The sequence below is a fragment of the Bowmanella yangjiangensis genome, assembly GCF_018531185.1.
Classification (GTDB): domain Bacteria; phylum Pseudomonadota; class Gammaproteobacteria; order Enterobacterales; family Alteromonadaceae; genus Bowmanella; species Bowmanella yangjiangensis.
Genome location: NZ_JAHDJU010000002.1, coordinates 744,945 through 802,615 on the forward strand (window position 1 = coordinate 744,945; position 57,671 = coordinate 802,615).

Consider the following 57,671-nt stretch of genomic DNA (forward strand, 5'->3'; position numbering starts at 1 on the left):
CGTGCTGGAATTGGAAACCGTAGAAGTGGGTCAGGGCACTGCCGATATCAGCTCACGCTCCAACGAAGCCCTGGGCGGTACACTTAACTTTATTACCCGTGACCCGCTGGATGAGCAGGCCATGCGCTTGGTTACCGCCTTTGGCGACCAGGATGCGCGTAAATATTACTTCCGCTACGACACCGGCGAAATTGCTGCTAATACCCATGCTTTTGTCAGTGCTTCATCGTCGTCGGTAAAAGACTGGATCAACAATGCGGCTGAGGTAACCCGTGATTATGGTATGGCCAAAATCACCTCCGAGATTGACGGCTATAAGCTGACCGGCTTTATCTCCTATAACGACGCCAACGAACACGAGTTTGAAACCATCTCTTTGGATGACTACAACAATAATCCGCGTAACGATGCTTTGCATATGACCTGGACGGATATTCCTGCGGTCAATGAATACTATCGGGACGGCTGGCGTGCCCTGCGTGAAAACACTTTTGCCTACGCAAAGGTAGAAAAAGATTTTGGTGACTGGGATTTCCAAACCTCGGTATACAAGCACCGTATGAAAGGGCGCGGTGACTGGGTGCCGCCTTATCTGGTTAATATTAAAGACGACGGCGCGGGCAACCCGCAATCTGAGTTTGTTGGTGGCGAAACCCAATATGGCGGTTCGCAGATTGACCGTTTCTTCTTTGTGAACCCGGATGGCAGCGCAGCAGTGCCGAGTGACAGCTGTGTACCTACTGTTGGCTTTAATAAAAACAATGATCCGGCTTGCTATGCCAACAACGTATTACCTGTGATGTCTTACCGCCATACTCACTACACTAATGACAGGGTGGGGATTACTGCTGATGTGGCTTACCACTTTACCACCGGCAGCATAGAGCACAGCCTGCGCGGCGGGATCTGGTATGAAGATGGTGAATCGTCCAGTACGCGTGACTGGCACAAGATCAGCAACGTACTGGTTGGCCCGGCCTTCGATAAAAAGCCTTACTGGGTGCAGTACATCAGCGAATATCAAATTGACGAGACCATGTACTACCTCGAAGAAGTGGCGCATATGGGCGACTTTACCGCACGTCTTGGCTTGAAGAAGTTTAAGGTCGACACCGACTATCATCAGCCTATCGGCAGCGATCAGCCTGTCTCCCACTCTTCCAGCTCTGATCCTTTATTCTCCTTTGGGGTGAACTACATCACGCCGGTTGAAGGTCTGGAGGTGTTTGCCGGTTATTCCGAGAACTTCTCTGCCATCAGTAAAGACCGCGTTGGCGGCTCTAGTGCAGAAGAGTTGTCGCGTATTGAGCCAGAAACCGCAGAAAATATTGAAGTGGGAATGCGATACGAAGGACGTGACCTGCAATTCGCCGTGACTTACTACGATATTGCCTTTGAAAACCGTATTGTGTTTATCGAAGACGGTGCCGTGACAGGTATCGACTACCTTAGCCAGGTGGATGGGGTGTATTACAACCTGGGCGGTATCGATAGTAATGGTCTGGAAATGATGGCCTCGTACAATCTGGGCAATGGTTTCAGTCTTTCTGGTTCTTACACCTACAATAAAGCCACCTTTGTCGGCACGGGCTCCGCGGCGCTGGATGAAGAAGCCAAAGTTGTTGCCGGTAACCGTGTACATGGTTCACCTAAAACCCAGTATGTGGTGGCGGCCGACTACATGGGGGAAGTGCTAAGTGCGGGTATGTCACTGCGCTTTGTGGGTGACAGATACATTAACTACGACAATGCCCAGGTGGCACCGTCGTACACCGTATCGGATCTCTACGTGGGTGTGGATTTAGCCAATATCGCTCCCAACCTGAAAGGGCTGTCGGCACGTTTGAACGTCAACAACCTGTTTGATCAGGAGTTTATCAGCGGCGTATACAGTGGCTCGGTGTTCCCGTCAGCCCCGCGTACCGTCAGCTTGTCCATCAGCGCCGATTTCTAATGCGGTGACTATGGCAGGGCCGTGGTTGATTGCAGCTGCGGCCCGTTTTGTTTTTTCCGACCGGCTGAATAGCCTGTCGGGTTAACACAGGAGTTCGTTATGAGTGGTATCAGTCGGCGGCAGTTTTTGGCCGGCAGCGGGGTGGCGGGGCTGGCCATGGCTTACCCACAAATCGCCAGGGCCTTGAGTATTCCGGCGCGAGTAAAAAGCGGCACGATTGAGGATGTGCAGCATGTGGTGATCCTGATGCAGGAGAACCGTTCCTTCGACCATTATTTTGGCACTATGCCAGGGGTGCGGGGCTTTTCTGATCCCTATCCGGCACCGGTTAAAGCTGTTGCCGGTATGGCCGAACGTACGGTCTTTACCCAGTTGAATACCAACCAGCCTGGCCCTGAATTGATTTCACCTTTCCCGTTAAATACCCGCCAGACCTTTGCCCATATGCGGATAGAAGGTACCCCACATTCCTGGACAGATGCGCAGTTCGCTTGGGACCACGGCAGAATGGACCAGTGGCCGGATGCCAAACACATGCATGCCATGGGCTATTTTGAGCGACAGGATATGCCTTTCCAGTTTGCCCTGGCCGATGCCTTTACCCTGTGTGATGCCTACCATTGTTCTATGCACGCAGGTACCAACCCCAATCGCTTGTTTCTGTGGACCGGCTGCAATGATGGTCAGGGCCAATTTGGCGGACCGGCAGTGGGCAACTCCCATGACAATCTGCCGGAAAATGACGGCCCCAAAGAGTCCTATACCTGGATGAGCTACCCCGAGCGTTTGCAACAGGCGGGTATCGACTGGACTATTTATCAGGATATGGGTGATAACTTCACCGACAATCCGCTGGTAGGCTTTAAAGCCTACCGTGATGCCTATGCCAAGCGCGAAGGCGCTGACCCCGAGTTGCTAAAACGTGCGCTGACAACCCGCGCACTGGACAGGCTGAAGGCAGATGTACTGGCCGACCGTTTGCCGGCGGTGTCTTATGTGATTGCCACCGCAGAAGGTTCCGAGCACCCCGGCCCGTCGAGTCCAGCGCAAGGCGCAGCCTATACCGCTGACATGCTGGACGCGCTGACCGCCAATCCGGACGTGTGGGCTAAAACTGTGTTATTTATCATGTTTGATGAAAACGACGGCTTTTTTGACCATGTACCGCCGCCAGCTCCCCCATCACCAGATGCCGATTCGGATGGCGGTTTTGCCGGTCATTCACAAATTTCGACCCAGGGGGAATACCATCAACACCCGGACAAACATAATGCCAAATTGGATAAGCCCGAACTAAGAGGCCGACCTTATGGCTTGGGGCCACGTGTGCCGGCTTATGTGGTGTCGCCCTGGAGCCGCGGTGGCTATGTGTGCTCTGAGGTGATGGACCACACCTCGGTGATCCGTTTCCTGGAAGCCCGCTTTGGCGTGATGGAACCTAATATCAGCCCCTGGCGACGGGCGGTTTGTGGGGATTTTCTCAGTGCTTTTGATTTTGCCAATCCCAACAAAACCAGCTTTCCGCATTTACCCGCGCCCTATCAGGATGCATTGCGTGCTGCTGAGTTTAAGCAGCGTACCGTACCGCCAATTCCGGCCAAGTTAACCGAGATTGCTCAGCTACCTGGGCATAAACCATACCGGCCTTGTCTGTACGAACTGAATGTCGACTGCAGCATAAAAGCCGACAAGCTGGTGGTGCAAATGCAAAACCTCAGTCAGCGGGCCGTGGTGCTGCAGGTTTACGACCGATTGAATCTTGGCGCCATCCCCAGGCGTTATACCTTGGCAGCCAAGGGAAGATTACGGGCCGAATGGCCACTCATCGAGGGACGTTATGACTTGCAGCTAATGGGGCCGGAAGGTTTCCACCGTCGCTTTAAAGGTCATAAGGACGAAAAGGTCAGTGTTACTCTGGAGCGCACCCGTCAGGGTTTACAACTTCAGGGGCAGGGCCAGACGTTGCGTTATCGGCAGGGCCAGCAAGATGAGATGCAACCGCTGACTTCGGGTAAGTCTGTGCTCTTGAATATGGATGCTAATCGCGCTTATGACTTGAGTATTGAGGACGCAGACGGGCAGTTTATACGCCAGTTCGCTGGCCGTTTGCCCGGTTGATTCTTTGCTAATAGAGGCCACCCAAGCGGGTGGCTTTCTGTTTGTTGCCGGGCTTTGCAATATTGGCTGACGGAGACTTAACACAGAAAACGCTCCGCGACGGATTTTGCTTCTACCAGTGGACGGCTGCCAACCTCTGCTCCATATCCACAAGCCCACCAATTAATATTTCTAGATGTTAGCCACGCCTTTATGAGGCAGCCCGATGGCTGCGATCCACAAAAAAACAGACAAGCCTTAAGGCAAAATGCAGTTGAATTAATAACCACCTTAATGTTAAATGATGTTAATAAATAACTAAAATTATAAAAATATATAGTTATTTATTAACTTTCAGGTCGCAGGGAAGCCTTGGTACTTGTGACTCGGTGCATTGTTTTTGATGAGAAGATAAATACATGCACTGCTCCTACATGGTTGTAAGGGGAAGTAAACCTGTTGGGGTGCTGCCACTTTCGTATTTTTTAAATGACAGCGCTGTCATCCTGTTGTTAAGAGATGAGACAAGGTACTGGCATCGATAAATGAAGCTGGGGTTATGACAATAGCAAACATTATAAGAAACACATTGAGGGTAAAACATGTCTAGTCAATTTCAGAGAAAACGCCTGGTGATAGCGATATCAGCAGCCATGTCCTGTTCGCTGTCGATGTCCGCCTTTGCGCAGGAAACTGCTGTGCAAGAGCTGAATGTTGAGGAGTCGACGGAAGTCATTGAGGTTCGCGGCATTCGCCAAAGTCTGCAGACCGCTCAGAACATAAAGCGCTTTGCCGATACGGTAAAAGATGCCATCACTGCTTCTGATATCGGCGCGTTACCTGATAAGTCTGTTACTGAAGCTTTGCAGCGTGTTCCTGGCGTTACTATTGAGCGCTTTGCTGCATCCGACGACCCTAAGCACTATGCAGACGAAGGAACCAGCGTTTTAGTGCGCGGTTTAGACCGTGTGCGCAGCGAAATTAATGGGCGTGACAGTTTTAGCGCCAACCCTTATGGCGGCCTTAGCTACGAGGATTTCCCCGCCGAGCTGCTGGGTGCCGTGGAAGTGGTAAAGAACCAGACGGCGGATCTTATTTCTGGCGGCATTGCCGGTACGGTAAATTTGGTGACCCGCAAGCCGTTTGATTCTGATAACCGTCTGGTGGCCGTGAGTGCACAAGCAAACTACGGTGATTATCGCGAAGAAACCACGCCGTCATTTAGTGCTTTGTTTTCCGATAACTGGGACACGGACTCCGGCAAGTTTGGTTTATTGGTTGCCGCGTCAAACTCTGAATACAGAACCCGAGGCGATGGCTTTGGTTTAGGCAACTACCATAGCCGTGGACCCATCGATGTATTTTCTTACGATGAATGGGGTACACCCAGCCCTGGTGTACATGCCGGACTTTATTCCAACCCGTGTATTCCAGGCGCATCAGATTGGCGTGCCTGCGGTGCAGGCTTTGAAGATACTGTTGTTTATAGCGAAGAAGATCAGGCCGCTTATGTGCCTAAGTACGAAGGACGCGCTCTTGAAGGTCAGCCCGATGGCGTGACCTGGTATGCGCCAGCAAACTTTACCATGGCAAGCGCTGAAAACGACCGTAAGCGCCGCGGTTTTACCGCTTCACTGCAATGGCAAAGCGCCGATGAAAGAATTAAAGCCACCTTGGAACACATTGATTCTAAGGCATCACTGGAATGGCGCGAGTATGTTATCGCTTCCGGTGACCGTGGGTTCTTGCCTTATGCGCCAGATGCCATTCAGTGGTTTGATGAAAGCGACGATGGACGCCCTTTAACTGTTGATGCTGACGGTTATCTGACCTCTGGTGTTGGACGCCAGAATGAACCCGAGTTGCCTCTGCAGTTCCGTTCTCGCTACAACTACAACGAGAGTACGGTAAAAGACACCTCGTTTAACTTGGTGTTCAAAGCCACTGACCGTTTAACCGCCGTAGTTGATTATCAACATATTGATTCTGAACAGATTGTGCATAACAACTCGGTCACTTCCAGAATCAACGGTAATCAAACCAGAGATAACGCGCCATTTTTCCTGGACTTAAGGGGCTCCACACCCAGTATTGAATTCCTCAATGCCAATACCTCTACGCCTCCTGATGTTGAAGTGAATACCAACCCTATTTTGCGACTGGCATCGGGTATGCAGCAGGAAGAGCATAACGAGGCGAGCTCCGATAGTTATAAAGTGGACTTTGTATATAGTCTGGATGGGGCATTTACTGCCATCAAAGCCGGGCTTTATTATTCCGAGAAAGAGCTGATTGTCCGTGATACCAATTACGAGGGCTGGCAGGCGCTTGGCACGCCTTGGCAGGCGCTGGCTTCTTACAATGCGTCGCCGCAAGTCGTGCCTGAGTTGTATGACAGAATCAGCTTTGCCGACCACTACAATGGCAATACCTTTGTTGGTGCTAACAACAGTTTCTTGTTCCCTCGTATGGACCTTGCGAAGAATTATGAGCAAACCTTACGTGATGCCTGTGGAACCTGGAGTGCGCTGGGCAATGCCATGGACGGAAGCGGTGGTTGCGCCTTGCCTTATGAAGATTTAGCGGACCGCTCTTTCAGCCATTTTGCGCCTCGTCATATCAGCTCAAGCAAAACCGACCGCACCGAGTTCTATGTGCGCGCCGACTTTGATGTTGAGCTGTCCGATATTCTGGTCAAAGGTAACTTAGGCTTACGCTATGTAAACTATCAGTTGGAATCTACCGGTGGGATTAATTTACCCGCCACGTCCAGACGAGGCACCGATGAAACCGGTTCCTTGTATCAGGTGATGTTGAGCAAATACCCCAGTATTTTCGATTTGGCCTCTGGCGAGTCTTTTGCCAGTACGATTAAGGGAACGGACTACACCACGGTGTTGCCGAGCTTAAACCTGAGCTTTGGGTTAACAGATGATGTGGTGGTGAGATTTGGCGCCTCAGAAGGATTGTATTATCCGAGCCTGGTGGATGCAGCCAACAAGATGGTGGTGAGTCTCGATTATCAGGAGGTTTATCAAAACCCCAATGAATCGAAGGACGAAGAAACCAACCCCACGGTGGACCTGCAGAACATTGAGATCAGCGCCAATGCGCGTAATGCATTCTTAAAGCCTGAGAAGTCAGTTAACCTGGATTTGACCACCGAATGGTATTTTGCCCCGGCGGGCTCATTGACGGTTGGTGTGTTCCACAAAAAACTGTCCAATATTATTCGCAACAAGAGTTTCTCAACCGAGCTTGAAGTTGACGGTACGGTTTATCCGATTTCTGCCTATGGTCCGGATAACACAGGGTCAGGTACATTGCGCGGCTTTGAAGTGTCGTATTCCCAGTTTTACGACATGTTGCCGGGTATGTGGAGTGGTTTAGGTCTGCAGGTTAACTACACCTATATCGATCAGAACGGCCTGGAGGATCCGAATACGACCCCTACCCAAGCCATTCAGTTTAACGGTGCGGGTGTACCTATTACTGATAACCGCAACTCATTCCGTCAGTTCACCGGATTACCTCTGCAAGGCTATTCTGATCAGAACTTTAATATTGTCGGTATGTATGAGAAGGACGACATATCTTTCCGTCTGGCTTATACCTGGCGTTCAGAATATCTGCTGACACTGCGTGAGTCGGAAGAATTCGTTCCGGCTTATTCAAAGGCACAGGGCATGATGGATGCCAGCCTGTTTTACACCATAAACGAAAACGTTAAGGTGGGATTGCAGGTGAATAATGTGCTGGGCGCCGACACCGAAACCCAATACCAGCAGAACCAAGCAGGTAGGCTGACCGATGCGTTCACCTTTACCAGTGACCGTCGTTATGCATTAACGGTTCGTGCAACCTTCTAATCCCGTTAAGGCGAGTCGATAATAACTGCGCAGTAGTAATACTGCGCAGTTTATTTAATGCTAAGGACTTGGAGTTGAATATTGGTGTGATAACAGCGGATGCTGATTAACCTGATTCGGTTTTTATAATGCAAAATGCCTTAACGTCCATCTGTGTTGTTGGTGGTGGTACTGCAGGTTGGATGGCTGCCACCTTACTTTCCAGTGCCCTAAGAGGCAGTGGCATACAAATATCTGTGGTGGAGTCTCCCGACATTGCCACCATTGGGGTGGGTGAGTCTACCGTGCCCTCCATTATGGATTTTATCCAGGCCTGCCAAATCAATCTCAAAGAATTTATTCAGGCCACCTCAGCCAGTTTTAAATTAGGTATACGTTTTGATGACTGGTCATTGCCAGGTGAACAATTTTTTCACCCTTTTGGCAGAGTGGGCAAAGACATCAATGGCTTCGACTTTTACCAGGCCTGGCTTAAGTCGGTGGCAGATGGCTCTGACGCCCGCTGGCTGGATTATTCACCTGGGGCAATCATGGCAGAGCAACAGCGCTTTATGCTGCGCCCCCTACAGCCTCAAAACTGGGTGCAAGCCGGTTACGCGCATGCTTTGCATTTAGATGCGGCGCTGGTTGCACGTTTCTTGCGCGAACTTTGTTTGCAGCGCGGAGTAAACCGCATTGAAGCGACGGTAAATCAGGTGGTTCTTGACCATAGGTCCTTTATCCAAGGCCTGGCGCTGGACAATGGCGGTGAGATTCACAGTGATTTTTATATCGACTGCACCGGCTTTAAAGGGCTGCTTATCGAACAAAGCCTGCAAACAGGTTATCTGGATTGGTCAGATTATTTACCTTGCAACCGTGCGGTGACGGTACAAACAAAAAACGTTGCGCCTCCCGTTCCTTATACTGTGGCGACAGCCCGTGAGGCCGGTTGGACTTGGTCTATCCCGCTACAGCATCGAAGCGGCAATGGTTATGTGTTTGCCAGTCAGTTTTGTTCTGATGACAAAGCCATGGATACCCTGTTAAGCAGTGTCCAGGGCCGACTATTGAATGAACCCAGGGTGATCCCCTTTGTAACCGGCAAGCGCAAGAAAATCTGGCATAACAACTGCCTTGCCCTGGGCCTTGCTGGCGGATTTTTAGAGCCGCTCGAATCAACCGCCATTCATCTGGTGTATAAAACCCTGGTGCACTTTATCAAGCACTTCCCTGACCGGGATTTTGATGGGGACAATGAGCGTAGCTTTAACCAAAAAATCGACCAGGATTATGAAGAGATCCGTGATTTCATTATCCTCCATTACTGCACCTCAGGGCGTAAAGACAGTGAGTTTTGGCGCTGGTGTCAGAACATGCCGGTGCCGGACAGTGTGAGAGAGAAAATCCGCGTGTTCAAAAAACGCGGGCAGCTTGAACATACTCCGGGGCAGTTTTTTACCAGCGATAGTTGGTATGCCATTTTAGAAGGGATGAAGCAGCGGCCCCACAAGTACCACCCGCTGCTGGATGCCTTTAATTCCGATGCGCTGACCCGAACCCTAAATGAAAATCGTCAACAGATCCTCCGTGAAGTACAAAACATGCCAAGCCATCATGATTATCTTCAGGCCCATTGTCCGGCTTTATGAATAGCGGAATGGCAAGTGGTGGAGGTTGGCTGCTGACAGGAGGCAACTGGCGCCTATGACAGAATACAAAAAGATTGCGGAATATTCGACGCTGACCGCCGGGCAGTTTTTTGAGCAGATTGTGCCCGAACAAAAGCCTGTGGTCATTCGTGGCTTTGCGGAAAATTGGCCGCTTGTGGCGTCTGCTGGCAAGGGGCCCGATGCGTTTACCGCCTACCTGCTTAGCTTTTACCAAGGCAAGAAGGCCAGAATGGTGGTGGCACCGCCGGCGGCCAATAAGCGCTTTTATTACAATGACGAGATGACAGATGTTAACTACTTAAGTGGTGAGGAGCGTTTTGATCTGTTTTTGGGGCGCTTGCTTGAGCTGATTGACAGAGAGGTCTACCCGGCGATCTCTATGCAGAATGCCCAGATAAACGACCTTTTACCGGGCTTGATTGAGCAAAACTGCAGCGAGTTTTTCCCTGAGCTGGCCCCTCGTTTATGGGTTGGCAATGAGGGCATTGTCAGCACCCATTATGATGGTTCTGATAATCTTGCCTGCGTGGTGGCCGGGCGGCGGCGCTTTATACTGTTTCCGCCCGCGCAAACCGGCCATTTATATCCCGGCCCGCTCAATTTTACCCCGGCCGGTGCTCCCACCAGTTTGGTGGATATTCATAATCCCGACTTTGAGCGCTTTCCCCTGTTTAAAAAGGCCCAGGTCGAAGCCGTTAGCGCCGAGCTTGAAGCGGGCGATGCCATCTTTATTCCTATGCTGTGGTGGCATCATGTGGAATCGCTGGACAAGGTCAATGCACTGATGAACTACTGGTGGAATGGCTCATCGGCACCTGATGCTGTGTCGCCTAGTGCCATAGACAGTCTGAATCTGGCTTTGCTGGCCATGCGGGAGCTCTCGCCCAAACAGCGCGAAGCCTGGCGCCATATGTTCGACCATTACTTATTTAAACAGGGCGTAGATCCCGTCTCTTACATTCCGCCGCACCAGCATCATATTTTGGGCAAACTCACCTCTGAATATGTGCGGGCCGTCAAAGATTACTTTATTAAAAAATTACAAAAATAAGGCACAGGTAAAGTGTGATGCTAAATAGTAAACCCAGAAAGATACTGATTGTCGGCGGCGGCACGGCGGGTTGGATGGCGGCGAATCTGTTGGCCGCTAAATGGCAGGATGTTGATATCAGCCTGGTTGAGTCGAAAGACATAGGTATTATCGGGGTAGGAGAGGGGAGTACACCGCATCTTAAGTTATTTTTTGATGCGATTAATGTCAGTGACCAGCAGTGGATGCCGCACTGTAATGCCACCTATAAAAACGGCATCACCTTTGATAAATGGTCAAGCATTGCTGGCTTTGAGTCTTACTTTCATCCCTTTGCTGCGCAGACGGACGATGTGTTCACTCTGCCGCTGTTTTTTAAGCATATCCAGGCCAGAATGCAGGGTTATGCTGTTGATGCACATCCCGATAAGTATTTTCTGGAAACCTACCTGACAAGGCAGCATTTAGGCCCTTTGCCAGCCGAGTCTTTTCCTTTTGGGGTGGCATACGGCTATCACTTTGACTCTGCCTTGTTGGGGCAGTTTCTCGCCGAACAGGCGCAGCGTAGCGGCGTGACAAGAATTGAGGGGCATGTCACTGATGTTGAGCTTAATCAACAAGGAAATATCAGCGCCGTTAAGCTCAGTGATGGTATGTCGTTAGCCGCAGACTTTTTTATTGATTGTTCAGGGTTTAACGCGTTGCTCCTACAACAAGGCTTGGGCGTTAACTTTAACAGTTACAAACAGAACTTATTTAATGATGCAGCCGTGGTGATGCCAAGTCCCATCGCTGAACGACTGCCTGTTGAAACCCGTTCCACTGCCCTTACCAATGGTTGGGCCTGGAAGATCCCGCTGCGCAATCGTTTTGGTAACGGTTATGTATACAGCCGCGATTATATTGATGCCGACCAAGCGGAAACGGAGCTAAGGCAGCATTTGGGATTACTGGACGCTGATGTGGAGGCCAGGCACCTGCGCATGAAAGTGGGCCGAGTTCAGAAGCACTGGCATAAAAACTGTTTGGCGGTGGGTTTATCCCAAGGCTTTATTGAGCCGCTGGAAGCTACGGCCATTGCGCTTTATTTCAACACTATTGCGCAGTTTATGCAGTATTTTCAGCAAGGCCATTTCAGTAACCAGTTTGAGGATGAATTCAACAAAGACATTAATGCCAGATTTGATGGCATCAGGGATTATATTGTCTGTCACTATAAAGCCAATCAACGCCAGGATAGCGACTATTGGCGGGATAACGCCGCGAACAGTCATATCTCCGATAACTTAAACAACATTCTGCACTTGTGGCAGCACAGCCAGGACTTTGTTGGAGATATGTATAAACATAATTTGATGGGCAGTTATCAGCCGAAATCATGGGCATGCATGCTGGCCGGTTACGGAGTGTTTCCGCCACCAAGACCGGACAAGTCTGTCGATAAAACAATAATCAGTCGGGAGATGGACGCCCTAAATGACTTTATTCGTCGCTGCGGATTGAATTTTCAAGATCATCAGGCCTTGTTGGCCAAGTTTACTGATTAGGTGCAGGGGTATATCCAAATGGTCTTTCTGCCCCCTCATTTTGCGAATAGGCTTGCACTGTTCATTCTGATCTGAAAGCTAGGTTATTTTGTCGCTGATGACTTTGTATCTGACCAGGCTTGCCTTACTCTGAGCACTGCAACAAGGTTGGTCCAGAAATCTGCAGACCAGCCATAGATAAAACCCGCGCTCGCCATTGAGGAACAACATGATAATTACAAAAACGCGTGGCTTGGTACTGGCGGTCTTTGCTGGTTTGGCATTGCAGGGCTGTTCGGTAACGGCCAAGCAGGACACACCGATCGCATCGCCTCTGACCCTTGAGCAAATTTACCAGGATAAAGCCTTTAAAGAGCAACGCAGCACCTATTTTACCTGGCTCGAAGATGGCACGGGTTATACCGTGCTGGAAGAACGCGAAGCAGCGAAAACCACAAAGCCGGAGAATGCCGAAGCCGATGCGGTGGATGATGAAGAAGAGCACGGGGTAAAAGGCAATGACATAGTGTTTTACAACCCGGATGGAAGCGGCCGTAAAGTGCTGGTGGCTTTTGAAAAGCTGATACCCCAAGGTGCAGAAGAACCCTTGAGTATAGAAAGCTATCAGTGGTCAGAGGATGGTCAGTGGCTGATGGTATTTACCAACGGTGAGCGGGTATGGCGTTCGCGCAGTCGCGGTGATTTTTGGTTGTTGAACCTTAACACCAATGCACTCTATCAGCTCGGGGGTGAACAGCCACCCGAGAAAAAGCTGATGTTTGCTAAGTTCTCTCCCGACAGCAGCAAAGTGGCTTATGTACGAGACAACAACATCTACATGGAACAGGTAGGGAGTAAAGCTGTTACCGCACTCACCACCGATGGCAATGACACTCTGGTAAACGGCAACTTCGACTGGGTGTATGAAGAGGAATTTTCTATCCGTGACGGTTTTCGCTGGAGCCCGGACAATCGCGCTATTGCATACTGGCAGCTAGATACCAGCGAGGTGAAGTACTTCACCATGCTGAACAACACCGAGGCCTCGTATCCTACTTTGACTCGCTTTCCTTACCCCAAAGCCGGTGAAACCAATTCGGCGGTGAAAGTTGGGGTGGTCAGCATCCAAGATGGTAAAACCCGCTGGGCAGAGCTCGGTGGGGATAACAGAGATCGCTATATTCCGCGCATCAGTTGGGCAGGAAACGGTGACACTTTGTTGATTCAGGATGTGAACCGCCCGCAAAGCCAGAACAAGGTTTGGCTGTTTGACTGGCAGCAGAATCAATTAAACAAGATTCTGGAAGACAAAGACGAGGCTTTCCTGGAATGGTTCTATGAGGCCAAGTGGTCCCAAGACGGCTCGTTCTTTATCTGGCATAGCGAACGGGATGGCTGGCGCCATCTGTATCGGGTCTCTCGGGATGGAAAACAGATTATCGACCTGACACCCGGTCAGTTTGATATTGTCGATATGCTGGCCCTGAATGAAGCGAAAAACGTGCTGTACTTCACCGCTTCACCGGATAATCCCTCACAGCGTTACTTGTATCGTACTGCGCTGGATGGCTCCAGCAAACCGCAACGCGTTACCCCTGCCGAGTTTGAGGGTAGCAACAGTTACTATATGTCTGATGATGCGTCTTGGGCCATGCATTCCTATTCCAAGTTTGGACAGCCGCCGGTTAAGCAGATTATCAAGGTGGCCGAGCATGCCCCTGTGATTACCTTGGTGGATAATCAGGAGCTAAATGCCAAACTGGCAGAGCAAAGCTTGCCCCGCCATGAATTTTTCAAAGTGAATGCCCGCGATGGGGTAGAACTGGACGGTTACATTCTGTTCCCGGCTAATATGGATCCCAGCAAAAAGTACCCTATTGTGTTTTATGTGTATGGTGAACCCTGGGGCTCTACAGTGCAGGACCGTTGGGGTGGCAGTGGTTACTTGTATCAATCGCTGCTGACGCAGCGCGGCTTTATTGTCGCCTCGGTAGACAACCGCGGCACCCGCGCGCCCAAAGGGCGTGACTGGCGTAAGTCGATTTACAAGAAGATTGGCTCAGTGACAGTACGTGACCAGGTAGACGCCCTGGATGCCATGACCAAGCGCTGGTCGGTAATTGATAGCAACAGAGTTGGCGTATGGGGGCATTCTGGGGGCGGTAGCTCTACCCTGAATCTGTTGTTCCGCCACGGCGACAAGTTCCATGTGGGCATTGCCTCGGCACCCGTGCCAGATATTCGTCTGTATGACACTATCTACCAGGAACGTTATTCAGGTAACCCCAATACCGATCCTGACAGTTATGACAATACCTCGCCTATTAGCTTTGCTAAGGATTTGAGTGGCAAGTTGCTGCTGATACATGGCACAGGTGACGACAATGTGCATTATCAGGGCTCGGAAAAACTGATTAATGAACTGGTGAAACACAATAAACAGTTTGAGTTTTTCGCCTATCCAAACCGTACCCACCATATTGGTGCGGATAAGGCCACGGCCCTGCATTACTACAGCATGATGGCCGCCTTTCTGGAAAAGCACTTACTGACCCAATAATCTGTGGCGGGTATGCCGTAAATTGAACGGCATACCCGCTGTTTCTCGTTGCTTACCGTTATACTTTCTTGCCCGCTACCGGTTCGCTGATCGCCTGCATATCCACAAGATTCCATGGCATATCCTTATTGCGATAAATGCGCTTTTGCTGGTGGGGGTAGTCGGCCACATCATGCTCGGTGCGCTGTCCTGCCACAATACATTTCAAGATGCTGGTGCCGTTATTTACCAGCTTATGCGGCTTACCACCGGCCCGGTAGCCAATAAAGTCGCCAGGGTAGACATTGTGGCGTTCCTCACCAATCCAGGCTTCGGCTTGCCCCTCAAGAATGTAAACGCACTCATCCTCATAATAGTGAACATGAAACTCCGTGGTTTCATGGCCAGGTTGCACTTGGATAATATGAAACCCCAAGCCGCTCAGGCCGGTTAAATCCCCCAGCGACTTATTCACCCGCTGCGCGTTTTTATTTAGAAAATGGGTCTTGTGAACACCTTGGTATTCATCAATCTCCTGTTTGGTGAGTAGGTATTTATCCATGTCGACTCCCGCTATATCGCGCAGCTTAAAAAGGCAAGTTAATACAAGCAGCGTTAAATAGTAAGGCCCTCGAAAGTTATAGGATGAGAGTCGAAGACCAGATGGCCAAGGTAAAGAGTTTCGCCTATAACTTCTTAGCTGCTAAAGGCGTTGTTTGCTCTCTAGGTTGTGGACGCTCAAAAATTACCGGCAAGACCTCATCAAGCAAATGGAGATGGTTATGTGCAATTGTTTAGACACACCGGATGGGTACGATGTAATTCCCTTACGTAACAAGTTAGCTGGATGGTTAGCGATGAAACCTGACATGCAACTAACGCACTGTATTCAATGGAAGACGGCAGATTGCCATGACCGAGCACTAAAATTTATTCCTCATTATTGGGACGTAAGAGCTACCGAAATTGAAATCCGCAGAGGAGAGAACTTAACTCAGTCTGCTGCCGCATCGTTGGCTAAAAAGGCGTTTAAGGAAAAAGTATTGGTGTATAAGACAGATGGTAAATTTGCTGGAGCGACCTCAAAGTTTACCGGTTTTCACTACGTTATCTTGCTGGCAACGGGTGGTGATCTAAAAGGTCGTGGCTTCTGCGTTGTGTTCGACCCCGATGTCTCTGCAACCGAAAAGTCCAGAGAAGCTTGGGCAAGTTGCAGCAAAGATGCTGATTTAGACGCCACGAAGGCCGACGAGAGAATTCTGAAACGAATGATTTTGGGGGAAGGTAAGGATCTCGGTCCACTGGTTCGCTATTTCTACGGGCCTTAGCAGTTTGGCACTGCAGCGCCGTTTTAGTGAGTTGCCTATTGTAGACAGCGGCACCCGTAGCTGCCGCTGATATGCAGTTTTCTGATCTGTCAGCTTATTTCACCATTGATAAACCCGACATCCATACACTGACAATATCCTGCAATGACTGCTTTACAAAACCGGCCTGAGTCGTGGCGCTTACCGGGTTAAATATCATGCTGGCTAGGGCCCGGCCGCTTAGCTGAATACGGCTGGTTTTATCTTGTCGTCTTAGCTGAAACTGTTGCAGCAGGCTTTGGGTGTCGGGTAGTTGTGCCAAGCATTCTGCCAAATGCCAGGCATCTTCCAAGGCCTGACAAGCACCCTGGCCTGAGGTGGGGAGCGAGGCATGGGCGGCATCACCAATCAGCAAGACATTCTGTCTATACCAGCAAGGAAGGGGGTCTAAATCATGCACAAATATGGGGCGGATAGATTGCGGTTTTGCATATTCCAGCATGAACTGCACAGTGGCGGGCCAGTGGGCAAAACGCGCTTTTAACCGGGGAAGCGCAAAAGCCGGGTCATCAATGTCTCCAAGTGGCGTTTGCCAGGCCGCAGCCCAGTAGGCGCAGGTATCACTGACAGGCACAATGCCAAAGCGCTGCCCGTCGCCACAATAATCTAAGATGGCCGAGGGGCCGAGAGTATTTTGCGCATAGCGGCTGATACCAATGATATTGATAAAGCCCTGATAAACGGGGCGGGCATAGGGTGCAACAAAATGACGGGCGGCAGACTGCATACGACCGTCAGCGCCAATCACCAAATCATAGTGTTGACGCAGCATTGCCAACTGGGATTGGTCGATGGGGTGGTTAACGGTCAGCGCAATATTAGCCTGTTTGCAGGCCTCAATTAACACCGCCATTAAATCCTGGCGCAGGATAGTCAAACTGGGGTAACCGCTGAGTTGGTCAAGCTCGGCGATGGGTAGTGCGGTCATTTCATTATTGTCAGGCGTTAAGCGTCGCATCCAGCCGGGCTTACCGCTTCTGGCTTCAATCGCGGGCAGCAGGCCCATTTTTGCCAGTACAAAGGTGGCATTGGGCCACAAGGTAACGCCAGCTCCCATTTGCGTGCCTAGTCCTTTACGTTCAAACACCTGCACCTTATGGCCCTGACGACAGGCCAGTAAAGCAAAGGCAAGACCGGCGACACCGGCACCAATAATGGCGATTTTTTTAGGTTGTTGCATGTGGATCAGCTCTTAAGTGAATAGCAGGCTATAGTATTCATGCTGATTTTTATGGGATAAATTGGCAGTAATTGAATTAATAATCCCGTTTGGTGGGTTAATGCTGCTTGAGAAAATAGAACTGGCCTGGCTGTTTAGCTTTAAGCAGGTATTCGAACATAAAAGCTTTAAGCAGGCGGCTTTTGCGCTGAATCTGCCGTCGTCCAATGTCAGCCGTCATGTGGCGCTGCTGGAAGAGGTGTTGGGTTTGCGCTTACTTGAACGCACCACCCGCAGAATGTCAGCCACCGAAGCGGGCAGCGCCTTGTACGAGCAAGTACTGCCTATGTTGGATGCCATGGATGGCCGCCTGATGGAGATTGGCGCGCAAGGTAATGAGGTGGCCGGGCACCTTAAGCTGTTAATGCCGGACTTGCCGCTACTGGCCAAGTGGCTGGCGGAGTTCTGTGTGCGACATCCCAGGCTCAGCTTAAGCTGCGATACCAATCTGGCGCCAACACAGGGGCTTGAAGATGGTGTGGATCTTCTACTGCAATACGGCCGCGGCCCTTTACTCGATAGCGCCTGGGTAGCCAAGGAACTTGCACGCTGGCCAAGCAGGGTAGTTGGAGCACCGCAACTGATTACCCGCTATAGTGACCAGCTCAGCCTTGGCCGGTTTAAGCAGTTACCCTGTATTACCAGTTTAAGCGCGTTAAACGGCACGCCCTGGATATTTAAAGATGGTCGCGCGACTTTCACGCTGCCGGTATATTCTGCCTACCGGGTAAACAGCGCGCACCTGGCTAAGGAAGCGGCGCTCGCTGGTCTTGGATTTGCCATCCTGCCTGCGGTCAGTTGTCTGAACGAATGCCAGCAGGGGCTGCTACAAGAAGTGGTGCTGGAAAAAGACCCCGAAGATCTGGTGTTGTACGCGGTCTTTAATGGCCGCCATAAAACCGCCCGCAAGGTTACAGCTCTGCTGGACTTTCTCACCGAGAAAACCCGCGCCTTACCGCCATCCGCCTGGACGTCCTGGGCAACTGCGGAGGAAAACAAGGAAAGCATATGAACGAGCGTAAAATGAACTTATCGGTCTTGATGCTGTGTATGTGGCTAAGTCTGTGTTTGCCGCATGTTGCAAAGGCCAGCCCTGAAAATGTCGTGATGGAGCCACTCAATATTGGGCAAAGCTTTGTTCTGTCATCTGACCTATTGGCTGAGCCAAGGCGGATTAACCTGTATTTTCCCCAGGCTTATTTCGAACAAGCTGAGATGCGTTTTCCGGTCTTGTATATGCCAGATGGCGGGCTGCATGAAGATTTTTTACACATCGCGGGTTTGCTACAAATTGGTTCACTTAATTGGACAATCCGCCCCTTTATTCTGGTGGGGATAGAGAACACCGACAGAAAGCGCGACCTCACCGGTCCCACTGACAGTCCGGAAGACAAAAAGATTGCAACTATGCTGGGGCAGTCAAAGGCATTTCGGGCCTTTATCCGCAAAGAACTGATACCAGTGATCGATAGTCATTTTCGTACCAGCGGCGAAAGGGCGCTGGTGGGGGAATCATTAGCCGGGCTGTTTGCGGTCGAGACTATGCTGCTGGAGCCTGATCTGTTTGATACCTATATTGCCGTTGACCCCAGTCTGTGGTGGAACAATGGCGACTTAGTGGACAAGGCGGCGACTTTGATATCGCAGCATCATGGTAAGGCAATACGTGTTCACCTTGCTGCCAGCAGCCAGGATGGCATTGTCCAACCAACCCGCCAGTTGGCTGAAATCCTCGACCTGGCTCCTCGCGTTCATGCCAGTTACAGCGAGTTTCCTACGGAGACCCACTTATCTATCTACCACCCCGCGGCATTGGATGGATTTCGCAAAGTCTTTGCTCGGGACTAAGGAAATACCATGAGAATACTCGGCCTTTGCGGTAGTTTGCGTAAGCAATCCAGAAGCCTGGCATTACTGCAAGCCACCCAGATACTGGCTGCTGGGCGCTGTGATTTTACGCTGTTTGACGGCTGTGGCGATCTGCCGTTATTTAATCCGGATATTGAGATGAATCCACCTCTGGCGGTGGTACGTTTGTGGCAGCACATTCAGGATGCGGATGTTATTGTGATCGCCAGCCCGGAATACGCCCATGGGGTCACCGGGGTTATTAAAAATACCCTGGATTGGTTGGTCGGTTATAGCCGTTTTGCCTACAAAGCTGTTGCGGTTTTGAACCCATCGCATAGGGCACATCATGCCGATGAAGCAATCAGGGAAATACTGACGACTATGGCTGCGAGATTGATACCTGGGGCGTGCCTGCGAATTCCCGCCACGGGATGTAGCTTGAGTGCGGATGAAATGGCTGATTCAGACGAGTTTTCCGGTTTAATTTGTGCAGCGCTTGATGCCATCACCGTGTTTTATCATCAAGAGTTGGGTTAGTTCTCCTTATTTATTTGTAGACGACCGGTCTAATCTGGTTTAAAGTAGCGTCATGAAAACAAAATACCAAGACACCCGCCAGCATCTGCTGGATACCGGTCGCATCATATTAGCCGAGCAAGGCTTTAGTTCTGTAGGGCTAAGTGCCTTATTGCAGCAGGCCGGGGTGCCTAAGGGATCGTTTTACCACTACTTTAAGTCCAAAGAGCACTATGGGCAGGTGTTACTGGAAGATTATTTCAGTACTTATATGCAGGATATGGAAGCATTGCTGGGCCAGTCGCAAATCAGTGCCAAACAGCGTTTGCTCAACTATTTCGCCCAGTGGCTGCAGCGCTTTACACCAGCGCAAGGGCGGTGTGATTGTTTGGTGGTAAAACTTAGCGCAGAGGTGGCGGATTTATCTGAGGCCATGCGACTTACCTTGAAAGAGGGTACCGAGCAAGCAATGGGCAGGCTAATGGCTTGCATTGAAGAAGCCATTAACGAAGGCTCGCTGCCTGAGCAGGATGTGCGGGCCCTGGCCAGCAACTTGTATCAATTGTGGTTGGGGGCCAGTTTGTTAACTAAACTGAGCCGTGACGATGAGCAGGTCAAGCAGGCTATGCAGCTTACTTGTAAACTGCTGGGTGCATAACACAGGCATTGCCTGACGAAATACTAAGTAAGCCCTGGAATGGGCTTTTTTTACCAATATGGACTAGACGACCGGTCTAATCATGGTGGGGCTATGATTTTATTCTTAACAGCCTCAACAGCATGGCTTGGCGTATGAACAGCGCAACCGGCCTTGTATTGAAGCAGGTTGGCCGCCGATATGGTTAATATTTAACGAGGATTGCATATGCAACAGAATAAACTTGAAAACCGTCAGATGACTCTGGCTTCACGTCCCCATGGCGCACCAAGCAAAGAGAACTTTGCCCTAAAGGTATCCGCCTTACCTGAGATTCAGGATGGACAGGTCTTGCTCAGAACCGTGTATTTAAGTCTGGATCCTTATATGCGCGGGCGTATGAGTGATGCTGAATCTTATGCAGAGCCTGTGGCGCTGGGCGCAACGATGATCGGTGGCACCATTAACCGTGTGGTGAGTTCCAAGCATGCTGATTTCGTTGAAGGTGACTGGGTGCTGAGCTATGTGGTGGGTTGGCAGGACTACGGAGTATCGGATGGCTGTGATCTGGTTAAGCTGGATCCGGCTCAGGCACCGGTGAGCTATGCACTCGGTATGCTAGGTATGCCAGGTTTTACTGCGTATATGGGACTGAAAGATATTGGTCAGCCCAAGGCAGGAGAAACCCTGGTGGTCGCCGCCGCGACCGGCCCGGTAGGGGCTACTGTGGCGCAAATGGGCAAGTTGCTGGGTTGCAAAGTGGTGGCTATTGCCGGTGGCGAGCAGAAGTGCCGTTTTGCGCTGGAAAACCTCGGTGTGGACGCCTGTATTGACCACAAGGCCGATGACTTTGCTGAGCAACTGGCAAAGGCCTGTCCCAATGGCATAGACATCTATTTTGAGAACGTTGGTGGCAAGGTATTTGATGCTGTTCTGCCGCTGCTAAACACCAGCGCACGTATTCCGGTGTGCGGTACAATTGCGGCCTACAATGCCACTGAGCTGCCTGCTGGTCCCGACAGACTTGGGCTGTTGATGTCGACTATTCTGATGAAACGTATGACGGTCAAAGGCTTTATTATTTTTGATGACTACGGGCATCGTTATCCTGAGTTTGCCAAAGATATGGCCGCCTGGCTTGCCGAAGGCAAGATGCACTATAAAGAGCAGATTATTGATGGCCTGGAAAATGCGCCCGAAGCATTAAAAGGCTTATTGGAAGGTAAGAATTTCGGCAAGCTGGTTATTCGGGTTGGTGAAGACGAACTGGCCTGACCGGAAGAGCTGTTTATCAGTTTTAGAACTTCGCTGGTTTCATTAGTAAGAAGATTAATAAAAACGGCCCGAAATCGGGCCGTTTTGAGTTAAACAACTAACGCTTGATTAGAAGTTGTAACGTGCAGAAATGCTAACACGGCGTGGAGTTTGGTAACCCACTGGAGCCAGGAAGTTAGGGTTAACTTCTGGTGCAGAGCCAGAGCCGATTTCACCTTTCTCGTTGTATTCAGTTACACCTTGGAAGTTAAAGATATTTCTAACATCCAATTGCAGAGTCAGGCCGTCTGCCCACTCTGGTCTGTAACGCACGCCCATATCAACCATTTTCAGCCAAGGTGTACGGCCGTAGTCACCACGTTGAGTCAACTCACCATCACAGTAGTAGGATGAGGCACCGTAGCCCGCTAGGCCACTGTAATCAACACCCAGTTCGTCCTTGTATTGCTCCAAGGGAATGAAGCCGTTACAGGAAACTGGTCTGCCTGATTGCAAAAGGAAGTTGGCAGAGATTGTCAGCTCATCGCTTACCTTATACGCACCGAATAGCTTAACAGTGTGTCTGCGATCGTTTGGCAGAGGACCGTATGCACCGTGCTGGAACAGATGGTTGTCGATGTCCTGGGTCAGGCCAGCATCATCTTGTTCAAGGGTGGAGTTAACGTAACCTTCAGCGTTACCTTCACTCTTCGCCCAGGTATATGAACCTTGCAGCATCCAGTTATCGGCCATGGCTTTTTCCCATGAGAACTCAATAGCTGTGTACTTACGTTGATAGGTATCCAAACCGAAGTATGACTTCGGAATAGTTACTTCTGTGAGCTGCCCATTATTTTCTAGATCTATCGCCAGGCTCAAGTCTTTGCCAGGGTTGATCATGATACAGTTGGCCATACTGTGGTAGTCAAAGTCGTCATGACCATTGTCTTCCGCCCAGTTGATAAACGCCTGGTGGGAACAGTAGTCATCCATACCGTCTTTGATCTTACGAGTAATACCTTTGATACCCAGTGACCAGTCGCCCACTTCCTGTTGGTAACCGATAATTAGCTCATCCTGGAACATGGGGGACAGATTGGTCGCTGCGACTGTGCCAGGGTTCGGCGCATTAGCGTCGCCGTTGTAAGATGTTTCACCCAACTTAGCGCCCAGCTTGGTTGGTGCTGCGGTAACTGGATCTTCGTCAGCGCTGTCAACCAGGAAGTATTCTTCAGTTGAGTATTCGATACCAGAAAGTCGGATGTTAGTGTTCGAAGCGATTGGAATGTAGTAACGACCCAACGTTGAGAACAGCTTCTTAGTGCCATCACCATCGATATCCCAGCTTGCGCCCAAGCGCGGAGCGTACTTGGTATCGCCCTTAACAAATGAAACACCTTCGGAGTTAAAGTTTTCAAAGCCTTCTGCACGGATGCCTAAACTCAGCAGCAGGTTATCGGTAACTTGCCACTCGTCGGTCAGGTGAAATGCCGTATTTTGAACTTCATAGGAGCCAGAAGCTACAGTGCGGGTCAGGTGTCTGATGTAGGCTTGACCTTCCGGCACGACAACACCTCTAACTGCACGACCGGTTCCCATGTGCCAGCGCCAGTAGTGACCGCCAGAGTAATTGTTACCGCGTTTGCTAGAGTTAAACTCTTCTTCGTCGTAGCCGAATTTAATATTGTGGTCACCTAATGACCACTGGGCGCTAAGGCGAATGGATTCCCTGATATCCTGTTCAGGACCAACCAGCGGATCAAATTGGTAGTACTGGTCTATATCTTTACCCCAACAACCAATACGCTGAGAGCTGTTCGGCGTTTCACGACGGTCATACACCAACGGACAGTCTGCGCCAGGGCCTTCTGCAGGGATTTTTGCATCAGCGGTGTTTTTCATTTTTCCATACAGCGCGCTGACGGTGAAGTTGTCGGTCAGGAAGCCTGTATAGTTGAATATTTTAACATCACCGCCATCGCGTGTGGTGAATGGCGTGCCTGCAGTGCCGTGTTCGGTGCCATAAAATACACCTTCATCGTTGCTGAAGTTAAGGGTGTCTTCATCCTGCTCATTCTTGATATAGGTCATTTCCAACAAGTGACTATCGGTAATGTTCCAGTCAAGTTTCAATAGGCCTAGTGGAGACTCATACTCATAGCGAGTGCTTGTAGTGGAGCCAAAAGTGTTGATTTCGTCTTTGCGACCTTCGATCAAACCAAAGAAGAACAGTTTATCTTGAATAATTGGACCAGAAGCATAAGCGTTGTAGCTCAAATAGTCATAAGTGTGAGCAGAGCGGTAGTATGCGTATCTCTGCTTGTAATCGGCTTCAGGATCTAAAGTAACAGTGTCGCTTCTGGCTTCGCGCAGGGAGTCAGGAGTGTAGTAAACGGCACCACCGAAATCCCACTGGTTTGAACCACGCTTTGTTACGATGTTGACGATGCCACCCAAGGAGCGACCGTACTCCGCACCATAACCACCTGTTTTGACCTGTTGCTGCGATACTGCGTCATAGGGCAGATCAGCAAATGCAACGAAGTTACGGATGTTGGTTACATCAAAACCGTTGATGAAGTAGCCGTTTTCAGCAACGGATGCGCCACCAAAAGAAGCCAAGTTACCAAAACCAGCATCACCTTGAACAGTTCCTGGTGCCAGCAAAGCCACGCTTGTCATGTTTCTGGCAATCGGCAATTCGTCCAACTGTGCTGCTGTGAAAACCGAGGTGGACTCGACAGAAGATGTGTCGATGGCCAATACGCGGGATCTAACCTCGATAACTTCAGTTGCGCCGTTGAAGTTGACTGGTACACCAGTGCCCAAAGCGACGGTAATATCGTATTGAGCAGCACCATCAGAAACACTGTAGTCACCTGTTGGTAGTTGGCGCAGTTGGAAACGGCCATCATTACCTACAGTGATCTGACGCTCGAAGCCAGTTTGTTTGTTTTTAATAGTGATGACTTTACCTGCTTCGGCTTTACCGTGAATGGAACCGGTGGAGTTATCAGCGAAAGCGGGTTGAAAGAGTCCGAGAGAAGCAGAAACAGCTAGCGTGACTAGGCTTTTCCTTAACATAAAGTTGTTCCCTAATTTAGTTATTATTTGGCATCCAGAGCTGAAGAAAGCTCGACATGTTCTGTTACATAGACTTTCGTTTTGTAACAGATGTGCTTTTTAAAGCTTTTATATGCGTAAAATCAATAGCTAAATCTTAATTATTGAAAATATTATGGAAATAATTTGTTACGTCCTTGGGTGGGCGAATGCGGGGTGTTCTATTTTTTCTTGTATTTGTTTATAAAACAATGGGTTGGGTTTAAATTTGTGGGGTTAAATGTTTACAATTGATAAAGCTGTTTATGAAGCTTACCGAAGATTATTGAAAGGGGGCGAAGCCCCCTTGTCCGGTTTATCCCCTGGACTGAAATGCGACGGCTACAGGTACGCTGGTGGCTCGCCAGGCTGGGAAAAAACCGCTGATAAAGCCGATAAATAGTGCCAGCCAAATGCCCTGCATAACCAACTGACCTGTCATCTCAAAGCTGAACACCACTTGGGTAAAGCTGCCTCCCAGGGTGGAGGCACTTAAACCGTCAAACAGCAAGAATGCCGCCAGCGCCCCCAGCACTCCGCCAAACAGTGCCAGTACTAGGGCTTCTGCCATGGTGCCGATAAAGGCCGACAGGTTAGAAAAGCCGATGGCCCGCAAGGTGGCAATTTCCTTGGCCCGGTCGGATACCGAGGTATACATGGTATTCAGCGCGCCAGCTAAAGCGCCTAACGCCATAACCGCACTGATAACCCGCCCGAAAATCGCCATATAGCTTAGGCCCTCGCCTTGCACGGCAAAGTAGTTGGCTTCGGTTTGTACTTCCTGATTCAGGCGTGGCTCATTTTTGATATAGGCTTGGATGTCTTCCAATCTGGCATCCGCTGTCAGTTTCGCCCGCACCGATTGATAGCTGCTACCACGGTTATACAGGGTTTGGATAACCTTGGCGTCAGCCCACAGTTCACTTTCAAAAACGTTTCCGCCGGTGCTGAATACCCCAACCACAGTCCAACGGTTTTTGCCAAAACGCACTTCTTTACCGAGCTCAAAGCCCTCAAACTGACGCAGTATCCCTTCACCGACAATCAGTTCATCGGTACCAGGAGTAAACAATCGCCCCTGCACTATCTTGAAGTTATTGCGCAGTGCCAGCCCTTGTTGCTCTATACCTCGCAGGGGAATATTGGCATCGGTGCCGCTGCTTCTCTTGGTACCGTCGACTATCACGTACAGCTCGGGTGATACCAGTTTACCGTTTTCGTCGCTGGCAATGCCTGGTGCTTCACGTAGTAGATCCACCTGTTCCTTCATCACTGAGCTATTCAGTTCCGCGGCAGAGCCAGTACGGATAAAGAAGGCCACATCTTCCTGACCAGCGCTTTGCAAGGTCGCCTCAAAACCCTTAGCCATGGCCAGAAAGGCGAGCAGTACGGCAACCACTACGGCACTGGCCAAAACCATGGCCAGTGACATCCATAAACGGCGGGGCAGGCTTTTAATATTCATGCCGATCACGGCACTGGATTGTGCAAGTAAACTCATATTACCCCCTGGCAAATGCAGTGATGATGTTTAGGCGTAGCGCCTGGTATGCCGGCGCAATACCGGTAATCAGGCCGAGCAGCAGCATGTAGCCTAAGGCCTGCAACACAATATCCGAACCCAGAACCAAATTAGGTAGAAAACGCGCCATCATTTGTGATAGCCCACCAACCACCAGATAAGCCGCGCCAAGACCTAACAAACCGCCGAGAAAGGCCAGCAGGCACGACTCGGTGAGGATCATGCGAAAGATTCGAGGTGAAGAAAATCCCAGGGTTTTTAGCACGGCAATCTCGCCGGTGCGCTCACGAATGGCCAGTACCATGGTATTGCCGACTAGCACCAGAATGGTAAAGAAGGCCATAAACACCACGCCAAAGATAATCAGGCCAATATTGCCAATTTGCTCAATAAAGGCCTTGTTAAAGGCTTTTTCTGTGCTGGTATCTGTCTCTGCCTGGGAGTTAGCAAAGCTTTCATCTATGGCTTTTGCCACTTGCTCATTAAGCGCCGGGTCATCGGTGGTCAGGACTATCCAGCCCACGTAATCCCCGCCCCAGCTTTGAGTCTCCATAAAGTACTTGTAGTGAAAGACCATATAGCCAGTATCGACTTGTGGGTCGCTGGCGGTAAAAATGCCTTCTACCACTAAATCCCAGGTTTGACCGCCGTTCTTGTTGGAGAAGATATTCGAGGAAACCGGGATACGATCACCTATCTGCCAGTTATTAACCTTAGCCAGACGCTCGCCTACCATTACCCCTGCTTGGTTTTGCAACCAGTTGGCTTTTTGCTCCGGGTCTACCACTAGCTCTGAATACACCTCGAAGTAGCTGTCAGGATCCACGGCCATAGTCACCACCTGATTAGCGGGTTCCTGGTAATAACCGCCGAACCAGTTAGCAAATGTCACCTGGTTTACGCCTTCTATGCCACTGACTTTATTGACATAGGCGTAGGGCAGGGACTGGGTAAAGTTGATTTTATTAAACACCACCAGACGGTTATCCGCCGACATCTCTACCCCGGAATTCAGTGCGCCCTGCAAAGCCGTGACCGCACCGAAAATCAGGAAGGCGATAAAGATGGCGAAGCTGGTGAGAAACAGTCGCAATTTCTTGCGGGTCAGGTTTTTGTACACCAGATAGAGATCCTTCATGCGGATTTCTCCTGCAACTCCGGTTCGTCTTTACCCACAAACTGACCTTTATCCAGGTGCAAGGTATGGGTGGCATAGCGGGCAGCGGCCGGATCGTGAGTGACCATGATGATAGTCTTGCCAAACTCACGGTTGAGCAACTGCAGCATTTCCAGAATTTCATCGGCGGTTTGGCGGTCCAGATCCCCGGTGGGCTCGTCACACAGCAGTAACTTGGGATCAGAAACCACGGCGCGGGCAATGGCTACCCGTTGTAGCTGACCACCGGACATCTCGCTTGGCATATGCTTGGCCCTGTCTGCCAGGCCAACCAGTTGCAGTGCGGTGTCTACCCTTTGCTGTCGTTGCTTGCTGCTTAGGCTGGTGAGTAGCAGCGGCAGCTCAACGTTTTTGGCGGCGTTGAGCATAGGCATCAGGTTGTAAAACTGAAAGATAAAGCCGATGTTGTTGGCCCGCCATTTGGCCAGGTCACCTTCGCTCAGGCCGTCAATACGCGCGCCGTCAAACACAATTTCGCCGCCTGTGGGCTGGTCAACGCCGCCAAGCAGATTGAGCAGGGTGGTCTTCCCCGAGCCAGACGGGCCCATGATGGCCAGGAAGTCGCCGCGCTTGATGGTCATATTCAGGTCATCAAAAATACTGATGGTTTCCTTACCTTTTTTGAAACGCTTAGCGACCGTTTTTAATTCAAATAGATTGTCGTCACTCATGCTGTTGTCCTGTTTTTGCTGTGTATTTATTGGTCGTTTGATAGACGTCGCTATCGACATTAACTTTTCATAAAAGCGACTTTAACGCCCATATCCGGCAGGATTCTGGGGTCTTTCTCTTCAATACGGATACGCACCTGCACTGTGGCTTTGGCTCTGTCTGCGGTTGGTATGATGGCAATTACCGAGGCGGGAATACGCCAGTCTGGGTAAGCATCTAAAGTGGCTTCAACCTGCTGACCGGCGCTAACCCGGCCAATAAAGGCTTCGTTGACATCCACTTCTATTTCCAGAGAGTCCATATCCACTATGGTGCAAATACCGGTGCGGGTGAAACCACCGCCGGCTGATGTGGGAGCGACAATTTCGCCAGGCTGGGCATTTTTCACCGTCACTACACCGGAAAACGGCGCGCGTATGGTGTGGTCGTCTAAACGTTCCCGCTGGCTTTGACTTTGCAGTTTGGCCACTTCAATCTCTGCCACCGCGCTTTGCAGATTGGCCGCCAGGCTCTGCACCCGGGTTGCTGCACCGGTACGTTCGGCTTCGCTCGAATAACTGTTGTTATTGATACGCACCTGATTGCGCTTGGCTTCTTCCAGGTCCGCTGCCAATGCGTTACGTCTGGCTATCAACGCCTGAATCTGTGCCTCTGCCAACTTAAGTGCTGTGCTGGCAAGAGCGCTGTCGAGTCTGGCCAGTACATCACCTTGCTGCACTGCCATGCCTTCTTCTACATTTACTTCGGTAATAAGGCCCATCACCTCAGCGGAAACCGTGGCCATACGGCGGGCGGTAATGTAACCGGATGAGTTCAGTATGCTGTTGCTTTCAACCTTGGCCTTGGCGGCCGGTGGGGCTTTTAGCTCTTCGGCCTGAGCCGGAGTAACGGCTGTCGTGGCGCTTTGTACCGGCGCGGGATGAGCCTGGCCAAACAGGCTCGTCAGCCAGAAGGTCAGGGCTGAACTGGCTAATACCGCCAGCAGCAAATGCCAGAGGCTGAGACCTTTTTCTGAGTGCTTGTCTTGTGGATCAATCTGTAACTGTTTTAGAAGCGCGCTTTTATCGTTCACCTGTTGTCCTGGTTCTTTTTTGTACTCCTTGGCTAATGGTTGCACACTTAAAAAAAAAGAAAAATAGGCCGAAAGTCACTAGAACAAAAAGTCATGGGATAAATCCGTCGAGCATTCTGACAACAAAAACAGGCTTGGTTTTGTCCAAGCCCATTGAATTAAAAGCAAATAACGGCGAATTCTAGAATTGTCAGGTCTTAGCAATACTATTGGCGACGCTGATTCCAGAAATGAGCGGCAATATCGCCCAATACGGATGATTGCTCTGACAGGTGCTGACAGCGTTCAAGGCAAGCATTTGATGTATTCAGTGAGCCTTCGCTGATTTCTCTGATGGCGGTGATATTTTGGGTTATATCTTCAGCTACTTGCATTTGTTGGGCGGTAGCGGCAGATACCTGAATGTTCATGTCTAGAAGTTGAGACATCTGCGTTGATATCTGCTCGATTTCCTGTCTGGCGCTGTTAGTTGCATCCACACTCTCCTGCACATGTGACATGGCTAGTTGCATGGCTTTTAAGGTGGTTCGGGTACCCTGGCTCAACTTTTCAATACTGGCGATAATCTCTTCGGTAGACTTGTGAGTGCGATTGGCTAAAGTTCTGACTTCATCTGCTACCACTGCAAACCCTCGCCCCTGCTCTCCCGCTCTTGCAGCTTCTATGGCGGCGTTTAGTGCCAATAAGTTGGTCTGCTCAGCAACAGAGCGAATGACATCTACCACGTTATTAATCGACGCCCCGTCCTTTTCAAGCTGATCTGCCGCCAGATTTGCTTGGTCAACCTGATCACTTAAACTTTGCATATTTACCACAGTTTCATTCATTTTTTTCAAACTTAGCTGCGCATGGTGATTAGTGGAATCTACTGCCTGTGACATTAGTTCGGCGTTTTGATTTACCTGACAAAAGCTGGCTGACATTTGCGTCATTGCTGAGGCGACACTTTCAATTTGTTGGAATTGAAATTGCACATCGCCGTTATTAGAAGCAAGTTCGCTATTCAAATCTGTAATATTACCTTTCATCTGATTAGTTGCATCGTGAAGTCTGCCAACAACGGCACCCGTTTCTTTCTGTAAAGATTCCAGAGCTAGCAGAATGCTACCAATATCACCTCTATGGCCAGTGTATATATAGGCGGCGAGAGGGTCGTCAATGATTTTTCTGGCAACATTAATAACCTTATTCCAACGTTGTCCGTACCAGGCAAACAGTGAACTGCAAAGTATTACCGGGAACAGTGAAATAAAAAGCGTTTCATTCACAGATATATTGGTATAGCTAAAAGCAAATAGCGTAATAAGATAAGCTAGCGTCCCTGTAAGTACTGCGGCCTGAGTCGCGCTTATCTTTGCCAGAAAAGGCGTTTTGATTTTCTTTCCGCTGCGAATCTCACGGTAAACCTTCTCAGCTCTCTGCCGAACGGATTCGTCAGGCTTAACTCTAACAGACTGAAATTCTATTTCGCCTTTGGCATTTTTAAGTGGGCAGGCATAAGCGTCTACCCAATAATGATCCCCATTTTTGCAGCGGTTCTTCACAATTCCCATCCATGATTTACCTGAATGCAAACGATGCCAAAGTTCCTTAAATGCTTCTTTCGGCATATCAGGGTGGCGAACCATATTATGATAGTTGTCGGAAAGTTCTTCTCTGCTGAAACCGGATATTTTTACGAAGTCTTCATTGACGTACTTAATACTGCTATCCGGTTTGGTGGTCGACAGTATGTTAATATCTGAGGCTAAATTCACATCCCTTTGAGTCACTGGTTCGTTGATTCGCATAGTAACTCTACATTCAAGGCTTTAAATAAAAATGATATTTTTATTTTTGAATGTAAAGCTTTTTTTAATTTTGTGTGAAAATATCTAAGTGTTGGTAGATGGGCTGTGTAAAAATATCGTGCGGTCTATTGTAAATGCGAATCTTTGTCTATATCCCAATAGGGATAGAAGGATATGCTTAGGGTGCTGATGAGCACAGCATGAAAGTTTTATTTTTAGTATGTTAATAAACAAAAAAGGGCATCAGTGAATTTAAATTTACCACATGGAAGCCCTTGATTTATTTAATATAAGCTAAAGGTTGTATTTATTTTTAGCCGTTATTTAGATGAATCCGTATTTACCGCCTCTTTTGTTGCCTTAAGCTTGGCAGCATGGTCAATCTCGTAGTCAGGCATCTGGGTTTTGCCATCGATTAGATAGTTATCCATCCAGCGCATCAGGCGCAGGCTGTAGTCGTACTGCGCGGCCGCTTTGCGGTTACCATGGCCTTCACCCGGGTAGTACACCAGGCGTACATCCTTGCCTTGCACTTTCATATAGCGATACAGTTCCATGGACTGTGCAGGGTGAACACGTGGATCATCCTTTCCATGCATAATCAACAGCGGCGTTTTGGACTGTCCGGCCCAGTATATGGGGCTGCGCTCCAGGTAATATTGCCACTTATCCCAGGGGTAAGAGCGGGCATGAACCAGGAACATCTCATTGGAAATATCTGTGGTACCGAATTTGGACAACTGGTTGGTCACGCCTACAAACATCACGCTGGCGGCAAAATGCTCAGTCAGCTTAGTGGCAGCCCAGGCAGAAGCATAACCACCGTAAGAACCACCAGTGATGCCGACGCGCTTGCTGTCAACCAGGCCCATGTCTACCAGATGCTGCTTAAAGCGCACCAGGTCGTTAAATTCCTCACCGGCATAGTCGTTCTGACCCAGCTTGGAGTAGTCCACGCCTTTGCCGGTTGAACCACGGTAGTTAGGGTAGAACACCGCGTAGCCGCGGGCTGCACCCATTTGGCCGGGGCGCGAGTAGTTGGTCAACCAACCGTCTTTGTCATGGCTTTCCGGGCCACCGTGTACCGACATAATCAGTGGGTAGCGGGTGCCTTTCTGATAGTCCAGGGGGTAGATCAGCACACCGTCCAGTTCCACGCCATCTTCGGCGGTAAAGCGGATCGTCTCCTGCTTCGCCAGACGCTTTTCCGCCAACCAGGGATTGGAGTCTGACAGGCGTTTGGCCTTGCCAGAACGGATCACAAAAACTTCATTTGGGTGGGCATAGCTGTTGGCGCGCACGGCAATGCTCTTGTCTGAGTCAGAGATACTCAGGCCGGAGGCAATAAACTGACCTTCTTTCACCAGCTTTTTGTACTTGTTGCTACCGGGTTTGATAGTGGCAACAAAGTTCTGAGTGCCGACTTCAGCGATAAAGTTCAGGGTTTGACCCTTGTGTGACCATTCGATATCGCTGATATGGCCTTTAAAGTCGGGCAGCCAGTCTTGCACTTTGCCGCTTTTGGCATCGGCCAGGTACAAACGGCCGGTAGCCGGGTCATGTTTGTCCTGGGCACCTAAGATAGCGATATAACGGCCGTCGGCAGACAGTTCTGCTTCGCCTAGTTTACCTTCGGTAGCGAAAGACAGGCTGACCGTCTGTTTGGCCAGATCAAACAAATGCCATTGCGACTTCATGTACTGGTCGTCAATCAGCGCGCTGGGCTGGGTTTTAACCAGCAAAGCCTGACTATCTGCGGCCCAGTTTACATCGCCCACATAGTCCTGGATGGCCAAGGCGTCGGGATTAAGGTTGTCGCCAGCTTTGTCCAACGACAACACAAACAACTGTTGATTGGTCAGGCCCAGCTCATAAACTTCCGCCATAAAACCGAGCTTTTTCAGCTCCTTTTCAGACTTGTCAGCCGCTGGCTTGGCTAGCAGTGCAATCTGTTTGTTATTCGGAGCGAGCTTATAGCTGCTGATGTTGCGGTCTTTTAAGCTCAGCACACGTTGGGCCTGACCGCCATCAACCGGGATCTGATACAGGCTGGTGAACTTGTCGTCGCCCATCTTGGCCAGAAAATAAATCTGTTTACCGTCGGCAGACCACTGCAACTTACCGATATTTACCTTACCGGTGATAAAAGCGCGTTCCTGGCCTTTTCCATCTACCAGATACAGCTCGGCGTAGTTACTGCCGTTTTCTTCCACGTACAACTCGCGGGGCACGGAACGGGTAAAGGCAATCTGTTCACCATCAGGGCTGATGCTGGTTTGCAGCACGGATTGCAGGGTTGGAATGTCGTCGATGCTGATGCGATCATCGGCCAGTGCACAGGCACTGCCCAGGCCCAGAGTCAGGGCCAGCAGGGATTGAGTTATTTTCATTGTTAACCTTTTATTGGCTTCTGCGTTAGCGGCGGCAAGTTTACTCACCGCGCTGGGTGAACTCCAGTTTTTGCGGCCAGGGACTCGACTGGGCAGACCAATTGATTAGAGGTCAACAGACCCCCCCAAAAAAACGCCGCTAACTAGCGGCGTCTGTTTGAACTAGCGGTTTACACTGACCAATACCTCAGGAGTATCGGCCGTATCGAAGCTTTGCACCGGCATATCGCGCCATTGTTCGGTGGGGAGTATTGGCGTAAAAGCGATTTGCGCTGGCTGTTGTGGCATATTGGCCAAACGCAGGCGCAGCTGCTTTAGTTCTGAGGGTTCCATCGCTTCACTGGGGCTGATAAACAGGCCATGCAATCTGGCCCAGCGACCCAGCTCCAGGCTGCTGGAATAGCGCACAATAGGCGCAGCCAGAATCACCCCGGTAAATACCGGCACCATCCACCAGAACATCAGCGGCGCAAACAGGTAAGTGACCACTGCCCACACCACCGCAATTGCACTTGCTAATGCCGTACGTTTAAAGGCCTCATGCCAGCTTAGCATGCGCCCTTCACGTTCCTGGGCATTCCAACTGACCTGATAGCCCAGGAATACACTGAGGACGAAAAACGCGTGGTAAACCATCATCAGTGGGGCAATCAGCAGGGCAAACAAGGCTTCCGCCAAGGCACCGGACAGCAGCGCACGGGCACCGCCAAACTCAGCGCGTCGCTGTTTTAAGGCCAATAACACACCTAGTACTTTAGGGAACATCAACAGCACAACAGTGCACATCAGCAAGGCGTTAATCAGGCCGGTTTCTGCCACTTGCCAGTTGGGGAACAGCTGATAGGTCTGAGTGAAATAATCATTGTCTGTGGTGGCACGAATCAGCGCATCTGCCGAGCTTAAACTTAACATCAGCATCCACAGCAACGAGGAAATATAAGCCAGCGCACCAAACAGGAAATGTAAACGGTTGGTCAGATGCAGACCGCTGCCAGTCAGAAGACCCAAATGTTGAATATTACCTTGTACCCAACGACGGTCGCGGGTGGCGTAATCCAGAATATTACAGGGAACTTCCTCAAAGCTGCCGCGTACTTCGGTTAACAGGAATACATCCCACCCTGCACGGCGCAATAACGCCGCTTCGACAAAGTCGTGGCTGAGAATATCGCCGCCAAAGGGTGCCGGACCGTTTAAACGGGGCAAACCACAATGCTGCATAAAGGCGTCCATGCGGATAATGGCATTGTGACCCCAGTAGTTGGCACTGTCGGTTTGCCAGAAAGACAAACCGGTGGCCAGCATTGGGCAGTAGAGTTCGGAAGCGAACTGCAGAAAACGACCAAACAAGGTGGTTTGGCGAACCGGAATAGGCACGGTTTGGATCAGACCCACCTTAGGGTTTTGTTCCATGCTGTGCACCAGCTGCAACATGGCCTGGCCGCTCATCACGCTATCGGCGTCCAGTACAATCATATGCTCATAGCGATAGCCGAAACGCTGGCAGAACTCTTTGAGGTTACCCACCTTACGCTCGGTATTTTTTTCCCGGCGACGGTAAAAGGCATGTTTGCCCAGCTCGCCCAGACGCTGCTGCATGGCATGCCAATGGTCCAGCTCGGCCTGGGCCATATCCACATTGCGGGTGTCACTGAGCATATACATATCAAACTGCGCCAGATGCCCGGTTTGTGCCAGTTGGCGCAGGCAGGTTTCAAAACCGGCCATAATCCGGCGGGTATCTTCGTTGTAAACCGGCATCACCACAGCGGTGCGCTGCATAGGAGCGCCGCTGTCTTCAGGCAGCGCTAGGCTGCGTTTGAGACTGAGCGGGTCAATACGCAGCCATTGCAAGGCGAAGCCTATTACCGCGCTCCAAAAAGCGCAGACAATCCAGCTAAAGACGATGGCAAACAGCACCAGCAGGGTGGTTTCCAATCCGGTCAGGCCATTGGCCTTAAGGATATGAGTCATCATGCTGATACCGGCCACTGCACTAGTGCTGACCAGCAGGAAGAACAACCATTGGCGTAGCGCCTTGTGGTTAAGCAAAATCTGCCAGGGGGCTGACGAGTTAGCGGCCTTGGGGGCCTCAGACTTACTTGAGGTCAGTTGGATTCCAGACATAGTTCCATACCTCGCTTAGGGTTTCGTTACGTAATTTCAGTTGCAGGCGCATATCCACCGGTTTTTGGTCGGCAGGCTTTAGTTTGAAAGACACGCGCCACTGGCCGCTTGGCAGTTTATTTACTGTCAGGTCGCGATGGCTGCCGGCCGACAGTTGCAAGGTGGCATTGATAGGCTGCGCGCTGTCCAGTTTGGCCAGAGTCGGGCCGGCAAAGTCCACCACAAACTGACGCTCGGCTTTGGTTGGTGCATTGTGTTCGCCGGGCAAGGCTGACCAGCCTATGCGGGTACTCACCACTTGCGCCAGATGGTGTTCCGGGCGCTGACTGTCGAAGGTCGACAGGCTGTAGCTGAACTCGCGCTGTTCACCGGCTTTCAGCGGTGTTTCCGGCACCCAGTAGGTGACAATGTTGTCATTGGTTTCGTTGTTAGTGGGGATCTCCACGATCTCCAGGCGCCCCTTGCCCCAGTTGCCCTGCGGCGCTATCCACATGCTAGGGCGCTGGTGGTATTTGGCTTCGCTGTCCTGGTAATTGACAAAGTCACGGTCACGTTGCAGCAAACCAAAGCCCTTGGGATTTTCGTCGGCCAGGCTGGTTACTTGGAGATGACGTGGGTTTTTCAATGCCCGCCAAATCCATTCGCCGTGGGCGGTTTGCATCAGCACGCCGTCGGAGTCATGGATTTCGGGACGAAAGTCATCCACATGGCGAACTTTGTTCTCACCATAAAAGAACATGCTGGTCAGCGGAGCGATGCCGAGCTTCTTGACATCCTGACGGGCAAACAGACGCGCAGTCACTTGCATATGAGTGTCGCTACCTGGCGACAATTCAAAGCGGTAAGCACCGGTAACTGCTGGACTGTCCAGCAAGGCAAAGAACACCAGCTTAGTGTCATTAGGCTCAGGTTTAACCAGCCAGAAGCGCTTAAATTGCGGAAACTGCTCGCCGCTGGTTTCGGCGGTATCAATGGCCAGACCGCGGGCTGACAGGCCGTAAACTTGGTTAGGACCTACCAGACGAAAATAAGACGCGCCTTGGAATACGGCCACTTCGTCTTTGTAATCAGGGCGGTTCAGTGGGTAGTGTACTCTGAAACCCGCATAGCCTTTGCTGTTGGTGCTCTGACTGGCCAGCGGCGCGGCTTCGGCATCGTAATTAAACTGGCTGGCACTAAACGGCAGCAATTTGTTCATGCCGTCTTTATTCACTTCTTCAATTTCTACCGGCTGTTGATAAAGAAAGCCGGGGTGGAAGAATTGTACCTCGAATAATGACTGGTCATTCCATAGCGCCTGGTCGGGCTTGAAGCGAATAGCCCGGTACTGCGGATAGCTCATGGTTTTCCAGTTTTCTGGTAGGTCGGGCTCATCCTGGCTGTAGCTTTGTGCCGCGAGATTTTGAGCACGCTTGCTCATCAGGTCAAACAGCACTTGTTCGTTGCTTTTGCCTTGATTGGTGGTGGCCTGCTGGGCTCGCACGCTGGTGGTAAGAATAAGCAAAATAGCCACCACCAGCCCAACGCTGAGAAAGGCACGATTTCGCAATTCACTAAATTTTGGCTTACTCAAGTTTAACTACCCCCCGAGTCATAAACGCGGCCCTGCTGTTGAGCCGGCATAGGAAAAATCAATACTAGTGGGGCTAGAGCAAGAAAAGATCCAACTATTAAAACAGGTCTGAATATCAGCCTTTTTATGCTGATTTATCCCTCTTTCTATTGGTTATGTATCTGTAATTTATGAAGAATAATATTTTAGGGTGATGGCGGGTATTCGCTGTGCGACGCGCTTGGTGAGGCTCGCTGGTCAACAACGACTGTGTAATTCTGTCGTCTGGTTGAGACAGAATTACACACTGCTTGTTAGGTAACTTGAAAGTGGTCTGATAGCTGGTTCGCCGTCAGACCTCATTGGCGCGACGCACTAGCCTTACAGACCAATGAGTCATTGGCTGGCAGCTATTGTCGGGTTGTCTCAAAAAAGCGACAGTTTCTCTGGCGCTAAAGCGTGGCCAGATAACCGGCCTGCATTTCACTGAATGCGCGCTGGCAATGTTCAAAAAAGGCCTGGCTAAGGCGGCTCATGGGCGCATGGGCCGAGGTAATAAAACCATACTCGTAAATCAGCGTTGGCTTAAAGGGGATCAGCAGCAGATTGCTGTCCGCATATTGTCTGGCCAGCATATCGTTAACTATGGCCACGCCCAGATTACGTTTGGCAAAAGTGCAGGCGATGGCCACGGTATGGGTTTCCAGTTTGACCTTCATCGGGACTTTGGCCTGCCGGAAGATATCGTCGATCTGTAATCTGGAGTAACGGCCCTTGCCCAGCAGGATCAGGTTTTCACCTTGTAAATCATGCACTTCAATATAACTGCGGGTAGCCAGTGGGTGGGCCGGTGACAAAGCGCACATGGTATGGCTTCTTAGCATAGGCTCAACCCGCAAACCGGGATGGTTCTCGGGTAATTGGATAAAGCCGCAGTCGGCGCTGCGATGTGCCACCATTTCCCGGGCCGAGGCCGGACTATGAGTATCCAGAGAAATGTTTACCCTGGGGTGCTGACGCAAAAAATCCGCCACCACATCGGCCAGAGGTCCGGCGATAAAGGAATTGGGCGCGACAATTTTCAGCCAACCCAGATCTGAATTAAAGATATTACGGGCCAATAAGCTGATGCGCTCTGCGCCCTGTAAGGTCAGTTCTACTTCCTTAAACAGCGCTAAGGCTTCGTCTGTGGGAAACAAGCGGCTCTTTTCCCGGTAAAACAGGGCAAAACCCACATGTTCTTCAAAGGCGGCTAGCAGGCGGCTGATGGCTGGCTGGGTCACGCCCAGCGCACTGGCCGCAGCGGTGGCGGAGCCGGTTTGAATAATGGCGCGAAAGGCTTCCAGGCTCTTTAGGCTTAAGGGGCTTTGTGCATGCAATTCTGACATGTTGATAACAAAATGTAATGGACTGATGATTATTTGCCATAATATTGCATGACTTTGGCGAGTTAATAAACTGTTAATCAAAACAGAGCATCGCAATGCCTAACTCAGCCGGAGACCAGTTTATGCCACGCTTTCGTCAATCCTTAATTGTCTTGTCTGTCAGTGCCGCTTGTATGGGCACCAGCCTTTCTGCTTATGCCCAGCAAACCGCAGGGGCTGAGGCTGATAGCGGAACCGAGATTATCGCCATCACGGGATCGCGCATTAAGCGCCAGGGCGATACGCCAAGCCCGGTTCAGGAACTCGATTTAGATGCCCTCAATCAGACCGGTTCGGTGTCCCTTGGTGAAGTACTGCAGGAACTGCCTTCCGTGGGGGCCAGTTTAAACAGCAATGGCTCGGCGGGTACCAGCCATGGCAGCAGCAGTATGAATTTACGAAATCTGGGCGAGAACCGATCCTTGGTGCTAGTCAATGGCCATCGCTGGGTGAATGGTGCCGGTACCCGCGGTTTTCGTGACTTTGTGGATTTGAATACGATTCCGCAAGCCATAGTTAAACGGGTGGAAGTACTACAGGACGGTGCCACCGCCATTTACGGCGCTGATGCCATTGCTGGGGTAGTGAATATTTACACCCACAATGACTTTGTTGGTACCAGCGCTAAAGCCTATTACGGACAAAGTAGCGAAGGTGACCGGGAAACCGTTAATCTCGATCTGTTATTTGGCCGGGATATCGGCGATAGCAATCTGATGGTGGCCGCCAGTTATTCTGACCAAAAACCTATTTATACCCAGGATCGTGATATCACAGCTGTGCCGTTAAATGGATTGTCAGCGGGGACTCCCGAAGGCTTGTTCCGGGAGAGCAACTTATCCTCGGTGCTGGACTTCAGCATACCCAGCGCCGGGATAACTCGTGACCCAGGTGCTGACGGAGACAATCTGAACAGCTGGCGCGGCGTAACCGGTGACGACCAGTTTAACCGTTACTATAACAACTATGTCGTGGGCCCAAGCCAGCGTTTTGCCTTGTATGCTCAGGCACTGGTGCCTTTTGATAATGTGAATTTGCGTTTTGAGGCGCTGTACAACAGTCGCGAGTCCGACCAGCAGTTTTCCTCGGTACTTTCTGCGGTACGAGGGGGCAGTCGAGGCTTTGTAATTGCCAACGACCCGCGTGTAAATCCTTTTGGGGTGGAATTCAGCGGCAGTGATTTTCGTCATACCGCCTTTATTGAGGAGAATGGTTATCGGGTTAACGAGCAGCAGGTCGAGACCACCCGTTTAGGTGTGGGTCTGGATGGCGAGTTGCCCTTTGGTAATGGCTGGAGTTGGGATGGGTTTTTATCCTGGGCGAAAAACGCGGGGACTTTTACCTCAAACAACCAGATGCATCTGGATAAGCTGGCGCTTGGTTTGCGGGCCTGTGATAGCAGCGGTATCGGCGCGGATGTATCGGATCTAGCCGCGGGCTGCGTGCCGGTCAACCTGTTTAAGCCACTGACCCAAGAGATGGTGGATTACGTTAATTTTACCGGCAAGGATGAGAATGAGGCCAGTCAGGTCGATTTTACCTTCAACCTGACCGGCAGTCTGCTTGAACTGCCAGCCGGTGATCTGGCGATGGCTGCCGGTATCGAATACCGTAAAGAGCGTGGTCTGGACACCCCGGATGACATTATCAACTCTGCCCCCAGAGTGAATACCTACCAGACCACCAGTTCAGCACCCCGCACCGGCACCGATGGCGAGTACGATCTGAAAGAAGCCTACGTGGAACTGAGTATTCCACTTTTGGATGAGGCACCGCTGGCCCACCGGCTTGAGATGAGCCTGGCTACCCGTTTCTCTGATTACAGTACCTTTGGCAGCACCACCAACAGCAAGGCCGGCGTACTTTATTCGCCGGTCGAAGGCCTGTCGCTGCGTGCCACCTGGGCCGAAGGCTTCAGGGCTCCGTCTATTCTTGAGTTGTTTGAAGGGCAAAGGCAAAGCTTTGCGCCTGTAATTGACCCTTGCTCAGCAAACAAGTCCCTGCCTGGTTGCGCCGGTGTACCTTCAGGTTATTCGCAAGGTGAAAGTAATGTCCAGCTCACCACAGGCGGCAACCGTATGTTGCAGCCGGAAACCTCGGAAAACCTGTCCTTTGGTGTGGTGTTTATTCCCACTTTTATGGACGATTTCAGCCTAACTCTGGATTGGTATGACATCGAAATTGATAACACCATCTCTACCTTTGGGGCGCAGAATCTACTGGACCTATGTGCAAGCCAGGCGCGTAACTGTGAGGTTATCACCCGCGCCTCCAGTGGCGAGATAGACAATATTCTGGACGGCCCGGTTAACCTTAACAGCACCAAAACGGCCGGTATGGATCTGATGATGCGTTATGGCCTGGAAACCGAGCAAGGCGAATGGGATTTCAGTCTGAATCTTTCCAAGCTGCGTGAGTTTGAAACCTCGACGACCTTGTCTGATGGCACGGTGCAAGTGGAAGACAAAGTGGGCAATGCCTATCTGCGTGAAGCCTTTCCTGAATGGCGCGGCAGCTTCTCAAGCAAATGGCAGCAGGGCCCTTGGGCAGTGAATTACAATCTGCGTCATATCGGTGACAGCACAGAAACCTTTCAGGACGAAGCCCGCTATATAGGCACTGTGGTCTATCACAACGCCTCGGTGAGTTATGACATTGACGATGCAATGCGGGTGAAGTTCGGTATCAATAATCTGGCTGACAAACAGCCGCCGATATCGCTTACTAACCCCAATATCAACTTTGATCAGAACACCTACAATCCAGTAGGACGTTTCTTCTATCTGCAGCTTAGCTACGATATGTAAGTAACAGGCCCCTGCGGGGGCCGGTATTTTTTGGAAGTGTTTTGATGATATCAACCTATTCTCTGGCCGAGCCCAGCCAGCACAAGCCGCTGCCGTTGCTGCTGGACTCGCCACACAGCGGCAGCTTGTTTCCTAAAGGCTTTGTTTGTAATGCCACTGACACTCAGCTAAAAACCGGTTGGGATGCTTTTGTTGACGAACTTTGGCAACCGGCACTGGCGGTGGGTGGCAGCCTGCTCAGTGCGAAATATTCACGCATGTTTATTGACCTTAACCGAGCACCGGATGATATCGACCCGGCGATGCTCAGTCTTCCCTGGGCAGGGTGTAATCCCACTCGTTACAGCGACAGGGGCATGGGGCTAATACGCCGCTTGGCGCTGCCGGATGTGCCTATGTATAACCAGCCCTTGGCGGTGGAAGAGGTTGCCACTCGTATACGGGATTTTTATCTGCCTTACCACCAGGCGTTACAAAGCCAGTTGGATAAATTGCATCAGGCCTTCGGGGCGGTATGGCATGTGGACTGCCACTCCATGAAGTCCACCGGCAATCGTATGAATGTGGATAGTGGTCAGCAGCGCCCGGATGTGGTGCTAGGTGATAACGATGGTCTGTGTAGTGATGGCGGATTTATTCAGGTCGTAGAAGATGCCTTCATCCGGCTTGGCTACTCTGTGGTGCGTAATCAGCCATATAAAGGCGGTTACCTGGTCACTCACTATGCTAATCCAGCCGCGCGACGTTACAGTATGCAGATTGAAATAAACCGGGCCTTGTATATGGACGAAACGCAGTTTGCGCCAAGCCATCGTTTTGCAGCCTTTCAGCAGGATCTTGCTGAGGTATCCCGCAGTATGGCGGACTATGTGCAATCGCAATGTGGGGAGACGCGTCATGGCTGAAAACGCTAGTGAGCGTAAAACCCTAAACCCGCTGATTATTTTGCTGGGTATTTTAGTGCTGGCCGGTGCCATGAGTTACTTTGTTGAGTCCGGGCGCTATGAGCGAAATGGCCGTTTGGTGGTGCCAGGCTCTTATCAGGTATTAGATAAAGAGCCACAAGTGGCCCACTTATTCAGAGCGACCGCGGGGGATGCAGAGCAGGCTTATCCGGTCAGCATTACCGAATTGCTGATGAGCATTCCGCTGGGCCTTGAACGGGGCGCCGGGCTGATTTTTATGGTGCTGATTATCGGTGGTATGTTTGGCATTCTGACCAAAGGCGGCGCAGTAGATGCCGGGCTTGAGCGCTTGCTTAGTCTGGTGAAAGGCAATATCTATGTGCTGGTGATTGCCCTGATGCTGGTGTTTTCCGCTGGCAGTACCTTCCTGGGGCTGGCGTCGGAATACCTGCTGGTGATCCCGCTGATGGTGGCCATGGCCCAGCGCCTGGGTATGGCACCCATTATCGGCTTTGCCATAGTCACAGTGTCGGTCAAAGTGGGGTATTTATCTTCAGTGTCCAACCCCTTGCCACTGACCATTGCGCAGCCGCTGGTGGGACTGCAAATATTCAGTGGTGCCGGTTTTCGCTTTGCCTGTTATCTGGTGTTTTTGCTGATTGGTATCGGCTTTATGCTGTGGGTGATCCGCCGCCAGGCCAAGGGCGAACAAGTCGAATTGGTGCTGAATCACAGCCGCCTGTCCTGGCGTCATAGCTTGATGCTGGTTGTGCTAATGGCCAGTATCGGTTTTTTGGTTTATGCCTCAAATACCTGGCATTGGAAGCATGAAGCCCTCTCTGCCTACTATATAGGTATCAGTTTATTGCTGGCGGTTATCAGCGGTCTGGGAGCTAATGGTGCCGCCGATGCCTTTGTCAGCGGTATGAAAAAAGTGCTGTTGGCCAGTTTTTTAATTGGTGTGGCTTCAGCCGTGGCTGTGACCCTGGAACAAGGACAAATTCTTGATTCCGTGGTGCATAGTCTGGTGGGACTGATTGGCGAGGGCAGTCCAACCGTGGCCGCCAGTGGTATGTTTATGGCGCAGCTGTTGCTGGACTTTTTGATCCCTTCAACCTCAGGACAAGCCGCCGTCAGTATGCCAATTATGGGGCCAATAGGGCAGCTTTCCGGGGTATCAGGGCAAACCACGGTACTGGCCTTTTTATTCGGTAACGGCATTACCAATATGCTCACACCTACCTCCGGCACCTTACTGGCCTATTTGGCTACTGCCAATGTCGGCTGGGCGCAATGGGCGAGGTTTGTGTTGCCGCTATGGGCAATCTTTATTGTCACCGCTTTGGTGTTATTAGGCGTCGCGGTACAGATTGGGTTTTAACGCTATGCCGGGGAAACCCGGCGCAATCCTCGAGTTTTATCTGCGGCTTTCTGAAATGTGAAGATCAGACTTCAACTGCACGCCTCGTCAGCGCAAAGTCACGACAAATTCATCAGGACGTCAGCCTTTTTAACGTCACCTGCCTTAGATTGATAGCCGGTTTGTTAGAGATGCACCGACCAGGTGCGGTTATCAGTTTAAGGATTGTTATGACGACACATTTGAAATGTTTACTGGCCTGTGCGCTGTTTGGTGCCGCTTTTCAAGTAAGCGCAGAATATCATAACAAGGTCGCGCCAGAAGCTACTGCTGCTGAAACCTCCTTGTCATTCCGAGAAATACCACTGCTAGACTCAGCCTTCATCAGTACCGCGCCGACGGATAGAAACGACGGCTTGGTGGTTGGAGAGCTGGGTGTTGATGGTGGCAAGCAGGATTTGATAGTCAAGCTGGCAGAGGAAATCGCGGCGGGGAAGCATGGTAAATATGACAGCTTGCTGATTGCCCACAAAGGCAAATTATTGTTTGAATCTTACTATTTGCGTGGGAGAGTTAATTTAGCCCATTTTCAGGCATCAGCGACCAAAACTTATACTAGTCTGGCATTGGGGCGGGCTATCCAGCTTGGCTATCTGAGCATGGCAGACCTAGACAAACCCGTGATGAGTTTTTTACCTGATCTGGACCCGACGAAATTTGTGCAAGGGGTAGAGCGGATCACCCTGAATAATGCCCTGACCATGACCACCGGCATTCGCATTTCCAGAGAGAAGTGGCAGGAGCTTGAGAAAAATCCCGGTCAACTAAAAGGTCAGGGTTATATTCAAACTATGTTTGAGCACAGTGCACCTATTACCGAAGTGTCTCAGCAGTTCCTATATGGCACAGGTCCAGATCTGGTGATGCAGGTGATTGAAGTTGTGGTACCGGGCGGTGCCGAAGCCTTTATTAAAAGGGAACTGCTCGACAAGCTGGGTATCAGCAATTATCACTGGCAAACGCACCCAAGCGGTTTGCCGGAAGCGGGGTGGCGTGTTCGAATGACATCAAGGGATATGGCCAAGTGGGGCAGTTTGGCGATAAATAAAGGCAAATGGCAAGGGCAACAATTGATTCCACAAGCCTATTTGGCCAAAGCCACCAGTCGTATCCTGTTAACCGGTGATGAGGACTTCCACTATGGTGGTAAAGATACGTCCAGTCAGGGCTATGGTTATTTCTGGTGGGGTGCTGATTTAAAGGTAGGGGACAAAAGTTATTATGCGGTGAGTGCCCAAGGCGGGCATGGTCAGTTTATTACGCTGATTGAGGCGCTGGATTTGATGATAGTGCATACCGCCCATGACAATGACGCCAGTTATCTGCAAATCACCGCTGAGCGAATTTTACCGGCTTTTATTGATTAAATCGGCTGGCTTTTTTAAGCCCTATGACGTGCTAGAAATGCAAAAGGCAGTACGCAATGCGCACCGCCTTTTTACTTATCTTAAGGTCCTAAGTATCTTAGGCAACCTTAGAAGTTCATCATAAAGTTCACACCAAAGGTGCGGGGCGCGCCTTTTAAGAAGGTGTCAGGAGTTAAGCCCGTGGTAGGGAAAAAGCCTACGTTGTAGTCTTTGTCCGCCAGGTTTCTTACCCACAATGCCACTTCCCAGTCTTCAGCTTCCAATGCGATACGTGCATTTGTAACGGTATAACCGTCAACCAGGTCATTGTTATCTATAGTCTGATAGTGTTCGCCGGTATTGCTGGCATCTAGCTGCGTACGCAAGGTGAACTGTTCGCTGATAGGCGTGGCATAAACCACTGCCAGGTTCCACGACAGATCCGGCGAGAACGGCAGATCATTGCCTTCGATAGTGGCGTCTTCACCCTGGAAGTTATCAATTTCAGATGAGATAAAGGCACCCCCACCGCGAATTTCCAAACCTTCAAGTGGGCTTAAGGTAAAGGCCAACTCTGCGCCTTTAATGGTGGCATCGGCAACGTTAGCACGTACGTTAGTGCTGGCACCGGCGACCATCAGCTTGGCGGTAGACTGATAATCCTCAAAGTCGTAATTGAACAGGTTGACTTCAGCGCTCAGCAAACCGTTGTCTGAACGGTATTTGGCACCTAACTCATAAGCCACCAGGGTTTCTGAGTCGATAGGCAGCGCTTCCTGGGGAGTTAGGATTGTCGAACCATCGAAGCCGCCAGCTTTGTAGCCGGTACTAACAGTGGCATATAAGCGCCATTGCTTGGCCGGAGTGAAGATGCTGCTGACTTTCCAGGTGAATTCGCTGTCATCCAGAGATTCGTCAAACAGCAGCGGGGCATTCGGGGCGATAGGCACACCGATATAAACCTCACCAGCTGGGAAGAACTTGGGAGGCTTACCGTATACACCATAAGGGTCGAGGTTCTTGGTTTGGCCTTTGAAAGTGACTTCGTCGCTTGAGTAGCGGATACCGGTTTCCAGGGTAAACCAGTCTACCGGCGTCCAGTCAGAAGAGGCGAACAAACCAAAAGAATCACGCTCCTGCTGATAGTCGGTACGCACATCGGTTTGCCATAAACCGGAATTGAGGAAGCGTAGGTTGGTGCCAAAGTCGATGTCGTCTTTGAGCATAAAGGCGCCCACTAACCAGCCGATATTTTCAGCCAGGTCACCGGCGAGACGCGCTTCGACGGTAAACTGAGAAAAGTCGTTCTCAAAACCATAGTCGGCTACTGAGAATGGCAGGTTGTCTGAGGTTTCGTACTGGCGATCAAGGGCTTCATAGCCTACCAACAGCGTACCTGTCATACCGGATTCGAAGTCATGATCTACCTGCAGGTTCAGTGCTTGTTGGTCTGAATCCAGCTTAGGCAGCATGTTGGAATACACAGTGAAAGGATCGTTATCCAATGCTTTGGCAAATTCGATCAAGGCCGGGTCCTGCGGGTTCAGGAAAAAGGCTTTAGACTTGGCATATTCTGCCCAGTTGTCAGCACTGACATCGGGAATGGCCAGCTCGCTGTCGTCTTTACCCAAGGTTAAACGGGCGCTTACCAGCGTGTCGGCCGAGGCTTCCCACTCGGCGGTGATACGTGCAGATTGCCTGTCAGCCCCGCCCCAGTCACCCTGTGCGGCAACTTCTTGTTGTGGAGCAATCACGCCGGGGGCGTAGCTAAAGCCCGTGGCGGGGCCGGTGCCTAAATGCTCATAAAAACCATCAGAGCTTTCATACATGCCGGCTACGCGGACCAGGAAAGTTTCAGATACAGGCAGATCCACCGCGCCTTCGCCGCGATAGGTGCCGTAGTTACCGATATCCAGATCGAGGTAACCGCCAAACTCAATGCCGGGGCGCTTGCTGAGGATGTTGACTGCTCCGGCAGTGGCATTACGGCCGTACAAAGTGCCCTGCGGGCCTTTTAACACTTCTACGCGGTCGATATCAAAGTACTGACCATTTAACAGGCCGTTGGTACCCTGGTAAACACCATTAACGTGAATGGCGGCTGAGGCAGAGCCGTTAGGGTTAAAGTCGTCATCACCGACACCACGAATGGTAATACGGGGAGAGGAAGCACCAGCGTAGGTTTCGCTATACACCACCCCAGGGGTATTCAGGGCCAGAGACTCGGCATCGCCGGTACCGTTGGCTCTTAGCTGCTTTCTGCTTAGTACATTAACCACGCCAGGAATATCCTGAATAGTCTCGACTTTTTTACGGGCCGTAACAGTGACGGTTTCGATATCGGCAGCTGTCTGCTCTTGTGTCTGAGCCTGGGCGGCAAGACTGGTTAAACCTGAGGCTGCAACAAAGGCACTGGCCACGGCTAAAGCTAGGGCTTTTTTTCCAAAGTGGCTGGTGGGGGCTCCGTTCTTCATTATGGTTCCTGTTTTGTGTGTTAAAAGCTTCGCTAAAGGCCGGTATTATAAGAATTAATTATTACAATTGTGGGATTTGCTGCTACGACCAGTGGTATAAACAGCGCGACTGCTGGTTTTGTGAACATGGTGGCTGAAATTTGCGCTCATTTGGTCCGCGCCAATAGTGAATCATGAAGGTGGTAACCTTTGGCTGCAGTCGTCGGGGGCCGACCAACCATTCTGTTAGTAAGCCTATCGAGGTATTGGTGGCTGTTTTTGGAGGACGCGCTAATCTGCAATAGTCAGACTGGTGTCATATTTAATCCGATTCATAGAGATCAGGGTGGTAAAGGCCTTCATATTGGGGTTGCTGTATAACAGCGCTTCACAGAACTGCTGGTAAGAAGGCATATCGGGCACTTGCACCAGCAAAACAAAGTCCACTTCACCTGTCACTTCGTAGCATTGCTTAACCTGCGGCATATGTTTGAGCTTTTGGATAAAGGCCGCATTCAGTTCACGCCGGTCACTTTGCATGGTGACTTCCACCAGAATATGCAGACAGGGTCCAAAGCTGTCCGGATTAAGCAGGGCAACCTGGCGCTGAATGACCCCTTCTTTTTGCAGCCGCTTGACCCTTTTCAGACAGGCAGGTGCCGACAGACCAACAATTTCAGCCAGTTGCAAATTGGTTATGGCGGCATCCCGCTGAAGCTGTCTTAAAATGGCTTTATCTATGCGATCAAGAAACATTAATACTATTCCGCGATTAAAAAAGAAATATAAGTTAACTTATAGCTGAAAGAATCGAAATATAAGTTCTTAACTCCTTCTAGAATATGCATCCCAAGCCGTTATGGAGATGCTATGTTGTCCCGCTTTCCCGAGTTACACAGCAGTTTAAAAGGTATTGTCAGCGATATTGCCAGAGCTTATTGGACCCTGATCAAGATTATGGTACCGGCAACGCTGGTGGTGAAATTACTGGATACCCTGGGATTTACCCAGTGGTTAGGTGTGGCTTTGGGTCCGGTAGTCGAACTGCTGGGACTGCCAAGTGAGCTTGGGTTGGTATGGGCGGTGACCATGCTGACCAATATCTATACCGGTATGGCGGCCTTCTATACCCTGTCCGTCGGGCAGGAATATACCGTGGCGCAAATCAGCATTCTGGGTTTACTGATGTTGGTGGCTCACTCGCTGGTGATTGAAGGGGCAGTGGCGAAAGCTACCGGGGTTCGTTGGCGTCTGACCTTGGCGATTCGAATAGGTAGCGGCTTGTTTCTGGCGGCTGTGTTCAGCCAGCTATTCAGTTATTTGGGGCTGTTGCAGCAACCGGCCGAGCTTTTGTGGCAACCTCAGGCCAGTGAACCCGGCTGGTTGGGTTGGGGGATTGCCCAGTTAAAACTATTGGCCTGGATCCTGGTGATTTTATCCAGCCTGGTGGTGATGATGCGTATTCTGCGCTGGCTGGGTGTTGAGCGGGTGCTGCAGCAATTGCTGTCGCCACTGATGCGTTGCCTGACTATAGGTAAGGAAGCCTCCAATATCACTATTGTTGGTATGTTGCTGGGGCTGTCTTACGGTGCCGGGTTATTGATTAACGAAGTGCGCAGTGGTCATATCAATAAGCGCGATACTTTGCTGGTGGTGTGTTTTTTGGGCCTGACCCACAGTCTGATTGAAGACACTTTGCTGATTTTGCTGCTCGGCGCCGATCTTAGCACCATTCTTTGGGGCCGACTGGTGTTCGCCATTGCGCTGATAACGGCGATGGGACGTATCTGGCTAAGGACCAGACAGCAACCAGCACCAGAGGGAGCTTAGCTGTCGGCCACCACTAAAGGTTGCAGCAGTAATTGTAGATTCTCAGCGTTGAAGCCTTCGCTGAGATTGTCCATCTCGTCACTGAGAATGGCCTGCGCCAGCCGGTGTTTCTGCTGCTGCAACTGCTGAATGCGCTCTTCGATAGAGCCTTCCACTATCAGTTTATAAACAAATACCGGTTTGTCCTGACCAATACGATGGGCGCGATCCGTCGCCTGGTTTTCCGCGGCCGGGTTCCACCAGGGATCAAAGTGGATAACAGTGTCGGCCTCGGTCAGATTTAAGCCGGTACCACCGGCCTTGAGGCTGATTAAAAACAGCGGGGCGTTGCCTTGTTTAAACTGTTCAATCACTTGTTGACGGTGACGGGTGGCACCGGTCAGCTTTACATAATCAATACCCAGCCCCTGAACCTGCTGCTCGATAATATCCAGCATGCTGGTGAACTGGGAGAAGAGTAAAATGCGTCGCCCCTCACTGACCAGCTCCGGCAGCATCTCCAACAACAACTCAAGCTTGGCTGACTGTTTGACCTTTTGCGCGGTGGGCAAAGACATTAACTGTGGGTGACAACATACCTGACGCAACTTTAGCATGGCGTCCAGAATTTCCAGCTGGCTGCGCCCCAGGCCTTTGCTGGCGATCACTTCACGTAGACTGTCGTCCACCGTTAAACGCACCGACTCGTACAGTTCGGCCTGCTTACCTTCAATTCTGACCTTGCTGATAATTTCGGTTTTGGCTGGCAGTTCGCTGGCAATTTTATCTTTGCTGCGCCGGAGCAGAAATGGCCGGATACGCTCAGCAAGCAGTTGGCGTCGCTCTGGGTCATTATGCTTTTCAATGGGCTGGCGGAACAGCTTGCTAAACTGAATTTGGCTACCTAACAAGCCTGGTAAGAGCAGGTTAAACAGCGCCCAGAGCTCGCCAATATGGTTTTCCATGGGGGTGCCTGTCAGGCACAACTTATAGTTGGCATCCAGGGCCTGTACCGCTTGATATAGACGGGTTGCGGGGTTTTTCAATAGCTGAGCTTCGTCCATGACCAGATAGTGCCAGTGCTGAGCTTGCAGGTGCTGAATATCGCGGGCAAGGAGTGGGTAACTTGTGACCACCACGTCCGCTGAACCCAGTTTCTCTAATTGTTGCTGACGCTGAGGGCCGTGTAACAAGCTAACTTGCAAATGCGGGGCAAAACGCTTTAATTCGTTTTGCCAGTTAAAAATGACGCTGGTGGGAGCTAAGATCAGCGCCGGGTTAGTTAGCCGTCCGGCCTGTTTTTCCACGCACAAATTGGCAATGGTTTGCAGGGTTTTACCCAGCCCCATGTCGTCAGCAAGAATGCCTGCCAGCCCGTACTCACGTAAAAATTGCATCCAACTGAGCCCCTGTAACTGATAGGGGCGCAGCGTGGCGGCTAATTGTGGGGGCGGGTCTACCCTTTGTATTTCATCAAAACGGCTTAAACTGGCGGCAATATCCCGTAGCCGGGAGCGTCCCTGACCTAACAAACTATGTTGGTTCAACATGGCTAAGGTTTGATGGCTTTGAAACTTAGACAGCCGGATACTGCCGTCAGCCCTGAGGCTACCGGGCATAAAGAGTTCAACAAACTGAGTCAATATCGGCCTGACTTGCTCCATTGGCAGGGGCAAGGCTTGGGTATCACTAAGTGGAATGTACAGATACAGTCCGGCATCCTGAAATTCATTGTGCAGATGCTCCGCTGACAGCTGTTGTAACGCGGTGCGCAAGATAGGCAGCAGGGGTAAAGGTTTGTCACCGACCTGAATCATCATGGACAGGGAAAAGAAATTGGCGTCCTCTTCCTCTATACGCGTTTCTATCTGACTGTCGGCGTGGCTGAGACTATAAGGAAAATCAGCCGGGCAATGCACCTGCCAGCCTGATTTTCGCAGAGAAGGCAGTAATTGATGAAGTATGCCAAACCAACTATCCGATTCGGCACAAAGTTGAAAATCCGGCACCGACCAATAATTGAAGGACGCTGGTGCCAGGCTAAAACCAGCGCTTCGCAAGATGTCGATAGCCTGCTGTTCAACGGGCTTGTTGCGTGGCAGTGGCTGCCCGTGACTGTCCTGCAAGATCGCGTCAGCCAGATAAGGGCTGATACGCTGACCCTGATAATCAAACCACAATGTTGCCATACAGGATGCTGGTTTTCTGTCGGTACAACTTAATTCCAGCACAGGTACAGGTGCTGTGGTTTTGCTCGGCAGCTCGACAGGGGGAGGTGTCAGCGCCGGACTGTTACCCAGCCACTCTTGCATCATTGGCCACGCCCAGGCCAGCTGTGCTTCGCTAAGAGGCGGTGCATCCAGCAGCGCCATGACCTGCTCAGGTGTAAGCTGAAAATCCAGCGGCACAATAGTTTTTGTGCTGTTGTCCAGATAGCAAAGCGGGTGACTGGCAATCAAGTCCTTAGCCGAGAGACCGGGGACATTCAGGGTCAGATGAAAAGCGCCACCTTGCTGGTGCCAGCTTAGCTTGCCGGATTGGGGAGGCGCCAGCGTAACGGGGCTGTTGCCCATTTCCTGCCAGTAGCAGCGACCCGTTGCCAATATTGCAGCCAGGTCATCAAGGTTTGGGACGAGACCATATTCGTTTCGGGAGGCCATTAGGTCCGCCAGTAAATGCCGCTCATTTGCATCGACTTCGGCCAGCAGAGATTCTGACAGGTAGCTATTGCGCAGGCTTTTACTTAACTGACCACTTTTGAGGCGCTTGGTCAGGCGGATATCCACCTTAAAACCATGACTGTCGCGTACTTTGGCCAACGACAGCAGATAGATAAGGATATCCTGGTTGGGTTTGACGGCCTTATAGGATTGCGGTTTGAGTCTGTCCAGCCAAGCTGCCACTTGTTCATCGCGGCTTTCCAACAACGGATTGGTATCGTCCAGGGCACCATGAACCAAGATGGCACCGTGGCGACAGAACTTGCCTTGCGGGCAGTTGCAGTCGCACACCGGCTGTGACAGTCCCCAATCGATAAAGACCTGAAAATGGCCGTTACCCCGTTCGTTGGCGACGGAACCACTAAGCATCCGTTCGTCAGGGTCATAATGCAGGCTTTCGATCACGCCTTCATGGTAAAGCTCACGGGCTTCCTGCCAATCCTGGCTACGAAACAGTTTTTCCAGTTCTTTGATGGAACGCATTGAGCAGGTCGTGCTCCCGGCAAGGCGCAAAACAGGGCCGCTATGATGTCACAGCCTGCATGAAATTCACAGGTACAAGGCGCTTACTGGTTGTTTGATATCTCAGAAGCTGACTCAAGGTTCTTTGAGTAAGTGATGCTTGCGCCACAACGCATGTAATTGTTGTTTGTTTTGTAGTTCGGTAAATAAGGTGTTTAACCAATGAATATCAATACCGACTCCTCTGCGTAGCAGTGCCCCATGCTGGTACTGCTGGTCGAAGCTTTGTGATATCAGTAAAGTGGACTTGAGTTCAGGGTGAAGATACAGATAGCGGTTGATAAAAGAGTTTGCCACTAAGCCCATGTCAGCACGCTCCTGCAACAGCAACCCCATAACCTTATCCTGGCTATCCACCAGTTGCATGCCGAAGCGTTGACGTAGACTGTCTGGATTGGCGTCCAAGCCCGCAAAGCCGTAATGATAGCCCAGCACGCCAATCAACCTTTTACCTTCAAACTGAGTGAAATAACGCTGATCGCGGTCCAGGGATGCCAACGCAACCCATACCTCCCCACCGGTAAAAAACGTGATAGAGGCATCCAGAGGGTAACCCCGCCAGCCCCAGTCCAGACTCTCAAACAACAACATATCAAACTTGCCGTCCTGGAAATCTTTATATCGACGTCGAGCGGTTGTGACGAATAAGGTAAATTCAACCTTATCCTGGGCTTGATTGAGAAGCTGCAAAAGGTCGGGGATAACCCCTCGGGATTGTTGCTCTTCCAGAACAAAGAAGGGGGGATACTCATAAACCCCGACAGCGATTTTCTCTTGGGCCTGAATAGCAGGGCTTAAAAACAGGGAGACAAGACATAGCATCAGAACCCTGTGTATCTGTTGCAAGCGGTTTGGCATAGCTATGGATGTTGCCGGCATGCCGGATTAAGGCGATTACTCGCCGATGTCCTCGTTCCAAAGCTCCGGGTGTTGGGTAATAAAGTCTTCCATCATGGCGATGCAGTCATGGTCTTGCAGCACGCTGAGCTCCACGCCGCGTTGCCGAAGCAGATCTTCCTCGCCCATAAAGGTTTTATTTTCGCCGATAATCACTTTGGGTATGCCGTATAGCAAGATGGCGCCGCTACACATTGAGCAAGGTGACAGGGTGGTGTAAAGCACGGACTCGCGATACACGCTGGCTGGCAGGCGTCCAGCCTGTTCCAGGGCATCCATCTCTCCATGCAAAATGGCGCTACCTTGTTGTACACGCCGATTGTGCCCGGCACCCAGAATTTTACCGTTGTGCACCAGCACAGAACCTATGGGGATCCCGCCCTCTGCCTGACCTAATCTGGCCTGCTCAATTGCCGCCTGAAGAAATGCATCCATAACCAACTCCGGTGGGGTTTTCTTCATCCTATACCAAATTAGGAAATAGCGCCCTAATCCGGGCGCGAATTTCAGATGGCAGTTTTCACGCACTCAGGCCAAAAGGATCGTCAATGCTATGACTGGGTTGGGTAAACCAGCGAGGACCATGTTCGGTCATATAAAAATGATCTTCCAGACGCACCCCGAATTCCTCCGGGGCGACTATCATCGGCTCGTTGGAAAAACACATACCGGGTGCCAAAGGCAGCCTGTTACCACCTACCAAATAGGGCCACTCATGAATATCCATACCGATACCATGACCAGTGCGATGAGGCAGGCCGGGAAGCTGATAATCCGGCCCTAAGCCACTTTGCATCAAAGACTGTCTGGCGGCTTTGTCGACCTCTTCACAGGCAACGCCCAGCCTGGCTGCGTCAAAGGCGGCTGCTTGCGCCTGCTTTTCGGCCTGCCACAGTTCTCGCTGGCGAGGAGTAGCCTGGCCGAATACGTAGCTGCGGGTAATGTCGGACAGATAATCATGTACCTTACAGCCGGTGTCGATTAGTACCATGTCACCGGATTTCAGTTGCTGGGCGTGTTTTACGCCGTGCGGAAAAGATGTCGCCACACCGAACAGCACGATACAAAAATACGATCCGCTGGCCCCCACTTTTTGATGCGCTTGCTGGATAAACTGTTCCACTTCAGTGGTACTGATACCTTCATGCAAAATACTGGCTGCGGCTTTATGTACGGCGAGGGTCATGTCCATAGCGCGCTGCATTAAGGCCAATTCAGATGCTGATTTATGCATACGACAATGGGCTGTGACTTCCTTGGCGTTGATTAAGCTAAAGCCCTGTTGAAGTTGATTGATGCCATCGAAGATAAAGAACTGGGCACTTTCATCTATACCGATTCGCGCCGGAGCCTCTATTCCCATATTAGCTAGCACGTTGAGAAACAGTGCATAAGGTGACTCATGTTCATGCCAGGCGTTAACTTTGCCGGGTACCAGCATGTAATCGTTCAATGTGCCGATTTCAAAATGTGGGGCGATAAATTCCAGGTCGCCCTGAGCTGGCAGAACCGCTCCTACCATGCGTTCACTGGCATACCAGCGCAGACCGCTGAAATAGGCCAAGTTCGTTCCTGCATTCAGATAAATGGCCGCAATATTATTGGCCTGCATGTAGGCCTGGGCTTTTGCAATTCTGGCTTGATGTTCATCAAGGCCAATTGGCTGCAGGTCGTTGGTCATATTCGACAGCAGGGCTAATGCCTGTTCCGGGGTTTTGCCACCTATACCTAGGGTGCTCATATCTGTTTCTCCAACAAGAACGCTCAGTTCCAGACTGAGGCGGTAGGGTTGTATTTTGGCCTAATGCCTTTATTTGTCTGCCCGAGGCTGACCAACATCATCTTCGCAAGCCTTGCCCGGCGCGGCTTTTAGCAACCAACTATGCTGCCAGGGTATAGTGCTAAGCCTTATGACTATAGTGGCGCCACTGGTACTCAGATCCGGGATCAGTATAATGTATGCGATATGCAATCAGGGAGCCATCATGGCGATAGAACATAAAACCCGCACTCAACTTGTGGTTGAAGCGATACGAGAGAAGATTCTCAGCGGTGACATTAAGGCTGGCGATCCGCTTCGTCAAGCGGCCTTGGCAGAAGAACTGAATGTCAGCCGGATCCCGGTTCGTGAAGCGCTGCTGCAGTTGGAAGGTGAAGGGTTGGTTGAGTTTGAAGCCCATAAAGGGGCGACAGCGACAGAGCTCTCTGCTGCCCAGGTGGATGAAATCTTTGAATTGCGGGCATTGTTAGAAGCCGAACTACTTAAACATTCAATCCACAAATTGACTGAACAGGACTTTGCTGAGGCACAAGCTTTGCTCAATGAGCTGGAAACCGCTGCCGCTGCAGGTGATAGCTACCTAACAACAGGTACACTTAACAGTCGTTTTCATGCCAAGCTATACAGCCGTGCAGAGCGCCCGCATACCGAAGAGCTGGTTAATATGCTCAACAAGAACTCTGAGCGCTATGCCCGTATGCATATTATGCAGTCAGGTGGTGTGGATCGTGCCCCTGATGGCCACCAGGAACTGTTGGATTTGTGCCGTAGCGGCAACAGTTCAAAAGCCTGTGCATTTCTGCAGGAGCATATTGTCAGCGCAAAAGACGATATAAAAGCTTTGCTGTTGAAGATGGAAGGCGAGGCCTGAGGCACACTTTAATGCCAGGCCTATTCTGACAACCTTTGTTGTCTCCTGACTTTTCTGCGTTTACCCTTGCGCCAATTAATCCACGGATCCTGGAAAGCCATGAAACGACTTTTATGTGCAGTGCTTTTGCTTTGCTGTTTGCCGGCGTCTGCCAATGAGGCCTCAGCTCATTACGAAGCGGCAATTAAGTATCAACTGCAAGGCAAAGCGGATGCTGCCATTATTGAGCTGAAAAACTGCTTACGTTTACAGCCGGATTATTTGCCAGCCAGGGTACTGATGGGACAGGTGCTGCTAGAGTCTGGCAATGCTGCCGCCGCAGATAAAGAGTTGACGCTGGCGCTGGACATGCAAGCCGACGCGCGGGCTGTGGTGCTCAATCTGGTCAGGGCCAAGCTTTTACAGAATCTCCTCACCGACGCTGAAGACCTTTTGCAGCGGTATGCTTCTCTGCAAAATATGCCGGATTATGTCTATTTACGTGGCGTAGTAGAAAAATCACAGGGCAATCGAGAGGCCGCACAAGCTTCTTTTCAACAAACCCTGAACCTCGCGCCAGCCCACCGTGAAGCCTTGACGGCTTTAGCTGAGATGGCACTGCAACGGGATGACCTGGCGGGTGTATCTGAATTGCTTGCAAAGGTGTTTAGTGTCGACCTTGATTACTTCCCCGCCTTGATTTTACAAGCGCAGTTATACCGTATCGAAGAACGCTTTGAGCTGGCTGAACAAACTTATGACCGCGCATTGCGCCTAAAACCTGGAAGCGAGCAGGCAATGTTAGGTAAGGCAGGATTGCTTGTGGAGCGCGAGCAGTTAGGGCAAGCCTTGCAACTGGTACTGGCTTTTCGCGAAAAGAACCCAGGTAATCCATACGCCAAGCTAATCCATTCGGCGCTGGTCGCTCAGCAAGGTCAGGAGCGTGAAGCGCGACAACTGTTGACCGATATTCAGCACCAGCTATCTGGTGTGGACGACTCTGTGCGTAAAATGCGTGAAGTGAGCTTTCTGAGTGCGGTTGTAGACTACGCCAGCGGTAAGTTAGATTCGGCGCGTCTCAAGTTCGACAACTTTATTCATGAATACGGTCCGACTGCTTCAGCGCACCGCTATCTGGCGATGATCGCGCTGCAAAAACGTAACTGGCGTGAGGCTAAGCGCCAGGTGGAGCGCTCTTTGGCAATATCAAGGCAGGATCCCGAGGTATTTGTGCTGGCCGCCACCATCGAACAGGGCTTGGGGCAACTATCAGCAGCCCTATCGCTACTGGAAGAAGCGCAACAGCGTTTTCCCACTCATACAGGTGTGCGTCAGGCTCTGATTCAAGCCTGGGTCACCAGTGGTCAATATACCAAAGCCATGACACAACTTGAGAAGACGCAAGGTGATGATCTTGCCAGTCGCACCTTATTGGGCTTTTTACAATTGCAGCATGGACAACTGGCCGATGCCAGTAAGACCACGCAGGCCTTATTGGATGAGCACCCTGGCAAAGTAGAAATACTGCAGTTGGCCGGTGAATTGTCACTGAAGCTGGGTCAACCAGACAACGCAGAGCGCTTTTTTAACGAGATCATTCGTCTGGCCCCGGAATTTAAGGTGGCACATTTGGCTTTGGCCGGTATGTATCTGAATCAAAAACAGTTGGAGAAGGTAGAAGCACAATATCAGCAGGTGCTGGCAAAGGATCCTAAGGATCTTGCGACTAACAAGCTGTATGCCGATTTGGCGATGACTATCGGCGATACAGGTAAAGCCATTTATTTACTGGAGCAAGTGCGGGAAAGTGACGACATCGA

At 50.7% G+C, this 57,671-nt stretch carries 38 protein-coding genes (2 of these 38 cut by a window edge); 20 read left to right on the forward strand and 18 right to left on the reverse strand.

Annotation, left to right across the window (positions count from 1 at the left end):
- From KJY73_RS12885 to KJY73_RS12915, 7 genes are all read left to right on the forward strand, one after another.
- Positions 1 to 1,954, forward strand: the 3' portion of a protein-coding gene (locus KJY73_RS12885) for a TonB-dependent receptor (RefSeq protein WP_232848592.1). Its footprint begins 395 nt before the window's first position; only the last 1,954 of its 2,349 coding nucleotides appear in the window; its start codon lies off the left edge, out of view; the stop codon is at positions 1,952 to 1,954.
- Between the two features lie 99 nt (positions 1,955 to 2,053).
- Positions 2,054 to 4,072, forward strand: a complete 2,019-nt coding sequence (locus KJY73_RS12890) for a phosphocholine-specific phospholipase C (protein ID WP_214344133.1) — start codon at positions 2,054 to 2,056, stop codon at positions 4,070 to 4,072.
- 581 nt (positions 4,073 to 4,653) lie between these two features.
- Complete coding sequence (locus KJY73_RS12895; RefSeq protein WP_214344134.1) at positions 4,654 to 7,920, forward strand: TonB-dependent receptor; 3,267 nt, start codon at positions 4,654 to 4,656, stop codon at positions 7,918 to 7,920.
- Positions 7,921 to 8,048: 128 nt separating this feature from the next.
- A complete protein-coding gene (locus tag KJY73_RS12900; protein ID WP_214344135.1) occupies positions 8,049 to 9,551 on the forward strand; it encodes a tryptophan halogenase family protein in 1,503 nt (500 codons plus the stop codon).
- Between the two features lie 55 nt (positions 9,552 to 9,606).
- Entirely contained in the window at positions 9,607 to 10,623 is a 1,017-nt protein-coding gene (locus tag KJY73_RS12905) for a cupin-like domain-containing protein (RefSeq protein ID WP_214344136.1), read from the forward strand.
- A gap of 17 nt (positions 10,624 to 10,640) precedes the next feature.
- On the forward strand, positions 10,641 to 12,149 hold the full coding sequence (locus KJY73_RS12910; protein WP_214344137.1) for a tryptophan halogenase family protein: 1,509 nt from the start codon (positions 10,641 to 10,643) through the stop codon (positions 12,147 to 12,149).
- 208 nt (positions 12,150 to 12,357) lie between these two features.
- The gene (locus KJY73_RS12915) at positions 12,358 to 14,688 is read left to right on the forward strand and encodes a S9 family peptidase (protein WP_214344138.1); all 2,331 of its coding nucleotides are present in this window, start codon (positions 12,358 to 12,360) and stop codon (positions 14,686 to 14,688) included.
- Between the two features lie 58 nt (positions 14,689 to 14,746).
- Here the strand turns inward: KJY73_RS12915 and KJY73_RS12920 are convergent, their stop codons facing one another.
- A complete protein-coding gene (locus tag KJY73_RS12920) occupies positions 14,747 to 15,229 on the reverse strand; it encodes a cupin domain-containing protein (RefSeq protein ID WP_214344139.1) in 483 nt (160 codons plus the stop codon).
- A gap of 307 nt (positions 15,230 to 15,536) precedes the next feature.
- On the opposite strand from KJY73_RS12920, the gene KJY73_RS12925 reads away from it, so the two are divergent.
- A complete protein-coding gene (locus tag KJY73_RS12925; RefSeq protein ID WP_214344140.1) occupies positions 15,537 to 15,995 on the forward strand; it encodes a hypothetical protein in 459 nt (152 codons plus the stop codon).
- 94 nt (positions 15,996 to 16,089) lie between these two features.
- On the opposite strand, the gene KJY73_RS12930 is transcribed toward KJY73_RS12925, so the two are convergent.
- Positions 16,090 to 17,214: an FAD-dependent monooxygenase gene (locus tag KJY73_RS12930; protein ID WP_214344141.1), complete on the reverse strand. Its 1,125-nt coding sequence runs from the start codon at positions 17,212 to 17,214 to the stop codon at positions 16,090 to 16,092.
- 100 nt (positions 17,215 to 17,314) lie between these two features.
- Here KJY73_RS12930 and KJY73_RS12935 point away from each other — a divergent pair, with 100 nt between their 5' ends.
- The 5 genes from KJY73_RS12935 (at position 17,315) to KJY73_RS12955 (ending at position 21,532) form a co-directional block, all read left to right on the forward strand.
- Entirely contained in the window at positions 17,315 to 18,265 is a 951-nt protein-coding gene (locus KJY73_RS12935; protein WP_232848593.1) for a LysR family transcriptional regulator, read from the forward strand.
- On the forward strand, positions 18,262 to 19,101 hold the full coding sequence (locus KJY73_RS12940) for an alpha/beta hydrolase (RefSeq protein ID WP_214344142.1): 840 nt from the start codon (positions 18,262 to 18,264) through the stop codon (positions 19,099 to 19,101). Before KJY73_RS12935 ends, KJY73_RS12940 begins: the two co-directional genes overlap by 4 nt.
- 9 nt (positions 19,102 to 19,110) lie before the next feature.
- Positions 19,111 to 19,641 (forward strand): NADPH-dependent FMN reductase, encoded by a 531-nt coding sequence (locus KJY73_RS12945; RefSeq protein ID WP_214344143.1) that lies wholly within the window; start codon positions 19,111 to 19,113, stop codon positions 19,639 to 19,641.
- Between the two features lie 52 nt (positions 19,642 to 19,693).
- Entirely contained in the window at positions 19,694 to 20,278 is a 585-nt protein-coding gene (locus KJY73_RS12950; protein ID WP_214344144.1) for a TetR/AcrR family transcriptional regulator, read from the forward strand.
- 207 nt (positions 20,279 to 20,485) lie between these two features.
- Entirely contained in the window at positions 20,486 to 21,532 is a 1,047-nt protein-coding gene (locus tag KJY73_RS12955) for an NADP-dependent oxidoreductase (protein WP_214344145.1), read from the forward strand.
- A 108-nt stretch (positions 21,533 to 21,640) separates the two neighbouring features.
- On the opposite strand, the gene KJY73_RS12960 is transcribed toward KJY73_RS12955, so the two are convergent.
- From KJY73_RS12960 to KJY73_RS13005, 10 genes are all read right to left on the reverse strand, one after another.
- Positions 21,641 to 24,595: a TonB-dependent receptor gene (locus KJY73_RS12960; protein ID WP_214344146.1), complete on the reverse strand. Its 2,955-nt coding sequence runs from the start codon at positions 24,593 to 24,595 to the stop codon at positions 21,641 to 21,643.
- 334 nt (positions 24,596 to 24,929) lie between these two features.
- Positions 24,930 to 26,114 (reverse strand): ABC transporter permease, encoded by a 1,185-nt coding sequence (locus KJY73_RS12965; RefSeq protein WP_214344147.1) that lies wholly within the window; start codon positions 26,112 to 26,114, stop codon positions 24,930 to 24,932.
- A gap of 1 nt (position 26,115) precedes the next feature.
- Positions 26,116 to 27,273 carry an ABC transporter permease gene (locus tag KJY73_RS12970; protein WP_214344148.1) on the reverse strand — a complete coding sequence of 386 codons (1,158 nt, stop codon included), beginning with the start codon at positions 27,271 to 27,273 and terminating at the stop codon, positions 26,116 to 26,118.
- Complete coding sequence (locus tag KJY73_RS12975; protein WP_214344149.1) at positions 27,270 to 27,983, reverse strand: ABC transporter ATP-binding protein; 714 nt, start codon at positions 27,981 to 27,983, stop codon at positions 27,270 to 27,272. The genes KJY73_RS12970 and KJY73_RS12975 overlap by 4 nt, the downstream gene beginning before the upstream one ends.
- A 59-nt stretch (positions 27,984 to 28,042) precedes the next feature.
- A complete protein-coding gene (locus KJY73_RS12980) occupies positions 28,043 to 29,056 on the reverse strand; it encodes an efflux RND transporter periplasmic adaptor subunit (RefSeq protein ID WP_214344150.1) in 1,014 nt (337 codons plus the stop codon).
- A 206-nt stretch (positions 29,057 to 29,262) separates the two neighbouring features.
- Positions 29,263 to 30,846 (reverse strand): methyl-accepting chemotaxis protein, encoded by a 1,584-nt coding sequence (locus tag KJY73_RS12985; protein WP_214344151.1) that lies wholly within the window; start codon positions 30,844 to 30,846, stop codon positions 29,263 to 29,265.
- A gap of 320 nt (positions 30,847 to 31,166) precedes the next feature.
- Positions 31,167 to 33,236, reverse strand: a complete 2,070-nt coding sequence (locus KJY73_RS12990) for a S9 family peptidase (protein ID WP_232848594.1) — start codon at positions 33,234 to 33,236, stop codon at positions 31,167 to 31,169.
- A gap of 162 nt (positions 33,237 to 33,398) precedes the next feature.
- Positions 33,399 to 35,363, reverse strand: coding sequence for a glucans biosynthesis glucosyltransferase MdoH (gene mdoH / locus KJY73_RS12995; RefSeq protein WP_214344152.1), 1,965 nt, complete (start codon positions 35,361 to 35,363; stop codon positions 33,399 to 33,401).
- Positions 35,335 to 36,936 (reverse strand): glucan biosynthesis protein, encoded by a 1,602-nt coding sequence (locus tag KJY73_RS13000; protein ID WP_232848595.1) that lies wholly within the window; start codon positions 36,934 to 36,936, stop codon positions 35,335 to 35,337. The genes mdoH and KJY73_RS13000 overlap by 29 nt, the downstream gene beginning before the upstream one ends.
- Positions 36,937 to 37,367: 431 nt before the next feature.
- Positions 37,368 to 38,303, reverse strand: coding sequence for a LysR family transcriptional regulator (locus KJY73_RS13005; protein WP_214344153.1), 936 nt, complete (start codon positions 38,301 to 38,303; stop codon positions 37,368 to 37,370).
- A gap of 95 nt (positions 38,304 to 38,398) precedes the next feature.
- Here KJY73_RS13005 and KJY73_RS13010 point away from each other — a divergent pair, with 95 nt between their 5' ends.
- From KJY73_RS13010 to KJY73_RS13025, 4 genes are all read left to right on the forward strand, one after another.
- Positions 38,399 to 41,149, forward strand: a complete 2,751-nt coding sequence (locus KJY73_RS13010; RefSeq protein WP_232848596.1) for a TonB-dependent receptor — start codon at positions 38,399 to 38,401, stop codon at positions 41,147 to 41,149.
- Between the two features lie 44 nt (positions 41,150 to 41,193).
- The gene (locus KJY73_RS13015) at positions 41,194 to 42,054 is read left to right on the forward strand and encodes an N-formylglutamate amidohydrolase (protein WP_214344154.1); all 861 of its coding nucleotides are present in this window, start codon (positions 41,194 to 41,196) and stop codon (positions 42,052 to 42,054) included.
- On the forward strand, positions 42,047 to 43,435 hold the full coding sequence (locus KJY73_RS13020) for a YfcC family protein (protein WP_214344155.1): 1,389 nt from the start codon (positions 42,047 to 42,049) through the stop codon (positions 43,433 to 43,435). Before KJY73_RS13015 ends, KJY73_RS13020 begins: the two co-directional genes overlap by 8 nt.
- 209 nt (positions 43,436 to 43,644) lie before the next feature.
- Positions 43,645 to 44,841, forward strand: coding sequence for a serine hydrolase domain-containing protein (locus tag KJY73_RS13025; protein WP_214344156.1), 1,197 nt, complete (start codon positions 43,645 to 43,647; stop codon positions 44,839 to 44,841).
- A gap of 107 nt (positions 44,842 to 44,948) precedes the next feature.
- Here the strand turns inward: KJY73_RS13025 and KJY73_RS13030 are convergent, their stop codons facing one another.
- Positions 44,949 to 47,294, reverse strand: a complete 2,346-nt coding sequence (locus KJY73_RS13030) for a TonB-dependent receptor (RefSeq protein ID WP_214344157.1) — start codon at positions 47,292 to 47,294, stop codon at positions 44,949 to 44,951.
- Between the two features lie 270 nt (positions 47,295 to 47,564).
- On the reverse strand, positions 47,565 to 48,029 hold the full coding sequence (locus tag KJY73_RS13035; RefSeq protein ID WP_206594125.1) for an Lrp/AsnC family transcriptional regulator: 465 nt from the start codon (positions 48,027 to 48,029) through the stop codon (positions 47,565 to 47,567).
- Positions 48,030 to 48,143: 114 nt separating this feature from the next.
- Here KJY73_RS13035 and KJY73_RS13040 point away from each other — a divergent pair, with 114 nt between their 5' ends.
- Positions 48,144 to 49,103, forward strand: a complete 960-nt coding sequence (locus KJY73_RS13040; protein WP_232848597.1) for a nucleoside recognition domain-containing protein — start codon at positions 48,144 to 48,146, stop codon at positions 49,101 to 49,103.
- Here KJY73_RS13040 and KJY73_RS13045 read toward each other — a convergent pair.
- The 4 genes from KJY73_RS13045 to KJY73_RS13060 form a co-directional block, all read right to left on the reverse strand.
- On the reverse strand, positions 49,100 to 52,285 hold the full coding sequence (locus KJY73_RS13045) for a DEAD/DEAH box helicase (RefSeq protein ID WP_214344158.1): 3,186 nt from the start codon (positions 52,283 to 52,285) through the stop codon (positions 49,100 to 49,102). The two genes, KJY73_RS13040 and KJY73_RS13045, sit on opposite strands and share 4 nt — an antisense overlap.
- A 114-nt stretch (positions 52,286 to 52,399) precedes the next feature.
- Positions 52,400 to 53,146: a type 2 periplasmic-binding domain-containing protein gene (locus KJY73_RS13050; RefSeq protein WP_214344159.1), complete on the reverse strand. Its 747-nt coding sequence runs from the start codon at positions 53,144 to 53,146 to the stop codon at positions 52,400 to 52,402.
- Positions 53,147 to 53,218: 72 nt separating this feature from the next.
- Complete coding sequence (locus tag KJY73_RS13055) at positions 53,219 to 53,656, reverse strand: nucleoside deaminase (protein ID WP_214344160.1); 438 nt, start codon at positions 53,654 to 53,656, stop codon at positions 53,219 to 53,221.
- Positions 53,657 to 53,741: 85 nt separating this feature from the next.
- A complete protein-coding gene (locus KJY73_RS13060) occupies positions 53,742 to 54,962 on the reverse strand; it encodes a M24 family metallopeptidase (protein WP_214344161.1) in 1,221 nt (406 codons plus the stop codon).
- 244 nt (positions 54,963 to 55,206) lie between these two features.
- Between KJY73_RS13060 and KJY73_RS13065 the strand changes: the two genes are divergently transcribed.
- Together KJY73_RS13065 and prsT are read left to right on the forward strand one after the other, a co-directional pair.
- Complete coding sequence (locus KJY73_RS13065; protein WP_214344162.1) at positions 55,207 to 55,872, forward strand: GntR family transcriptional regulator; 666 nt, start codon at positions 55,207 to 55,209, stop codon at positions 55,870 to 55,872.
- Between the two features lie 99 nt (positions 55,873 to 55,971).
- On the forward strand, positions 55,972 to 57,671 hold the 5' portion of the coding sequence (prsT, locus tag KJY73_RS13070; protein ID WP_214344163.1) for an XrtA/PEP-CTERM system TPR-repeat protein PrsT. Its footprint extends 1,039 nt past the window's final position; the window shows 1,700 of its 2,739 coding nt (coding positions 1–1,700); its start codon is at positions 55,972 to 55,974; its stop codon lies beyond the right edge, outside the window.

Excerpts from the sequence above, each read along its gene's own strand:
- KJY73_RS13065 (WP_214344162.1), top strand. The coding sequence starts at position 55,207 with ATGGCGATAGAACATAAAACCCGCACTCAACTTGTGGTTGAAGCGATA.
- KJY73_RS13020 (WP_214344155.1), top strand. The coding sequence starts at position 42,047 with ATGGCTGAAAACGCTAGTGAGCGTAAAACCCTAAACCCGCTGATTATT.
- KJY73_RS13030 (WP_214344157.1), bottom strand. The coding sequence starts at position 47,294 with ATGAAGAACGGAGCCCCCACCAGCCACTTTGGAAAAAAAGCCCTAGCT.
- KJY73_RS13060 (WP_214344161.1), bottom strand. The coding sequence starts at position 54,962 with ATGAGCACCCTAGGTATAGGTGGCAAAACCCCGGAACAGGCATTAGCC.
- KJY73_RS13015 (WP_214344154.1), top strand. The coding sequence starts at position 41,194 with ATGATATCAACCTATTCTCTGGCCGAGCCCAGCCAGCACAAGCCGCTG.
- KJY73_RS12950 (WP_214344144.1), top strand. The coding sequence starts at position 19,694 with ATGAAAACAAAATACCAAGACACCCGCCAGCATCTGCTGGATACCGGT.
- KJY73_RS13010 (WP_232848596.1), top strand. The coding sequence starts at position 38,399 with ATGCCTAACTCAGCCGGAGACCAGTTTATGCCACGCTTTCGTCAATCC.
- KJY73_RS12900 (WP_214344135.1), top strand. The coding sequence starts at position 8,049 with ATGCAAAATGCCTTAACGTCCATCTGTGTTGTTGGTGGTGGTACTGCA.
- KJY73_RS13025 (WP_214344156.1), top strand. The coding sequence starts at position 43,645 with ATGACGACACATTTGAAATGTTTACTGGCCTGTGCGCTGTTTGGTGCC.
- KJY73_RS12955 (WP_214344145.1), top strand. The coding sequence starts at position 20,486 with ATGCAACAGAATAAACTTGAAAACCGTCAGATGACTCTGGCTTCACGT.
- KJY73_RS12935 (WP_232848593.1), top strand. The coding sequence starts at position 17,315 with ATGCTGCTTGAGAAAATAGAACTGGCCTGGCTGTTTAGCTTTAAGCAG.
- KJY73_RS12990 (WP_232848594.1), bottom strand. The coding sequence starts at position 33,236 with ATGAAAATAACTCAATCCCTGCTGGCCCTGACTCTGGGCCTGGGCAGT.
- KJY73_RS12975 (WP_214344149.1), bottom strand. The coding sequence starts at position 27,983 with ATGAGTGACGACAATCTATTTGAATTAAAAACGGTCGCTAAGCGTTTC.
- KJY73_RS13040 (WP_232848597.1), top strand. The coding sequence starts at position 48,144 with ATGTTGTCCCGCTTTCCCGAGTTACACAGCAGTTTAAAAGGTATTGTC.
- KJY73_RS12910 (WP_214344137.1), top strand. The coding sequence starts at position 10,641 with ATGCTAAATAGTAAACCCAGAAAGATACTGATTGTCGGCGGCGGCACG.
- KJY73_RS13055 (WP_214344160.1), bottom strand. The coding sequence starts at position 53,656 with ATGGATGCATTTCTTCAGGCGGCAATTGAGCAGGCCAGATTAGGTCAG.
- KJY73_RS12930 (WP_214344141.1), bottom strand. The coding sequence starts at position 17,214 with ATGCAACAACCTAAAAAAATCGCCATTATTGGTGCCGGTGTCGCCGGT.
- KJY73_RS12895 (WP_214344134.1), top strand. The coding sequence starts at position 4,654 with ATGTCTAGTCAATTTCAGAGAAAACGCCTGGTGATAGCGATATCAGCA.
- KJY73_RS13005 (WP_214344153.1), bottom strand. The coding sequence starts at position 38,303 with ATGTCAGAATTGCATGCACAAAGCCCCTTAAGCCTAAAGAGCCTGGAA.
- KJY73_RS12960 (WP_214344146.1), bottom strand. The coding sequence starts at position 24,595 with ATGTTAAGGAAAAGCCTAGTCACGCTAGCTGTTTCTGCTTCTCTCGGA.
- KJY73_RS12905 (WP_214344136.1), top strand. The coding sequence starts at position 9,607 with ATGACAGAATACAAAAAGATTGCGGAATATTCGACGCTGACCGCCGGG.
- KJY73_RS13045 (WP_214344158.1), bottom strand. The coding sequence starts at position 52,285 with ATGCGTTCCATCAAAGAACTGGAAAAACTGTTTCGTAGCCAGGATTGG.
- KJY73_RS13035 (WP_206594125.1), bottom strand. The coding sequence starts at position 48,029 with ATGTTTCTTGATCGCATAGATAAAGCCATTTTAAGACAGCTTCAGCGG.
- KJY73_RS12945 (WP_214344143.1), top strand. The coding sequence starts at position 19,111 with ATGAGAATACTCGGCCTTTGCGGTAGTTTGCGTAAGCAATCCAGAAGC.
- KJY73_RS12965 (WP_214344147.1), bottom strand. The coding sequence starts at position 26,114 with ATGAGTTTACTTGCACAATCCAGTGCCGTGATCGGCATGAATATTAAA.
- KJY73_RS13050 (WP_214344159.1), bottom strand. The coding sequence starts at position 53,146 with ATGCTATGTCTTGTCTCCCTGTTTTTAAGCCCTGCTATTCAGGCCCAA.
- KJY73_RS12985 (WP_214344151.1), bottom strand. The coding sequence starts at position 30,846 with ATGCGAATCAACGAACCAGTGACTCAAAGGGATGTGAATTTAGCCTCA.
- KJY73_RS12940 (WP_214344142.1), top strand. The coding sequence starts at position 18,262 with ATGAACGAGCGTAAAATGAACTTATCGGTCTTGATGCTGTGTATGTGG.
- KJY73_RS12915 (WP_214344138.1), top strand. The coding sequence starts at position 12,358 with ATGATAATTACAAAAACGCGTGGCTTGGTACTGGCGGTCTTTGCTGGT.
- KJY73_RS12925 (WP_214344140.1), top strand. The coding sequence starts at position 15,537 with ATGCAACTAACGCACTGTATTCAATGGAAGACGGCAGATTGCCATGAC.
- KJY73_RS12890 (WP_214344133.1), top strand. The coding sequence starts at position 2,054 with ATGAGTGGTATCAGTCGGCGGCAGTTTTTGGCCGGCAGCGGGGTGGCG.
- mdoH (WP_214344152.1), bottom strand. The coding sequence starts at position 35,363 with ATGTCTGGAATCCAACTGACCTCAAGTAAGTCTGAGGCCCCCAAGGCC.
- KJY73_RS12970 (WP_214344148.1), bottom strand. The coding sequence starts at position 27,273 with ATGAAGGATCTCTATCTGGTGTACAAAAACCTGACCCGCAAGAAATTG.
- KJY73_RS12920 (WP_214344139.1), bottom strand. The coding sequence starts at position 15,229 with ATGGATAAATACCTACTCACCAAACAGGAGATTGATGAATACCAAGGT.